Here is a 57415-nt window from a genome sequence, read left to right as displayed (position 1 = left end):
ATTTGTTTGGAGGTTTTTGATGAAGCCGCTTGAGACCATAGACACGAGCCGCCTTCCATGGGTATCCATAGCCAAGCAGCTTGTTCCCCCTATACTATGGGGATTATTATACAAATGGCTGATTGTCAGAAATATTCCACAATCTGAATTATACAAACCCCATTACTCGCCTTGGCTGAATCATGAATTTCAAGAATTGTACGCGCATGTTTCGAATCATACCTTGGTTTCCGTGCAGAGCTGCTGGACACTTCACCAACTTCTTGCTCAATCTCTGAACGTTCCAGGCGACGTCATAGAGGCAGGCGTTTTCAAGGGCGGCACTGCGCGCTTGCTGCAACTGGGTCTGCAGCCGGGGCGGAGATTATTTCTATTGGATTCATTCGAGGGCATGAAACACGTCTCGGACAATGATCGACATAAGGCCGGTGACTTTTCCGATACGTCGCTTGAATCGGTACGCTCCTTCCTTGGAAACGATCCGTCCATACGTTTCATTAAAGGCTGGATTCCTAAAACATTCGAGAAAGTAGACAGTAATAATTTTTGCTTTGCCCACATTGATCTAGATTTATACCAAATCACTTCGGATTTATTACATTTTATCTATCCGCGTCTAGTCTCGGGCGGCATAATAGTCTTGGATGATTATGGATACGCATCGTGTCCCGGCGCACGGGAGGCCGTTGACGAGTTTTTTTCTGATAAGCCTGAACGCATACTGACGATGACGACCGCTCAAGCAATTATTATTAAGGTCTGAGCCACACCACTGCGTACGGCGGTATTTCTGACATAAAAACTACCGCACTTTGGTTTTTTACGGTGTGGCAAGGGGCAACATTCCTGCAAGCCCCCGGCCGCGCCCAAAGACGAAATAACGCCAGTGCATGCGCAGCAATCCAGTTCCAACTTTGAGGAAATGCCGCGGACCGGCGAGCGATAGTAAAGTCAGCGCCTGTCGAATAGCCGACATGTTTGAGCCTTTTTGGGCTATGCACCCTCTCAAATATTCATTTACCCCTAGAGAGCGCGAGTGTTTTCGAGGACTCCACTATGGATACGATTCAAGATTTAGAGTCTACAGCCGAGAGCCTGCATGCCACCATTAACTGGCACGGCATAATATGATCTACGTCATCAGCCAGTTCTTCAAGCCTGAGAATCTCCAAGCCTGCCACTTCGAGCATCCTCATCAGCGATTTCCTGCCAAAGAAATTGATGTGCTCATGCCAGTGCCGCTTCCTCGTACAGAGATCGCCCTGCCCGCCGTGGAGCCTGACCAACTCCTCGTGCGGCACCTCGATGTAGAGGATTGTCGCGTCGCCCATGCAGGCGGTGATCTGGGCGAGAAGGTCCAGAGGCCAGGGAATGTGCTCCAGCACATTGCTGCAGACGATCAGGTCGTAGCCGATCAAGCGCGCGGTTTCCAGGTCCACGCTCGTCGCCCCCGCAACCACGGCCTTCGCGCTGATGTCATGGACGTGGAACAGCTCCGCCCTGTCCCTGAAGGGCGTGTTGATGCCGGTGTCGCCGCCCCAGTCCAGCACGCGAAGGCGATTGGCGAGAAATGGAGACAGGAACGCCTCGACATGGGGAATGTGGGCGTCACCCGCGTTGAGCGCGTCATTGCGCGCGCGGTAGCCAGGTTCGTAATGCTCGCGTAGCGCGGTGTACTCCTCCTGCCGGTAGCCGCGATAGAGCGCCTCCATCTCGGTGTCGGTGAAGCGGATGTCGAGGAACAGCATCCCGCACTCTTCACAGCAAAGCGAATTGCAGATCGAATATGCATGGCCGTTGGGGATCGTGCGCAGCCCCCAGCTGTCGTCGATCTCCACCGGCACCCAGCCGAAAACCCGGTGCGCGACAAACGGCATCAGGATGGCCGGCGACCTTTGAAGCCGGCTGGAGCCGCAACAGATGCAATTGCCTGCAATTCGCTCCCGCATGATATGCCTCTCGCTGCCCATTGCTGAATGCTGGCACCCGGCGCGTTTCCATGCCGATACACGAAATCCAGGCTCCCCGCCTACTGGCCGTGCATCCCGAATTGCCGTAGGTTTGCGACAGAGGCAAGGTTATTCCACTATCGACGGGCGGGCTGCCGTTTCATGGCTGAGGCACAATCTGGCACCATCAAGGCCGTGATCCTGGCCGGCGGGCGCGGCTCGCGGCTCAGCGAGGAGACCGACGCCAGGCCCAAGCCCATGATCGAGATCGGCGGCAGGCCGATCCTGTGGCACATCATGAAGATCTACGAACAGGCCGGTGTGCGCGATTTCATCATCTGCCTGGGCTACAAGGGCGCGCTGATCAAGGAATACTTCTTCAATTATGCGCTGCGCGAAAGCGATGTGACCATCGACCTGCGCTCGGGCCTGACCGTGCACCGGAACGAGGCCGAGGACTGGCGGATCACGCTGGTCGATACCGGCCTGGACACGCAGACCGGCGGCCGGTTGCGCCGTGTCCGGTCCTATCTGGGCGATGACGAACTGTTCTGCATGACCTATGGCGACGCGGTCGCCGATATCGACATCGCCCGCGAGATCGCCTTCCACCGCAATCACGGCAAGCAGGCGACCGTCGCGGCGGTGACGCCGATCGCCCGCTTCGGCGCGCTGAACATCAAGGGCGACCGGGTCGAGCGCTTCGAGGAAAAACCCAGCGGCGAAGGCGGCCTGATCAACGGCGGCTATTTCGTGCTGTCGCCCGGCGTGCTGGACCTGATCCCGGGCGACGGCACCTATTGGGAGCACGAGCCCATGGAGGCGCTGGCGCGCCAGGGCGACCTGATGGCCTGGCGGCACGCCGGCTTCTGGCAGCCCATGGACACGCTGCGCGACCTGCGCCACCTGGAGCAGCTGTGGGACAGCGGCGCGGCGCCGTGGCACACATGGCGCAAGACGCCGTGAGCGCGTTTCCGCAGCCGTCGTTCTGGCGCGGCAAGCGGGTGCTGGTCACCGGCCATACCGGCTTCAAGGGCGGATGGCTGAGCCTGTGGCTGGATCGGCTGGGCGCCGAGGTTGCCGGCTATGCATTGCCGCCCGACACCGACCCCAGCCTGTTCGCGCTGTGCCGGATCGGCGAGATCGCCGAACATCATGTGGGCGACGTGCGCGATCCGGACGCATTGCAGCGCGTCATGGCGGCGTTCCGCCCCGACATCGTGTTCCACCTGGCGGCGCAGCCGCTGGTGCGGGCGTCCTATGCCGATCCGGTCGGCACCTACGCCACCAATGTCATGGGCACGGTGAACCTGCTGGAGGCGGTGCGGCGCACCCCCAGCGTGACCGTCGCGGTCGTGGTGACCAGCGACAAATGCTATGCCGAGGACACGGGCCGGCTGCCCTATGGCGAGGGCGACCCCATGGGCGGGCGCGATCCCTACAGCAGCAGCAAGGGCGCCGCCGAACTGGTGACGGCCGCCTATGCCCACTCGTTCCTGGCCGCCCGTGGCTGCGCCGTTGCGACAGTCCGCGCGGGCAACGTGCTCGGCGGCGGCGACTGGGCGGTGGACCGGCTGGCCGCCGATATCATGCGCGGCCTGCTTGCCGGGCAGGAACCGGTGCTGCGCAACCCCGGCGCCGTCCGGCCATGGCAGCACGTGCTCGATCCGCTGCGCGGCTATCTGCTGGCCGCCGAGCACCTGGCGCGGACCCGTCCCACGGCACCGGCAACCTGGAACTTCGGCCCCGATGCGGCAAGCGAGGTCACGGTCCGGGAAGTGGCGGGCATGCTGTGCGACCTGTGGGGCGACGGCGCAAAGATCCAGGTCGCGCCGCAGCCGGATGCGCCGCACGAGGCGCACATGCTGCGCCTGTCCTCGGACAAGGCGCGGCGTGAACTGGGCTGGACGCCGGCCCTGCCGCTGGCGGATGCCCTGACGGAGACCGTCGCCTGGTTCCGGGCCTGCCAGCGGGGCGACGACATGCGCGCGGTCAGCCGCGGACAGATCGAGCGCCATGGCGGCCTGGCCATGAAGGCCGCCCAATGAGCGCCCGGCCCGAAGACAGGACCGAGGCCGAGGCGTTGCGGGACGAGATCCTGCGCCTGGTGGCCCGCTATGCCGAGGTGGCCCATGCCCCCGCCGGTTTCGACCCGGCGCGGTCGCCCGTGCCGGTGTCGGGCAAGGTCTATGGCGCGCCGGAGATGACCACGCTGGTCGACGCGGCGCTCGACTTCTGGCTGACCACGGGCCGGTTCAACGACGCCTTCGAGGCCGGCCTGTGCGCGGCGCTGGGCGCGCGCTATGCCCTGAGCTGCAATTCGGGATCGTCGGCCAATTTGCTGGCCGTGACCGCGCTGACCAGCAGCATGATCGGCAAGGACGCGCTGCGGCCGGGCGACGAGGTGATCACCTGCGCCACCGGTTTCCCCACCACGGTGAACCCGATCCTGCAGAACGGGCTGGTGCCGGTGTTCGTCGACGTGGACATCCCCACCTACAACATCCGGCCCGACAGGATCGAGGCGGCGATCACGCCGCGCACCCGCGCCATCGTGGCGGCGCACACGCTGGGCAATCCGTTCGACCTGGGCACGGTCATGGCGCTGGCCGCGAAATACGATCTCAAGGTGATCGAGGATTGCTGCGACGCGTTCGGCGCGACCTATGACGGCAAGCCGGTGGGCGGCTTCGGCGATGCGGGCACGCTGAGTTTCTACCCCGCCCATCACATCACCACCGGCGAAGGCGGCGCGGTGTTCACCAACAGCAGCCACATGAAGCGGGCGCTGGAATCGATCCGTGACTGGGGCCGCGACTGCTGGTGCGCGCCGGGCGCCGACAACACCTGCAAGCAGCGCTTCGGCTGGCAACTGGGCAGCCTGCCGGCAGGCTACGACCACAAATATATCTACAGCAATCTGGGCTACAATCTGAAGATGACCGATCTGCAGGCGGCGGTGGGCCTTGCCCAGCTGGACCGGCTGGACGGTTTCGTCGCCGACCGGCGCCGCAATTTCGCCCGGCTGCGGCAGGCGCTCGAGCCGCTGCAGGATGTGCTGATCCTGCCCGAGGCGACACCCCGTTCCGAGCCGTCCTGGTTCGGTTTTCCGATCACCGTGCGGGCCGGCAGGCGCGTCACCCGCGACGGGCTGGTGGCCCACCTCAATGCGGCGCGCATCGGCACCCGCAACCTGTTCGGCGGCAATTTGACCCGCCAGCCCTACATGGCCGGGCGCGACTTCCGCGTGGCCGGCGACCTGTCCGCCAGCGACCAGGTGATGAACGACACCTTCTGGGTCGGCGTCTATCCGGGCCTGGGCGAGGCACAGATCGAGTATATCGCCGCACAGATCGGCCTGTTCTGCAGGTCATGACCGGCATGCGCGGACATCCATGCCGATGACGGCGCCCGACTTCCCCGCCAACAGCCTTGTTGCCCGGTGCGGCCCGAGCCTGATCGGCTTGGCCGCTTTCGGCGTCATGGCGCTCATCGCGTGGCTCGGGGCGCCGTATCAGTCCATTCTCCAATGGTGGGGCATTCAGCCTGGCGACCGGCTGTTCATCGACAGCGAGGCGGTGCTGCTGGCAATGGATTGCTGGCGTCAGGGCGCCGACGTCTTTGTGCCGAACGCCTGCATGGGCGGCGGCTACTACAGTTACTCGCCCACTCTCCTGAAGGCCGCCCTTCTGCCGATAGGCCCGGAAGACACGGTGGTGGTTGGCATGGCCGTGATGGCGGCCTTCCTCGCATCACTCTGCCTCCTGCCTCCGGCGCAATTATGGGGCGAGCTTGGCCTGCGCTGCGCCGCCGTTCTTTCGACGGCCGCGGCCTTTGCCGTCGAACGCGCCAATGTGGACGTCATCGTGTTCGTGATCACGATCCTTGGACTGTGGCACCTGTCCGGGCGCGGCGCCGCCCGAGCGCTCGGCTATGGCGCCTTCCTGGTCGCGGCCGCGGTGAAGTTCTATCCCGTGACGCTGCTGGGCCTCGTGGTCCGCGAACGTTTCTGGATCGCGGTGGCCACCGCCGCCGCCGCACTCGCCGCGCTTGGCCTCGTGTTGCTTGGGTCCGGCGACAAAGTCCGGGAGGCCGTGCAACTGGCGCCCGCCTGGCCACCGCTCTACGACGTGTTCGGCGCCCGCAACCTGCCGCTGCTTGTGAGCCAGATGGTCGGACACACGGAGTCCGCCGCGCTCAGGGCGCCGCTGCCGGCGACGGGATGGTTGACCATGGCCGTGCTCGTCGCAGCCGCCGCGTGGATCGCCAGCCGTTCGGCCGCAGCCGACGCCCGGCGCTGGCCGCTCGTGCCGGCCCGCGAAGCAATTTTCATGATCGGCGGCATGGTTATCGTGCTCGGCTGCTTCATTGCCGCGCAGAATGCCAGCTACCGGGCGATCTTCCTGCTCGCGGCCCTGCCGGGATTGGTAACGCTTGTGCGGGGCGGGCAAAGCCGCGCCTTGTTGATTGGCGTCATGCTTCTCCTGTGGGGCGACCTGTTCCGCCACCTTGAAAGAATGATCGCTTTCCTCGCCATTGGCGGGAGCGCCGGCATCATCCTCGACATCGTGTTCTGGACACTCCGGGAACTTCTGTGGTGGGCGGTTATGGCCCGATTCGCAGCCTTGATCGCCGTGTTTGTGTGGTTTACGGACACCGGAACGAGGTTCAGGACGTGGGCCCGAGACCTGATGGTTGCCAGATAGTGTTTCGCAGGCCGTTGATTTACCGGATCGCCCCGCCGCTTGCGGCCATGGCGCTCTTTCTTGTCATGACCTGGCTCTACATGGCCGGGCACCAGACGCTATACGCGTCGATCCTGTCGAATTACGGCATTCTCCCGTTCAAGACACCGTTTCTCGATATCGCCCAGCCGCTTGCCGCCTGGGAATGCACGCGGCTTGGTCTCGATGTCATCGAGACCACCTATTGCGACCCTCTGCTCCGCCCCACCAACTATCCGCCCATCTGGATATCGCTGTCCTGGATACCGCTGGACGCGGCCGATACGGCCATCGTGGGCTGGTTCATGGGCCTGGCGTTCGTGCTCACACTTTTCGCCCTGCCCGCGGCGCGGTCGGCGAGCAATGCAGCGACGATGGCTTTGGCGTGCACCTCCACCATGGTGGTGTTCGGCGTCGAGCGGGCGAACATCGACATCTCGCTTTTCACGCTTTGTGCCGCAGCGGCCTGGCTGTTGCTCGGGCGGCCCATATGGCGGGGCGCGGGCTACGCGCTGTTCCTGGCCGGCGCCGCGCTGAAATATTATCCGATCGTCCTCGTGGTCATGGCGGCACGCGAGAGGTTGCGGGTCTTCGTGGCCATCGCGCTTGTATCGGCCATTCTCGTGCTGGCGTTCTTCCTGACGTATCACGACGAAATCTGGCGGGGCGCACGCTTCATTCCGGCCGGCCTGACGCCGGATATATTCGGCGCGAAAAACATTCTGCTGGCGGCCGACCTGGTCAGTGAGACGGTGTTCGCCGGCTCAGACAGCGCGATGCTGCTGCTGAGGATCGCGGCGGCCCTGATCTATGTGCTGCTGGCAATATCGCTGATCGCGACGGTCGCGCACACCATGCGCAATCCGGCCTTTGCCGACGGCATGAAAAGCCTAGCGCCCAGCGAGCATGTGTTCCTCGCAGTCGGCAGCATCCTCATGGTGGCGTGTTTCTTCGTGGTACAGAATGTGGGCTATCGCGGCATATTCCTCCTGTTCACGCTGCCTGGCCTGATGGCCATGGGGCGCGAAGCCGGCGATGACAAGCTGCGGCGCGTGTTCAACGCTGCCGTCTGGGCGATCCTGTTCCTCATGTGGAGCGACGGGCTGCGCACCCAACTGGTTCACTTGCTGGCCGCCCTTGATGTGTCCCTGCTGATCCGCATGGTGGCCATTGCCGGGTTCTGGCTGGTGCGCGAGTTGGTATGGTGGTGGGTTATCGCCCAGCTTTGCGCAGTCGCGGCAAGATTTCTGCTCGCCAGCCCGATCACGCCGAGCATCCGTGCCCTGGTGAAACCCAAACGGTGACCGGCCGGCACCCGGCTGCCGGTTCCGGCGGCGGGGACGCTGTCTAACCCGTGCGCGGCATGTGGCGGACAAACCGCCAGAACAGATAGCCGTACATCACCGCGACCGTCGTGGTGGTGACCAGATAGGTGACGGAGAACGCCAGGGCGCTATGACGGGCGGCGAACCAGATGATCACCATCGACGGCACCGTCAGCAGCAAATTGGGAATCACGCCGGGATCCGCGCGCTGCGACCTGATGGCAATGGCAAAGCAGTTGGTGACGTAGCTGATCGGCGTGATCGCCAGCACCAGCCAGATCACCGGAATCTGCGGCAAACGCGCGGCCATATACGGGCTGTATTCCCGGATGACGCTGCAGGCGATGCCGGCGCCGGCGAAGAACAGCACCGCCAGCGCGGTGCCGATGGTGAAGGTGCGCCGGAAAGCCTGTTTGAGTTCGCCGCTCCGGCCCTGATAGTAAAGGCTCGCATATAATGCGGTCTGGCTCAGCGGCAGCACCGAGGCTGTCGCCGCCATCAGATAGGTCAGCACGAGCACCAGGCCGATCTGGCCCGCAGCGGCCGCTCCTTGAACCGCCAGCAAAATCGGCGTCAGCAACCGCGTCGTCAACAGGACGGCCAGGCTGTTGAGCAGGCTTTTCCATTGCATCGGCCACAGTTCCTCGCGCCAAAGAGCGAACAGGGAACCTGGACCCGCAAGGGCGGGAAACTCGAAGCGAAAGAACAGGATCAGCGCCAACAGCACCGACCGGACCGACACGGCGGCGGCGATCGCCCACAACTCCTGCTGGAACGCGATCAACCCGACGAACACGGTGCTGGCGGCGATTTCGATCCAGAAATTGGCCCGCCACACGGCATGACGCCGCCCGGTGCCTTCCACATAGGCGAGCGCCAGCGTCAGCACGAGCTGGATGCCCGATATGGCACAGAACGCGATCCACGGCCAAAGCCAGCGCCCCGCATCGGCATTACCCTTGAGCAGCAGCGCCGCCCCGCCGAGGAACAGCACCGCGCTGGTAACCGGCACGGTGGGCAAGGCAGCGGCCAATGCCGCGCGGCCGACCGATCCCGCCTGTTCCGGCGGCCGGGACGAGGCCGCGAGGAGAAGCGAATAGGTAAGCCCCAGATCGCCCACGACCGCGAAAGCCGACAGGGCGGTCACGGACAGGAAGACACCGATGCGCGCCGGGTCGAACAAGGCAAGGGCCAGCGCGCCGCCGAGAAATATGGCGAGCGCGCCCACGAGCCGCGTCCCGAGCGCGTAAAGGCCCGTCGGTGACCGATCCGCGCCATCCTCCCAAAACAATTTGAGAATATTGGCAATCATCGCGACGAAGACGCCCGACAACGACCGGCGCGTCTGCGAAGCACGCAACAATTGCCGCAGCAGGATTGCTCGTTCATGGACTTCCGCAGGCCGGCGCACAAATGGGCGTCAACACGCCCGGCCACCTGGCAGCGGCTTCCTTCATCATGAGGTTCCGCCATGGGCTGGAACGTGACCCCGCGCCGATCCGCCCCGTCCCGCCAGTTCGAGCCATGCCCGCGCCATCGCCACGCCGAGCAGCGCAATCTGGGCAAGCGGCCCCATGGGGATACCGGTTTCGATCCCCACCACACGCGACAAGGCGGGCGTGATGAAGACGAGGGCGAGAATGGATTTTTCCCACGGCATGAACCCGCCGGCGGACCGGGCGGCGCGGACCAGCCAGAAGATGGCAAGGGTGCTGAGCACCATGTCGTACATCAGTGCGACCGGCACGGCGACCAGCGCCGCCGACGCCAGTACGGCGGCGCGCACCGGCAGGCTGAGGCGCTTCCACCAGACGAAGCCGACCGCGACCGCCGCGGCCACGGTCATCAAACCCTGCAAGGCATAGGCAAGTGGCACGGGAATGCCGACAAGCCGCGCCCCGCCAAATGGCGTGACGAACGCGGCGAGGTCGATGATGCCATCCTCGTAACTGCCATGCGCGCCGGTCGCCAGTGCGATGTAATCGTGCCAGGTCTGGTACCCGAATATCCCCAGGGACAGCGCGGCGACCGCCAGCAGCGAGAAAGTCGCGCCGGCAAAGGCGCGCCAGTTGCCGCCGGCTGCCAGCGCCACCGGGATCAGCAGGCCGAAATGGGGCTTGTAGCAGACCAGCCCGAACAACAGGCCCGCAAGGACAGGCCGCCGGTCGACCAGCAGCAGCGCCCCGCCGAAGAGCGCCGCTGTCAGGAACGAGTTCTGGCCCAGTCCAAACGCCCAGTATGCGGCCGGGCTCGCCAGCGCGAGCACCCAGCCGGCCCAGCCGGTTTCGCCCAGCGTCTTGCGCGCAACCAGCAGAAAGGGCGCGAGGGTGGCGAACTGGAAGACATAGAACGCCGGCAGGTAGGGCAGAAACCCCAGCACGACGCACACCAGCAGAAACACCGGCGGATAGTAGAAATACAGGTAATCCACGTCGGGGAAGGTGGCGCGCCGCTCGGCGGCCAGATGCGCTGCCTGGTCATAGGCGAGGTGCGGCGTCCCGTCGGCCGCAAGGCTTCCCGCGGCATAGAAGCTGGCAAAATCCGTGGTCGGCATCTTGTCGAGCGGCACGATCAGGCCGTGCGTGCCAATGGCGAAGAAACCCAGCACCAGGACATTGATGACGACCAGCAACACCGCGTAACCCAATACGCGCTCGCGGGTCATCCAGGCGCCCGTTTTCAGTTGGCGAAGCAGCGGAAGCGGCACCATGCCCTCGTGGTCGCGGGGCCCATGTCAGCCCGTTTTATCAGCCCGTTTTGTCAGCGACCGGATTATGCGGTGACTTGGAGTCAGCGGCCAAGCCGTTTCTTGGCGAGCCGCTCGTAAACGGGGCGGTAACGGGCGACACTGTTGGCCCAGGTCCGATCCTCGGTGACGTAGCGATAGGCCTCGTCGAGCAGGCGCGCCGACCGTGCCGGATCGGCGATCCAGCCGTTCACCGCCGCGGCGATGGCGTCCGGGCTTCCGGCCGGAAACAGCAGACCGGTGACGTTGTGGGCGATCAGTTCGCGGTGGCCGCCAATGTCCGAGGCCAGCACCGGCTTGCGCTGCGCCATGGCCTCCAGCGGCTTCAGCGGGGTCACCAGCTCGGTCAGCCGCATGGGATGGCGCGGATAGATGAAGCCGTCGACCAGCGCATAATACCGCTCCACCTCCTGATGCGGCACCCGGCCGGCGAAGATCACGGCATCGCCCAGCGACAGCCGTTCGGCCTGCGCCTTCAGCGCCACCTCTTCCGGTCCGCCGCCGACCAGCAGCAGCTTTACCCGCGGGGTGCGCGCCAGGATGAACGGCATGGCCTCGAGCAGCAGGTCGAGGCCTTCATAGCCGTAGAACGAGCCGATGAAGCCCAGCACCACCGCGTCATCCAGCCCGAGCCGGGATTTCAGCGCGGCATCTGCCGCTTCCGGGTGGGCGAATTCGTCCGGGTCGACGGCATTGGGGATGACAATGACGTTTTCCTCGGGCACGCCGCGCTCAAGGATGTCCTGGCGCAGGCCCTCGCAAATGGTGGCAACCGCGTCCGCCGCCAGCACCGCATCGGTTTCGAGATGCCGCGCGATGCGGTAACGGATGCCATTGGCCCGGAACGTGCCGTGGGCAGCAGCGGCATCTTCCCAGAATGCCCGGATCTCGTAGACCACGGGTATGCCGAGCTTTTTTCCCACCGATAGCGCCGCGCGGGCATTCAGCACCGGCGAATGGGCGTGGATGATTTCGGGGGTCACCTGCCGGGCCACGGCCTCGAGCCGCCGCGCCAGCACGCCCACGATGGCCTGGTCCTTGACCAGCGGCAGCGAGCGCGTGAAGGCGGGTGGCTGTCCGGACCGGTAAAATTCAAAGCCGTCGACAGTCTCCTGGAAATCCCGATCGGTGCCCTGTTTGGGACCAGTCACATGCGCCGTCTCCCAGCCCAGCGCCCGCTGCTGCCGCAGAATCGCCAGGCTGCGGAAGGTGTAACCGCTGTGCAGGGGAATGGAATGGTCGAAGACGTGCAGGATACGCATGCGGCTGCCCGGTCGGGAACGAGGTAAATCTTTATACAGACAAGGTGAGCCGCCCGAAACGGTCAGCGCCGGCAATGATCAGAGATCGCCGACGCGCTCCCACGGCACAGTAACCCGCTGGCCGTCATGGATGTGGTGGATCACCGCCACGCGGTAGGCGGCCCGGACGTTCTCGTCGACCAGCACCTCGGCAGGCGGCCCGTCGGCCAGCAACCGGCCTTCCCGCATCAGCAGCAGCCGGTGGCAGAACCGCTCGGCCAGGGTCAGGTCGTGCAGCACGGCGACGACCAGCGCGCCCGCCTCGGCATAGGCGCGCAACACCTCCATGATCTCGATCTGGTGATAGGGATCCAGCGCGGCGATGGGCTCGTCAACCAGCAGGACCGGCGCCTTCACCGCCAGCGCCCGCGCCAACAGCGCGCGGGCCCGTTCGCCGCCCGACAATGTATCGACCAGCCGCGACGCGAAGCCGGTCATCGCCGCCAGCGACAACGCCTTGTCGATGGCAGCCCGGTCGGCTTGTGAAAGGGCCTGGAACGCGGCGCGGTGCGGCAGACGTCCCAGCGCCACAAGATCGCGGACGCTGAACGGCCAGTGCACCGGCTGGCTTTGCGCCAGATAGGCGACGGTGCGGGCGAAGGCGCGGCGGCTGATGCGGCGGACCGGCGTGCCGTCCACCTCGACGGTGCCGCCGAACGGCACCAGATCGGCGAGTGCGCGGATCAGGCTGGTCTTGCCGGCGCCGTTGGGGCCGATCAGGCCGACGAGCGCACCCGGTCCGGCCTCGAAGGTGACTCCCGCGACGGCGGGCAGCGCGCCGAAGGAAACGGTCATGTCGATGGTGCGGATCGTCGTCATGGCCCGCGCCGCCGGGTCTTGAGGATCAGGTGCAGGAAGAACGGCGCGCCGATCAGCGCCGTTACGACACCCAGCTTCAGCTCGGGCCCGCGGACGGGCAGGCGTACGAGGATGTCGGCGGCCAGCAGCACCGCCGCGCCCGCCAGCGCGCTGGGCAGCAGCAGCCGGCTGGGATGATGGCCGATCACGGGCCGCAGCAGGTGCGGCACCACCAGGCCGACGAAGCCGATCATGCCGGTGACCGAGACCATGGCGCCGACCGCGAGGCCGGTACCCAGGATCACCTTCACGGTGGCGGCGCGCGGGCTGAATCCCAGGCTGCGGGCGGTGTCCTGACCCAGGCTGAGGGCGTCAAGCGCCCTGCCCGATGTCAGTACCAGCGCCATCCCGGCAACGGCGAAGGGTGCGGCGAAGACCACATGGCTCATGCTGCGGTCGGCCAGAGATCCCAGCATCCAGAACACGATCTCCAGCGCCGCCCACGGGCTGGGTGCAAGATTGAGAGCGAGCGAGGTCAGCGCGCCGGCGAACGCGTTCACCGCCACGCCGGCAAGGATCAGGGTCATCACGTCCACGCCGCGCCCGGCCAGCGCATAAAGCAGTGCCAGCGCCACCATGGCGCCGACGAAACCGCCCACGGGCACCGCCAGCGCACCGCCGAAGAGGCCGAAATAGAACACGACGACCGCGCCCAGCGCCGCGCCGCTGGAGGCGCCCACCAGACCGGGTTCAGCCAGCGGATTGCGCAGCAGGCCCTGGAGGGCGGCGCCGCAGAGACCGAGTACCGCACCCGTCAGCAGGCCCAGCAGCGCGCGCGGCAAGCGCACCTGATAGAGGATGATTTCGGTCACGCCCGGATCAAGATTGCGGGTCGCGGGCAGCCATTCGCCGCCGCGGCCGACGAAGATGGACAGCGCGAACAGCCCGGCCACCAGCACGGCAAGACCGGCGCAGACCGCCACAATTCGGGCATTTCCGGCCGGCTTCATCGGGACATCGCCAGCGGCCGAACCTGGTCGCGCAAGGTCTGCGCGGCCTGCGCCAGATAGGGCGTGCCGCAGTTCCACAAAGCCGTGGGGACACTGACCACCGGCCGGTCGCGCCGCAGCGTGTCGAGCGCCGGGTGCTCCAGCACCAGATTGGCCATGGACGGCGCGTCCATGCGGTACTCGCCCAGGATCAGCAATTGAGGTTCGGCGCGCAGCACCTCCTCGACACTCATGCTCACCCAGCCCGACTGGCCCGGCCGGGCAGCAATGTTGACCAGGCCGAGATGGGCGAGGACATCGTTGAACAGGCTGGGTATGCCGGCCGAGAAGCCGTTGGCGCCGTAGACCAGCGACCGGTAGCGCAGGTCGGCAAGCGATCCTCTTGTTTTCGCCAGCGCAGCATCGAAGGAGCCGATCAACGCCTCGCCCCGCGCCGGATCGTCCAGCGCGGTAGCGATCTCGCGGATGTTGGCGCGGACTCCGGCGAAGCTGTCGGCGACCGGGACGGTATACACGCTGATGCCCTGGCGTTGCAGCATGGTGACGGCAAGCGGCGAGTTGCTGCCGTCGGCGAATACCATGTCGGGCCGCAGCCGCAGCACTTCTTCCGCCAGGCCGTGATTGGGCGTATAGCGCGCCGCCTGCCGCCACATGGCGGAATCCTCCACATCCTGGGTAACCCAGTGAACCGACAGGATGGTGTTCGGATCGGCAAGCAACATGACGAGCTGGTCGGTGCACAGGCCCATGGACACGATACGCCGCGGCGCCGCGTCGGCGGACGCGGTGGAAAGGACGGCGAGCAGGCCGAACAGGATGCCGTACCAGCCCGCCGCCTTCATGACGTCAATCTCCCAGTTTCAGCCGCAGGCCGCCAAAGGCGCCGATGCCGGGCGACCGGTAGGAGAACACTTCCTCATAGTGCTGGTCGACCAGATTCTCGATCCGGCCGTAGATCTCGAGGCTGTCGGTAAGCTTGTAGCTGGCCGCCAGGGTGACCAGCACATAGTCGTTGAGGGTGACGATCGATTCCGGCGTCGAACTCGCGAACTCGTTGTCCAGCTGCCTGCCGTTGTACGACACGTCCAGGTTGACGTTGCCGCGCCCGGCCGCGAACCCGTAATTGGCGTTGAAATTGCCCATGTGCCGGGGCCGCCGCACCTCCGGCGCGCCGCCCGGCTGGCGTGAGTCGGTATAGGTATAGCTGCCACCGATGGACAGGTTGTCCGTAAGCTGCGCCGAGAGCATGACCTCGACGCCGTTGCGCCGGCTCTTTCCCACCAGGTTTTCCACGGTGGTCGAGAATCCGGCAAATACGGTGACGATCTCGTTTTCCAGGTTGGCATGGAAATAGGTGACATCCAGCGTCAGCCTGTCGCCAAGGAATTTCTGTTCGATGCCCACGTCGAAGCTGCGCGACTCCTCCGGCTTGAGGGCGGGATTGCCGATAAAGAAGTCCGGATAATAGCCGAACAGCTCGAAGAACCCCGGATTGGTGACCGCCGTGCCGTGGCTGGCATGGAGCCGCGTGCCGGTCTGCTTGTGCTGCCAGGCAGCCGCGAGCCGGTAGGTGGTGGCATTCCTGAACATGCGGTTGTCGTCGTGGCGAATGCCGGCCGACAGAAACAGCTGGTCCGCGAGCCCGACCCGGTACTCGGCGATATAGCTGTTCTGGGGTTCGGAACGCTTCTGGTTCTCGAGGGCGTCGGGCACCGCGCCATGATTCTCGAAATCCTGCTCCTCGCGCTCGAACGCCACCGTCACATGATGGTCGGCATCGAGAAACGACGGCGTCTGGAAGTTCACCGTGTTCTGGTATTCGAACTTCAGCCGCGAACCGTGGTTGCCGGTCAGGTCGTCGCTGGGATTGATATATTCGCGCCTGGTGTCGGAATATTGCACCGACGCCTGGTGCACCCAATGGTCCTCGAAAAGCGACAATTCGCCCTGGACGCGGCCATAGAACAGCTGGTTCTTCTGCTGGTCCAGCGTATCGATGACGAGGCCCTCGGTCGGCGTCGGCGGCCAGTTGAAATCCTGGGCGTCGGTGTCGTTCTTGCTGGTCACGTAGCGGCCAACGGCATCGATGCGGAAATTGTCGGTGACCTGGGCCATGCCCTTGCCGCTGAAGCTGAAGACCCGGGCGCCGTCCTTCTCGCTTCCATAGCGGGAAAGGTTGGTGCCGTCGGTACCGTAATAGCCAGCCGAGAAGGCCCCGTTCAACCGCTCAGAGCCACCGCGCAGCAGCATCGTCGCCTGCCGTTCGGCGAACGATCCGCCCTCGATCGCTGCCTCGGCGCTGAATCCGGGCATGCCGCCCTTGGTGATGATATTGATGACGCCGCCCAGTGCATCCGAGCCATAGAGCGCGCTCTGGGCACCGCGCAGCACCTCGATACGCTCGATGCCGACAGCCATGAGCGAGGCGAAATCGAACTCGCCGTTGAAGTTCAGCTCGTTGGCCTCGACGCCGTCGACCAGCACCAGCGTGTGGTTGCCTTCGGCCCCGCGCATGCGGACCTGGGTAAGCTGGCCGGGGCCGCCCGAGCGGCTGACGGCGATGCCGGGCACGCTGCGCAGCAGGTCGGAGATGACCGGGTTCTGACGCTGCTCGATATCCTCGGCCGTCAGCACCGAGATGGCGTTACCGATGGTGTAGGCCTCGGCCGGCGCGCGCGAGGCGGTCACGAAGATCGTGTCGCCGGGCAGCACGCCATCGGCCGCAAGAGCCGGTGCCGCGGCAAGGCCAGCCAGTGCGGTGGAGACAAGAAGAACAGACTTGGATCGGTTGGTCCGGTTGTGGGGCATTGGTTTCCTCGCAGCCACTTGGTTGGAGGCTGGACGCACGCAATGCCGCCGCGCGAGCGCGCTGCCGGTCATTTGTTGCGAGGGCATGTATCGTCCCATCCGCGGCGTCCAACCCATTCACAGGTGTCGCCACAGCGGAAATCCGCACCATCCACTACCCCGGTAGCTGGAAGGACGACGCGATGGCAGGTCTCCTGGCTCGCGGGTCGTCGCCCCGATACACCTTCCCAGGACGGATCCCAGTGGCTCTTCGTATCGGAACTCGCCGCTTACAGTTGCGGGGACAGCCACGGCCGGAGCGATACGTGCTCTTCCGTGTTCCCTTTGAAGCCCTTTCGGGCACCATCGGGCGGGAAACTACGCCCGCCGCCGGACAAAGGCAATTGTGCAGAATTCGGTGGCTGCCCTGCGGATTTCCTCAGGCAGATCGCGGGGCCGGACGGCGGTAGGCCGACGAGGACACCAGCGGCAGCACCAGCAATCCCAGCGCCATGAAGCCGGTCAGCAGGAGCCAGGCTTCATTGATGGCAAGAACCATGCCGGCTTTCTCGACCAGCGGCCGGGCGAACCCAATCACCGAGGCCTCCACGTTCTCGAGCGGCACGCCCTTGAAGAATTTCAGCGGCAGGCCGACGAACGCCGCCGCCTCGCGGCTGCCGGCCATCAGCTCTGCCGCCAAATGATGGCCATGCCCCTCGGCACGGCCATAGACAACGGTATCGATCAGCGCGATGCCGATGGCGCCGCCCAGATTGCGCATCAGGTTGAACAGGCCGCTGGCATCCGCCACCCTCTCGGGCGGGATATGGCCCAGCGCCAGCCGCGTGGGCGGCAGCAGGCAGAGCATGATCGCCGAGCCGCGCACGATCTGCGGCCACAGCATGTCGTCGAAGCCGGATCGCGGCGTCTGGAAATAGCTCATGGCGAGTCCGGCTCCGAACAGCGCGAAGCCGCAGGCCGTCAGCCAGCGCGCATCGTAGCGCCGCTCGAGCAGCACCACGATGGGCGCTGTCGCCAGCTGGGCGAGGCCGGTGACCAGCATGACCTGGCCGATTTCGAACGGACCGTAACCCCGGACGAACCCAAGGAAGACGGGCATCAGATAGACCGAGCCGAAAAGGCCCACGCCGAGCAGGAAGCTGAGGCAGCAACCGACGGCGAAGGCCCTGTCGGCGAAGGCCCGCAACTCGACGATGGGCCGCGAGCGCGCCAATGTCCGCCGCACGAAGCCGACGCCGCTTGCCAGGCTGAGCGCCAGCAACGCCAGCACGAGACCAGAGGTCCAGCCCCGGCCAGGTGCTTCCTTGAGCCCGATCTCGAGCGCCGCGAGCGCCAGGGCCATCAGGACGAGGGCGAGCATGTCGATGGTTCGCAAATGGCCGGGATCGGGCCGCTCGCGCGGCAGGAAGGCCATGACCGCCGCCCCGGCCACGAGTCCCGGCGCGATATTGATCAGGAATAGCCAGTGCCACGACCAGGTTTCGGTTACCCAGCCGCCGACCAGCGGTCCCACGGTAGGCGCCAGCACGGCGAGCACGCCGGCAATGGTGGTGGCGATCCCCTGCAGCCGGTACGGAAACAGCAGGAATACCGCCGCGAACACCAGCGGGATCAACACGCCGCCGGCGAATCCCTGCACCACCCGCCAGGCGATCAGGGTCGCGAAGCTCTCGCTGAGCGCACATCCGAGCGATGCGGCGCTGAACACCAAGATGGCGGCGAAAAACAGTCCCCGCATGGTCAGCACCCGGGTCAGCAGCCCGGTCAGCGGAATGGCGATGATCTCGGCGATGAGATAGGCGGTCTGGATCCAGCTCACGAGATCGGGCGGGATGGCGAGCGCGCTCTGGATGGCGGGCATCGACGTCACCACCACCTGCACGTCGAGGATCGCCATGAACATGCCCAGGCACATGGCCGCAAAGCCTGCCCACACCGTCAGCGGGACGGGTCGGCTATCGTCGGCGCGCGGTGGGGTCACCGGGCAAGCGCCCGGTTTTCGGCGCGGATGCGGATTGTCAGCACGGCGGCATTGAGCAAGGTGAAGACCACCCCATACCAGCCCAGCCCGAACACCAGCGGCAGCACCATGATCTCGCCAGCGACGACGCAATAATTGGGGTGGCTGAGGAAGCGGTACGGTCCCCGCCGTACGAGAGGCGCGCCGGGAAGCACGATGATCCGGGTGGTCCAGCGTGGACCGAGCGTGACGAGAACCCACACACGCAGCAGCTGGAGCGCGGCGAATACGGCAAGCCATGCCAGGTTCACCGGCGTGTCCGGCGCCAGCCACCACAGGCCGGCAAGCCAGGCGCCGTGCATCAGCACGATCAACGGATAGTGGCCCGGCGCGACTTCCACGGCGCCCTGCGCCAGCAGCCGCGCGGTGTTGCGGCGGGCCAGCACCAGCTCGCCCAGCCGCTGCAGCGTGACGAAGACGAGCACGCCGACCGCCAGACTCACGCCGCCCTCGCCAGCGACAGGCAGCCGCAGGTAAAGCCGGGGCCGAGCGCGGTCATTACCGTTCGTTCCGGCAGGCCTTCCCGGAGCACCCGGTCCAGCACGAACAGCACGGTGGGCGCCGACATGTTGCCGTGATCGGCCAGCACCGCCCGCTCGTGATCGAGAGCTCCCTGCTCCAGATGCAGGGTCTGCTCCAGCGCGGTCACCACCTTGGCGCCGCCCGGATGGCAGACGAAACGGCCGACGCTGTCCCGGCCGACACCGATGCGCGCCAGGATGCCGTCGATGGCCGGTCCTACGTTCTCGCGGGCGAAAGGCGGAATCTCACGGTCGAAGATGACACCCAGACCCACCTCGTCGACACTCCAGCCCATGATGCCGAGCGTGTCGGCCCACAAATGCTCGCCCGCGCCTTCGATCCGGGCGAATCCCGCGCCGCCCGTGCGCACCACGGCGGCGGCGGCGCCGTCGCCGAACAGCGCGGTGGCGACGATGTTGGCCTTGGTCAGCTTGTCGAGCCGGAAGGCGGCCGAGCAGATCTCCACCGCCACCACCAGCACCGTGGAACCCGGCCGGGCGCGGGCCAGCCGGCCGGCAATGGCGGTACCCTGGACGCCGCCCGCGCAGCCCAGCCCGAAAACCGGCACCCGCTCGATGTCAGGCCGGAAGCCCAGGCGGGAATGCACACGCGCGTCAAGGCTGGGCGTGGCGATGCCGGTGGAGGAAATGCTGATGATTGTATCCACCTCGGCGGCGGTGCAATTGGCGGTTGCCAGCGCCTTTTGCGCCGCGTCGACGAACAGGTCGCACGCGCCGTCGAGATAGGATTCGGTCCGCTCGTCCCAACCCCGCGGCTCGAGATACCACTCGACCGGGCGGATCAGATGCCTGGCGGCGATGCCGGCGGTGGCGAAAACCCTCTCGAGACGTCCGAAATCGGGATACCGCGCCGAGAATACGTCGCGGGCGACACGCGCCGCCTCGGCCTGGGTCAACAGATGCGGCGGGACCGCTGTTGCGATCGACAGCAGGCTTGCCTGCGGCCCATTCGATGTTTGGGTCGGAATATACATGGCGACGACCTCTGCCAGCCACCTTGACCCGCCGAAAATCGGCGTGGCGGCGCGGGCGACCCTTGTACAAGTATTGCTCAACCCGAGCCTGTCAACGCGCGTGGCTGCGCCAGGAGACAATCCCCGCCGATTTAGTCAGTAATCAAAACCGGTTGACGTTAGCTGACCGGGAGTCGACCAAACTCAGGCGCTGTGCCGCCGGTCATAACCAATACTGTCCTGCGTCACGTAGATCGGCTCACGCTCGGGCTCCAGCAGCGTGAGGCGGCCATGGCACAGATTGATCATCTCGCCAGTACGGCCATTCGGGCCTTCCTTGAGGATATCGGCGACCACCTGGGCGGAATCCTCGGGCCGCATCCATGTGGCGGCCAACTCGGGCGTGACCGCGTCGCCCAGGAAATTGCGCAGCATGGACGTGTCGGTGGCTCCCATGGCCATGCCGTTGACACGGATATTGTGTGGGCGCAGCGCCTTGGCCCAGGCATAGGTCAGCGCGTAAGTCGCGTATTTGCTGGAATCGTACACGTCGAAGACGACGCTGCCGCCGGTCGGCCGGGGCGAGTCCGCCCACGGGCAGGTATCGAGATGAGGGCACAATTCGCGCGGTGAGCCGCAGGTGACGCCGTGGTCGGTGCCGATATTGACGATATCGCCGCCACCGCGCGCGATCATGCCGGGTATCACGGCACGGCCCATCAGATACTCGCCCTTCAGATTGGTCCCCACCATGCCGTCATAGTCGGCCAAGGTCTTGTCCAGATCGTCATGGGACGAGCTGACCCAGCACTTGCCGGCATTGTTGATCAGGATGTCGACACCGCCGAAGCGGGCGTTGGTGTCATCGACGAACTGGCGCACCACCTTCGGATCGGAGACGTCGCCGACCACCGCAAAAGCCTTGGTGCCGCGGCGCTCCAACTCGTTCGGCAGCTCCAGGATCTCCGGCATGATATCGATGACGGCGACGTTGCAGCCTTCCCGCGCCAGGACCTTGGCATAGGCGCGGCCGATGCCGATGGCCGCGCCCGTGACGATGGCGGTCTTCCCGATAAGCGACGCTGGCATTGGCGTTCTCCCGTCAGCCTTGAAGGAGGTTCGCCGGCGGGACATCCCCTTCCCGCCGGCGAACCGGACTTGTCTCAGGCCACGCCGGAGATGCGCTTGTGCGCTTCCTTGCGCGGGCCGAGCTCGACCGGGTAACCGACCCAGGCGCCGATGTTCTCGCCGGTGCGGCCGTCGCTGAACAGGTCCATCATCAACTGGGCGATCTGCGCCGGCTGCATCACCACCTTGGCCATGTCCGCCGGCAATTGCTTGTCCGGGAACAGGCCGCGCAACATGGGCGTGTCGGTGGCGCCCATGCACAGGGCGTTGACACGGATGTTGAACTCGGCGAGCGCCTTGGACCAGGCATCGGTGAAGCCGTTCAGCGCCCACTTCGACGCGTTGTAGAGATCCGTATCCGGCGAGTTGGTGCCGTCGCTGCGGGCGGGCAGCACGTAATAGGTGCTGATGTTGACGATATCGCCCGAGCCGCGGGTCTTCATGTGCGGCACGCAGGCGCGGGTCAGCATCAGCACGCCCTTGAAGTTGGTGTCCATGATGAAGTCGAAGTCTTCGACGGCCTGATCCCAGGACGTATCGACCGGTGTCCTGCGCCAGGTGCCGGCATTGTTGACCAGAATATCGATGCCGCCCAGCTCGGCCGCGGCAGCGACCACCTTTTCGACATCAGCGCGCTTGGAGACGTCGGCCTGCAGGCCGACGACAGTGGCGCCGGTCTCATCGGCGATGCGTGTCGCCACGCTCTCGATCCTGTCCTGCACGTCGAAGGCGAGGACGGTGGCGCCTTCCTGCGCCAGCCTGCGGGCGAAGGCCTCGCCCAGACCCTGGGCCGCGCCGCTGACGATGGCGATCTTTCCCTTAAGCATCGACAGTCTCCCTCGTAGTGTAGCCGACGCTCTCGGGCGTCACGTAGATGGGCTTGCGTTCCGGCTCCAGAACGGTGGGCCGGCCGACGCACAGATTGATGGTCTCGCCGGTACGGCCGCCCGGGCCTTCCTTCAGGATGTCTACGACGACCTGCGCCGAATTCTCGGCGGTCATCCAGGTCGCGACTTCTTCTGGCGTGGCGCGGTCGCCATAAAAGTTGCGGATCATCCAGGAATCGGTCGCACCCATGCACATGCAGTTGACGCGGATGTTCTGCGGCTTCAGGGCCTTGGACCAGGCAAAGGTCAGCGCATAGGTGCCGTATTTGCTGGCGTCATAGATGTCCATGACCGTGCCGCCACCGGTCGGACGCGGCGAATCGCCCCACGGACAGGTCGACAGATGCGGGCAAATCTCGTTGGGCGAGCCGCAAGTGACACCGTGGTCGGTGCCGATATTGACGATCTCGCCGCCCCGGCCCTGTTTCAGCAACTGCGCAATGACGGCGCGGCCCATCAGATACTCGCCGCGCAGATTCGTGCCGACCATGCTCTCGTAATCGGCCAGCGACTTGTCGAGGTCGTCCTCGACCAGGCTGACCGAGCACTGGCCCGCATTGTTGATCAGAATGTCCACGCCGCCGAATTTGGCGATCACGTCGTCCACGAACTTGCGCACGGTCGCGGGTTGCGACACGTCGCCCTGCACGGCATATGCCTTGACGCCGTGCTTCTCCAGTTCGCCCGCCAGATCGGCGATCTCGGCCCGCAGGTCGATAACCGCGACATTGCAGCCTTCCCGGGCCATGGCCCGGGCATAGGCGTTACCGATGCCGACAGCGGCGCCGGTAACGATGGCAGTCCTGCCTTTCAGCGATACACTCATCAGCGTCCTCCCGCGACGTCCAGGAACTGGCCCGTCGTCCACTCGGCGGCAGGCGATGCGAAGAAGCAGGCCGCCGCGGCCACGTCTTCGGGATACCCGGTACGGCCCAGCGGCGTCGCCTCGGCGGCCATTTTCAGGGCCTGGTCGTTGGTGATGTTCAGGGTTTCCTTGAACATGTCGGTGACCACGATGCCCGGTGCGATGCAGTTCACGGTGATCTTCTTGGGAGCAAGTTCGACCGCCATGGTGCGGGTGAACGCGATCATGCCGTTGTTGGCCGACGAATAGGCGCCGAAACCGGGCGACGCATTATGCGCCGCGACCGAGATGATGTTGATGATGCGGCCGCCGTCCTGCATGCGTTTGGCGGCCTGCTGCGAGCCCCAGAACTTGGTCTTCATGTTGAGGGCGATCTGCTCGTCCCACTTTTCCATGGGGATTTCGGGCAGCGGATACATTTTGCGGTCCAGATTGCCGCCGGCGTTGTTGACCATGATGTCGAGGCCGCCCAGTTCGGCGACGACCCGGTCGAGCACCTTCGGGATGGCGTCCCAGTCCATGACGTCGGCCGAGATGGCCAGGCTCTTGCGGCCCAGCGCCTGAATTTCCTTTGCCACATCGTCCACGTCTGCCTGGCGGCGGGCGATGACGGCAACGTCCGCGCCGCATTCGGCGAACGCGATGGCGATCCCCTTGCCAATGCCCCTGCCGCCGCCGGTGACGACCGCGACCTTGCCGTCCAAGCGGAACCGCTCGTGCATTCCCATCAGTATCTCCCTGTTCTTATTGGGCTGCGATGTTTTGATCGACCCGCGTCAGATTGACCGGTATGGCGCTCATGCGCGGCATGCCGGTTCGCGAATCGTAGTCCTTCTCCACATTGGTCAGACGGCCCGTATTGGAGCCGATGAAGAACACCTGCTTGTCGAATTCCGGCGCATCGCCAAACGAATGCGCCATGGAGATCACGCCCGGCCGCACATCCGGCGCCTCCTCGATGATGCCGAGGATCGAGGCGTGGTCCGACGAAATCTTCACCACGTCGCCGGGATTGAGGCCCAGCGCCGCGATGTCGCCTGGATTCATGAAGGCCGGGTTGTAGCTGTGGTTGCGCACCAGCGCCGGAATGTCGCGGCCCGACGAATTGTAGACGTCGTTCATGCGGCGGCTGACCAGCCGATGGGAATAGCGCACGGCGGTATAGCCGGCGTGGCCGGTGACCGGCTCGGACGACACCTGGGCCAGTTCCTCCATCATGGCGACGTTGCCGATATCGAGCTTTTCCGCACAATCCTCGTCCTTCGGCAGCACCAGGATGTCGGGATCATCGAAAATGTGGCCATGCGGATACTTCTTTACCGCGGACAGCGGAATCCGCGATCCCTTGCACAGCATCTCGAAGACATCGTCGGTAGACGGCTTGTGGACCATGTCCAGCGTCTCGCCGTTGACGCGCAATTGCAGGCCCATCCGCTGGGCGAGGCCGTAGAAGAACTCCCATTCCTCGACCAGATCCGACCCGGCCGGCGGATCGACGATCTTCGGCTGGTACATGGCGTAAGGCTCGGGATAGCCGGTCGAGAAGCCGTAGAACCAGATGAACTCGTTGGGCTGGGATATCGCCGGCGCCTCGAGGCCCAGCCGCGGCGGAATCACGTAATCCGCCATCTTCGCGGTCGCCGACATCTTGATGTCGAGGGTCACGTTGAGGTCGAGCTTCTTCATCGCCTCATAGGTCTTGAGCTGGTCGGGCCAGGCGGCCATCGGATTGCCGCCGACGCTGATCAACGCCTTCACCTGGCCTTCGCCGTCGAGCAGGATCTCGTCGGCAAGCGCGGCGGCGGTCAGGCCGCTGACATTCTCGCCAAGACCGCGTACCCGCAGCTTCTCGCCATAACCCCAGGCCTGAGTCGGTCGGGGCTCAGCCTGCGCCTTGCCGCGGCGCTCCGGGATCAGCACGAACGGATTGGGCATCTTCTCGCCCTCGCGCAGCCACCGGCCGCACAAGGTGTTGATCACCAGCACCATATATTCCGTCAAGGTGCCGCGCGGCGCCATGTTCGGCCCGGTTCCGGCCGTGGTCATGCCACGTTTGCCCGATGCGTAGACCCTTGCCGCCTCAATCAGCAATTCCTCGGGAACATCTGCCCGCTCCGAAACGTATGTAGGCGTGAAGGGCGCGACGGCCTGTTTCAGTGCCTCGAACCCTTCGACTTCGTGTTCGAGGAAATCACGGTCGTAGAGGCCTTCCTCGATGATGACGTGGGCGATGCCAGCCAGGATCGTAGGATCCTCGCCCGGCTTGCACTGCAGGTGGATATGAGCCTTTTCGGCGCATTCGGTCTTACGGGGATCGATCACAATCAGCTTCATGCCGCGGCGCAGGGCGTCGTGCAGCCGTTTGGCGGGGTTGTACTGCGGAATGCCGCCCCACTTGGACACCACCGGATTCGCGCCCACCAGCATCCACGTATCCGAATCGGAGAACGGCTGCGGCCCCGCGCTCCAGCGACCATGCAAGGCGATGGCCATTGGCTTTCCCGGCTGGTCGATGCTGCCGGAGGAAAACTTCATCGGCGAACCGATCGCCTGCATGAAGGCGCCTGCGATCGCCGAGCCCGCCGGATAGGGAAACGAGTAGGTCGCCGTGTAGAGCGCGACCGAGCGCGGACCATGGGTGGCGATCAGATCGGTCAGGCGCGCGGCGATATCGTCCAGCGCGGCATCCGAAGTCACAGTTTCGTGAGTGCCCGAAATCTTGCGGAGCGGTCGAAGAACTCTTTCGGGATGGTAATGCTGCTGCGGCAACTGCCGGCCTTTGACGCAGGTATATCCGAAATACATCGGATTATCCTTGTCGCCGACGACCTTCACGGCCTTGCCATCGGTGACTGTTACCTTTATGCCACAGAAAGAGTGACAAAAACGGCAGATCGCCGTTTGCGTCTCAGCCATGACCGTCTCCCCGCTTCTGGCTGCACGATAACATGCATGCTTGAAGGTGGAGCCTACGATGCCATATCGGCCTTGACAAGGCCCGAAGGGAACCAAGACTCTACTCGCCACAAGCTGCGAATAAACTTTCAACTTTCGTCGCACATATGCGATATATATCAACGGAGCTGGGCTATGGGTGAAACGCAAGGAGGGTTGTGCGTATGAACCGAATTGGAAAATATGTCGTGCTTGGACTGGGCATTGTTACGCTCGGTGCCTGCGCCACGACGGACAACTTGGATACCTACAATAATGCCAAGGGCGCGTGCACGGCCGAATCGGCGTTCAACGCGGCCTTGTGCAATGGCTACAATCAGCTCGCGTCGGAAGAGCAAACTCCGTACGAGCCTTACATCATTGATCCGCGCGACCGGGACTACTACGCAACGAAGGCAATTGCTGCTGGCGCTGGCCAGACGCCGCTGCCGTCGAATGTTGCCGGTCCGCTGCCGCCGGAAGGCTGTGGCAACGATCAGGAAGCGGCGCCCTGCGCCGCTGTGCCGGACACTCGTCCGATTCCTGGTGAAGCAATCGCCGAGGTTACCGATGGCCGTGCCCGCCTGATGGCGGCGTTCGACGCCGGTGGCCGTGAAAAGGCACCCGATCCGGCTGCCCGTGCTCAGACCCAGTTCGATTGCTGGATCGAGCAGCTGGAAGAAAACTATCAGCCGCAGGATATCGCGCGCTGCCGCCAGGGCTTCCTGGATGCGTTGGCCGAGTTGGAGAAGGCTCTGATGCCGCCGCCAGTGGCCGAGCCGGAACCCGGTAAGCCGGAACCGTTCCTCGTGTTCTTCGACTTCGACATGTCGAACATCACGCCGGAATCGGCTCAGGTCATCACCGAGGCCGCTCGCAAGGCCAAGGAGACCGGCGCTGTCGCGATCCAGGTCATCGGTCACACTGACCGGTCTGGCCCGCCCGCCTACAATGACAAGCTCTCCATGCGCCGCGCCAATGCGGTCAAGGCCGAGCTTTCGAAGAACGGTATCGACGCGTCGACCATCACGGTCGAAGGTCGCGGCGAATCCGATCCTCTCGTCCCGACCGCCGACGGTGTGCGCGAGCCGCAGAACCGGCGTGCGGAAGGCATCTGGATCTATCGCTAGTATCCAGAGCTGACGCCAAGATCGAGGGCGCGTGCTACGGCACGCGCCCTTTTTCTTTGTCCGGAGGCTTAGGTCATGCAGCCGATCATCGAGACGCTTCGATTAGTGCTGTCTCCTGCCGTGCCGGGTGACGCCGGCCGCCTGGGCACCCTGCTCGCATGGCCCCAGGTTCGACGATTCCTCTGCGACGACAGAGTGCTGAGCCCGGACGAAGTCTCGGACCTGCTCGCCGAGGCGCTGGCGGCGGGTGCGGGCGGACTGGGGTTCTGGTTGCTCACGACGAAGCCCGGTTCGTTTGTCGGGCTCGCCAGCCTGATGCCCGTGTACGAAAGCGCGGCAGCCGCATTCCCCGACTTTGCCGGCGATGTCGAGCCCACCATCGCGCTCGAGCCGGCGGCGTGGAGCCATGGCTATGCCGGTGAAGCGCTCGCCGCGTTGATCGCGCATGCGGGCACTCTGGGCCACACCCGCCTCGCCGCGCTGGTCGACGCGCCCAACATGCGCTCGCACCGGATGGTGGAGCGGGCCGGATTCGCCAGGATCGGCACCGCGCGCGGCCCAAGGCACACGCTGGTCGCCTATGTAGCGGCAACCAGACGCGCGCGCTGAGCCGGCCTGCGGCTCGCCGATTGTCCTATTGGTTGAGGAAGTTGAGCGGCAGTCCCGCGCGCGGCCACTCGCAGCTTACCAGCTTGCCGGTAGTCGAGAGGGTAACGAACGCCGTCCTCAGGTCCTTGCCACCGAAACAGATGTTGGTGGTGAGGATATCCGGGAACGGGAAATGTTCGGTGCCGGATCCATCGGGGCTAAAGCTGGTGATGCCGCCATTGATCAGCGTCGCCACGCAGACATTCCCTTCCGCGTCGACCGCCATGGAATCGAGCAGCTGATGGCCCGGCAGGCCGGACACCAGCCGGTGCGGCTGGCCGTTCGGCTGCTTGCGCGCCTTGCCCGGCGCATCCAGATCGACGGCCCAAAGGCGGCCGGTGGTGGTTTCGGCGAAATACAGCACCGTCTCGTCCGGCGACAGGGCGCAGCCATTGGCGGTGATGACGCCATGAACGATGCGGGTGACGGCGCTGCCGTCCGCCTTGGCGTAATGCACCGAACTCAGGTCCATGTCCCACTGCCGGCGCTTGCCCAGATCGGTGAAATAGAATCCGCCTGACCTGTCGAACACCAGATCGTTTGGCCCCTTTAGCGGCTCACCGTCGCATTCGGTATAGAGAACCTTGATCTCGCCGGTATCCGGGTTGACCTTCTCGATCCTGCCGCCCTTGTAGTCGTCGGACTGGTTGCCCGGCATCAGGCCACCGTCCGGCAGATTGTGCCAGGCGAAGCCGCCATTGTTGCAGATGTAGATCCAGCCGTCGGGCCCCATGGCCGCGCCGTTGGGGCCGTCGCCGACCTTGGCGATCATTTCGATCTTGCCGTTGGGCATGACCCGGGACAAAGCGCCGCGCTCGATCTCCACCAGGATGACCGAGCCGTCCGGCATGGCGATCGGACCTTCCGGAAACCGGAGACCCGAGGTGACTTCCGTGATCTTCATGCGTTCCTCCCCAATTCAGCGTGCCGGACCATCCATGATGCAGGGCGGCTCAGCCGAACTTGACCTGTTCCTTGTACCAGCCCGAGCCGATGATCTTCATGGAGTTGTTGTTGGGCAGGCGCTTGTCCCAACCCTTCGGGTCGGCCTGATAATCGTCGAGAATCTTCTGGGCGGCGGTCGCGTCGTCGCCCTCGAATTCATAGATGGTGATATAGCCGCCGGGCATATCGCCCTTGAACGGCTGCTCGGCCTGGAAACAGCGAACGCTGGTGACGTTGGGGCAGTTGAAAGTGTCCTCGACGTGATTGCCCAGATACCAGTCGCGGAATGCCTGCACGTGGTCTTCGGTCTTGGCGTCCACCACGCCGATCAGGACAAGCTTACCCATCGTCATTCCCCATTCCATTCATGTGTGAAGGTTCGCGGGCGAGGTTAGGCGAGCCTCGCCGGTTTGACAAGCAAGCCTGCAGCTAGACCTCGCGCACGGGGTCCGATCCGTCCCAGTCCCGGGCGGCGTCGATCAGCATGGTCTGGAAATCGACCAGATCCTGCCGCCTTTCCACCAGTTCGACCATCACGCCCAGATCGGCGCGCGTATCCATGTAGGCAAAGCGGCCGCCGATGTCGGGCGCACCGCCCGTGGTTACCGCCGGATAGCCCAGCTTTTCATATTTCAGCTTCACCGCGTCGAAGTCATCGACCCAGACGCCGACATGATGAAAGCCGCCCTTGTCCGGGCTGAACACGTCGCGGTAGGCGCTGGGGCTGTCGTCATGTTGCTGAATCAGCTCGATCTCGATGTCGCCGGCCTGTGCCAGCGCGAACGATGCGTCCAGCCTGGCCGGCTTGCCGCGATAGGTGATCTCGCCCGCGTCGAGATGCCGGTAGATGTAGAACGGGCCGACGCCCAGTTTCCCGGTCCAGCGCTGCAGCGCCGCGTCGATATCCGGCACCACATAGGAATTCTGGAACACTTTCAGGCCAAGCGGCAGGTCTATCATCGGTCGTCTCCCCATTGCCCGCTCACTCTACGCCCAGCCGCTCGGCCGCGGCCAGTTCTTCGGGGGTATTGACGTTGAAAAACGGATCCACCGGCGACTCCTCGAACACCGCCGTGTGCGCGCCGGTGCGCGCCGCCCAGTCGCCCGCCCGGCGTCCGCCGCCGGCGAGGAAATCGGCGAGGCCATCGCGCAGGCGCCTGTGGAACAGGCCGGCAACCGGATGCAGCCTGCCGCCCGACGACGCCACCGCCGCCGGCGCATCGCCTGCCGCCTCGATCAGCCGCGCCACGAGATCCCGGGGCAGGAACGGCGAATCGCACGGCACGGTCAGTATCCAGCCGGCGGGCAAAGCCTGAGCCGCGGCCCAGTCCATACCGGCAAGCAGCCCGGCCAGTGGCCCGGGATAGCCTTCCACCGTATCGCCGATGACCGGTAGCGCGAACCGCTTCCACCGGTTCGGATCGCCGTTGGCGTTGAGCACGAGGCGGTCGACCTGGGGCATGACACGGTCGATCACATGGCACAGCACAGGCTTTCCGCCAAGCGGCAGCAGCCCCTTGTCGCCACCGCCCATGCGGCGCGACAGTCCACCCGCCAGGATGACGCCGAGCACACCGCTTGTGGCTGTATTTTCCATGAGCCGTCCCTAAGATAACGGTCAATCATAGGGGGGAGCGGCCCAAATGCACGTAATCGGCATCGTCGGCTGGAAGAACAGCGGCAAGACGACGCTTGTGGTCGAACTGGTCCGCCTGTTGACGGGCCGCGGCCTCAAGGTCGGCACCATCAAGCACGCGCATCACAGCTTCGACATCGACCAGCCGGGCAAGGACAGCTACCGCCACCGCGATGCCGGCGCTACCGACGTGATCGTCGCCTCGGGCACGCGCTGGGCGCAGGTGCACGAGTTGCGCGGCCAGGCCGAGCCGGAACTGGCCGACCTGCTGCCGCGCATTTCGCCGGATACGGACATCGTCCTGGTGGAAGGCTTCAAGCGGGACCCGCACGACAAGATCGAGGTGGTGCCGGCCGACTTCGACGGCAGGCTGCTGACGCTCGATGACCCTCATGTGATCGCCCTCGCCAGCGACGCGCCCGGCCTGCCGCAGGTGAAGGTGCCCGTGCTGCGGCGCTCGGACCCGGCGCAGGTGACCGCGTTCATCCTGCGGCATCTTGGCATCGGAACCGTTTGACGGCCCCAGCCGCGCGCCTATATCAACCGGCCATGCTCGATGCCCTCTACAACAAGGACGTGCTGCGCCGCGCCGCCACCATCGGGCGGACCGGACGGCTTGCGGCGCCCGACGCCAGCGTGACCCGCGTCTCGCCCGTATGCGGCAGCCGGATCACGGTGGACGTGACCGTGACGGACGGCGTGGTCAGCGACTATGCCCAGGATGTCCGCGCCTGCGCGCTGGGCCAGTCATCGGCGGCCGTGCTCGCCGAGAAAATCGTGGGGCGCGGCGTGGCCGAGCTACGCGATGTGGCCGGCAGGTTGCGCGCCATGCTGGTCGACGGCGCGCCACCGCCGGAAGGCGACTGGGCCGGTCTTGCCATCCTCGCACCGGTGCACGACCACAAATCCCGACACGGCGCCGTCATGCTGCCATTCGAGGCGGTGATCGACGCGATCGCCGAGGTGACGGGCGAGGACGGGGTTGCTGCAGAGATGCAGCTGACGAAGCGCTCGTAAGCATTAACAAACATCGTCATCCCCACGCACGCGGGGACCCAGTTCTTCATAGAGCAAGAACCCTTAATGCACAGCTCCAACGACAAAGGGCACCGCGATGGCGGTGCCCTTCGAAGAGCTGGGTTCCCGCGTGCGCGGGAATGACAACCAAGGTTTGAGCTAGCTCACCTGGCGTTCGCGGCCGGCCCAGAATGGCTCGCGCAGGACGTGCTTCATCAGCTTGCCGGTGCCGTTGCGCGGCAGTTCGGCAACGAAGTCGACCGACTTCGGCACCTTGTAGCCGGCAATATGGCCGCGGGCGAAGCTGATCAGCTCGTCGGCGCTCAGGGTCTTGCCGTCCTCAAGCGCGACGATCGCCTTCACCTCCTCGCCCCAGCGCTCGCTGGGAATGCCGATGACAGCGGCTTCCTTGACCGCCGGATGCTCGTAGAGCGCGGCCTCGACCTCGGCTGAATAGACGTTCTCGCCGCCGGTGACGATCATGTCCTTCAGGCGGTCCTGAATGTAGAGATAGCCTTCCTCGTCCACCATGCCGACGTCGCCGGAATAGTACCAGCCTTCGGCATCCAGCACCTTGGCCGTGTCCTCGGGACGCTTGTAATAGCCGACCATGGGCGCAGCGGTGCGGATGGCGATCTCGCCGGGCGTGCGCACGGGCAGAACCTCGCGGGTGACCGGATCGACGATCCGCAACTCGTGCAGTTCGCTGGGCTTGCCGCAGCTCTTCATCTTCTCGGTCGGCGTCAGCGTGTGATCGGTGGGCTCGAGGAACGTCGCCGTGCCGGCGATCTCGGTCATGCCGTACATCTGCACGAAGCCGCAGCCGATCACCTCGACCGCCTCGCGCATCAGCTCGGGCGGAATCGGCGAGGCGCCGTAGCTGATCAGCTTGATCGAGCTGAGGTCGGCGCCCTGACGGGCCTTGTCGAGCAGGATCTTCAGCACCGCCGGCACCATGAAAATCTTCGCGACCCTGTACTGCAGCACGGCGTCGACCATCTTCTGGGCATCGAAATCCGGATGGATGACCACGGTGGTGCCCATGCGCAGATTGCCCAGGATCGACCCGTTGCCCGACAGGTGGAAGTTCGGCGCGATGCACAGCGAGACCTCGTCCGGGTTATACGCCTTCCAGGTGCCTTCCAGCAGGGTCGGATCCGGTGGCTCGCCGGTCCAGCCCAGATAGGCCGCGTCGTTGGGAATCTGCACGCCCTTCGGGCGGCCGGTGGTGCCGCTGGTGTAAAGCTGCACATAGACGTCGCGCGGCGCCGAATGGATGCCGGTGTCGCTATCGTCCTGCGCGTCACGCCACCGGGCGAAATCGCCCCAATCCTTGTAGGAGCCTTCCAGCACATAGACGTGCTGCAGCAGCGGAAGCTTGTCCTTGAGCTGGGCGACGAGTGGCGCGAACTCGCTGCTGACGAACAGCACCTTCACGTCGGCATCGTCCATGACGAACTGCACTTCGGGCGGCGCCAGGCGCCAGTTGACAGGCACCAGCACGGCATTGGCCTTGCTCGTCCCGGAGATGATCTGCGGGTGGAAGTCCGTGTTCTTGCCGTAATAGCCAACCCGCTCCTGCGGCTTCACGCCGAGCTTGATCAGGCCGTTGGCCACCTGATTGCTGTAGCGGTCGAGCTGCGCGAACGTGGTGGTCCGATCCTCGTAGATCGTCGCAATCTTGTCGGGTGTGCGCTCAGCGTGATAGCGAACGCTGTCGCCGATATTGAATGCATCGTTCAATTTGTACTCAGGCATGACTGCCGGTGCTCCCGTTCAAATCCGTCTTCCCATGGGGCGGGATTTTAGCGAGAAGTCGCCAGCCCGCAACCAGCAACCTCGCATGTTCCCATTTGCCCTGTTATGTAGCGAGTCGAGGGAGAAATACCATGAAACTGCTCATCTATGCGCCAGCTTACGAACGCATTCGCGATCGGATGCCCCAGGGCGTCACACCGCTGCTGATCCATCCGGATGGCAGCCTGACCCAGAACGGCGATTCCATCGACGCCGAGGACGCCCGGTTCGACATCGCCTGGGCCTCGACGGATCTGTACGTCACCGGACCCAGCCGCGCCAATTTCGCCCTGCTGACCGCGGCCCGCGACCTGAAATGGTTCCAGTCCGGCGCGGCCGGCTTCGACCATCCCATCTTCGCCAAGGTCGCCGCCACCGGCACCATCATGACCCGGAGCGATGCCCAGGGCATCGCCATCGCCGAATTCGTGCTGGCACGGACCCTGGAGGCTTTCCAGGACGCCGCCGGCCGCGTCGCCAAGCAGAAGGCCCGTCAGTGGCGCCGCCATCCGTTCCGGGATATCTGGGGCACCACCTGGATGGTGGTCGGCTATGGCGCCATCGGCCGCGAGATCGGCATTCGCGCCCGCGCTTTCGGCGCGAGGGTGATCGGCGTCCGCCGGACGCCGTCGGCCTCCGATCCGGCCGACGAGATGATCACGCCGGACCAGGTGCTGGCCACCGTACCGCGCGCCGACGTGGTCGTACTGGCCGCACCCCATTCGGACAACACCGACAAGCTGGTGAATGCCGGCTTCATTACCGCGATGAAGGACCAGTCGGTATTGGTGAACATTGCCCGCGGCCGGCTGGTGGACGAGGGTGCGCTGCTGGCCGGACTCGACAGGGGCAAGCCGTCGATGGCCATCCTCGACGTGTTCGAGAAAGAGCCGTTGCCGGCCGAAAGCCCGTTCTGGGATCATCCGAAGGTCCTGCTGAGCGCCCACTGCGCCGCCGACAGCCCCATGAATATTGCCCGGGGCGACGAGGTTTTCCTCGGCAACCTCGAGCGCTATCTGAAAGGCGAGCCGTTACGGCTGGTGGTGGACGACATCAAGGGCTGAACTAACGCCGTGCCTGCCGGGAGCATCGCTTGACGGTGTTACCGGGCAGGACGACAATAGGACCAACTCAGAGATTCTGGAGACGAAAGACATGGCACAGCAGCAATCCGTGGCGATCAAGGTCGACCGCGCCGCCCTGCCGCCCTTCGACCGCAACGCGATCTCGGCCGCGGAGTGGCAGGCCCGGGTCGACCTGGCCGCCACTTACCGCCTGGTGGCGCTGCATGGCTGGGACGACATGGTGTTCACCCACATCTCGGCGCGCGTCCCCGGACCCGAGCACCACTTCCTGATCAACCCCTATGGCATGATGTTCGAGGAGATCACCGCGTCGAGCCTGGTGAAGATCGATCTGGAGGGCAAGCCGCAGCACGCGACGCCGCACTACGTCAACGCGGCGGGCTTTACCATCCACAGCGCCATGCACATCCACAGCGAAAACGCCAATTGCGTCATCCATACCCATTCGGACGACGGGGTCGCCGTGGCGGCGCAAAAGCACGGCCTTCTGCCGATCTCGCAGACGGCCATGGTGATGTGGGGCGACATCGCCTATCACGACTATGAGGGCGTCGCCCTCGACCTGGACGAGCGCGAGCGGCTGTTGCGCGACATGGGCGACAAGCACTGCATGGTGCTGCGCAATCATGGTCTGCTGACCGTGGGCAAGAACTGCGCCGACGCGTTCCTGCGGCTCTATTACATGGAACGTGCCTGCACCTATCAGGTGAAGGCGCTGTCAGCCGGCATGGAGAACATCAACATGCCCAACCAGGGCATGCCGGAGCATACCGCCGAACTGGTACAGTGGAGCTTTGACGGCGGCGCCGGCAAGCTGAGCTGGCCCGCGCTGCTGCGCAAGCTGGACCGCGAGAATCCCGGCTACGCCGACTAGACGCGCCCGGCGGCCGGACACAAAAAAGGGGAGCCGTGAGGCTCCCCTTCGTCGTTTGGCCGCGGCCTGTTACCTGGCGTCGACCGGCTTGTCCTGCGCCTTGTCGAGTTCGCGCTCGCCGGCCTTGCCGACGCTTTCAACGTCCTGGCCCGCGCCTTGCACCGTATTGCAGGCGCCCAGCGCCGCGACAACGGCCACGATCATCAGCTTCTTGACGGTATCCGACTTCATGATTTTCTCTCCTCGGGTGTAACGGTAATGTCGCCGCCACGTCCCGTCGGGGAGGCAGCATGAAGCCTTAACGCCGCGAGCTGTCGATTGGTTCGAGGGTCACGAAAATTAAGCGGTAGCCCTGCACCCGGCGAATGCCGCGCCCGGCCATCGGGCGAGCGCGGCAGGATCGCCGCCAGCAGGACCCGACTACATGCCTTCCTTGGCCTTGTCGAGCGTCCGCTCGCCCGCCTTGCCGACGCTCTCCACGTCCTTGCCTGCACCCTGTACCGTGTTGCAGGCGGCGACCAGGGTCACCAGCGCGACGACAGCAAGCTTCTTGATGGTCTGGGTCTTCATGGTTCTGCCCTCCAGGTTGTTACTTTTTGAAACGCGACCCCAAATTCTGGGCCACACACGAACGGCGATCAACGTCGGTGATGCGGCACCGGCTCACCTTCACGAAATCTTTAGGCTACAGTGACACCGCAAACGAGGAATTGGAGGGTGAATTGGACGTTTTTGAGGCGATGGAAACCTGCCGCGCCGTGCGGTTCTTCAAGAAGGACCCGGTGGCGGACGAACTGATCGATAAAATCCTGTATGCCGCAACCCGGGCGCCAAGCCCCGGCAACTCGCAGGGCTGGGACTTCATCGTGGTCACCGACCGGACGATCAAGGAAAAGCTGTCGGAGAAGGTCACCGAGGTGATCGACGCCACGGTGGAGAATATCCAGAAAAGCATGGGCGGCCTGGATGCGCTCGACGACGTCACCCGCCGCATGCTGCAGGGGACGCAGAACATGGCGCATACCCTGGCCGACATCCCGGTGATCATCCTGGTCTGCGGCAAGAAGGTCTATCCGCCGCAATCGCCCACCGAGCAGTTCGTCTGGTCGGCGCTCTATCCGGCGGCGCAGAATATCACCGTGGCCGCCCGCGCGCTGGGCCTTGGCACCTGCTTCACCACCTACCAGAACACCTGCGAGAAGGAGTTGCGCGAGCTGCTCGACATCCCGTCGGATGTCTACATCGCCGCGTTCATCCCGGTCGGCTGGCCGGCGATCAATTTCGGCCCGCTGGCGCGGCGGCCGGTGAGCGACTTTGTCCACCGGAACGGCTGGCAGGGGGATTTGCGGGGGTAGTCTCGTTTACCCCTAAACGTGTCATTCCGGCGAAGGCCGGGATCCAGTGATCACAGGGCTGTGACCCTTCCCCGTTCTGGGTTCCGGCCTTCGCCGGGATGACAACTATTTGTTTGCTAACCGAACTTCCGCTTCAGCCACGGGATCATCAGATCGCACAATTCGTCGGGCTTTTCGTGGCCGGTCCAGTGCCCGCAATCCTCGAGCACCGCGACCTCAAGGTCCTTCACATAGGGCTTCATCGGCTCGGAGCAGCCGGGCATGCCTGACGGATCATCGGTGGCCTCGACCATCAGGCAGGGCACGTTGATGTTCGGGTCGAGGTCCTTCACCGCCCGCCAGTTGGCCGAGATGTTCCTGTACCAGTTGAGGCCGGGCGTGATGCCGGTGCGGCGGAACGCGGCGAGGAAATAGTCCAGCTCGTCGTCGGTCAGCACGAACTCGCCGCGCGGCTTCTCGGCGAACACCAGGTTCTCCATGGTCAGGATGCGCTTTTCCTTCGGCAGCGCCTGGAAATCGCTCATCTTGAACAGCGCCTTGCGGTAGAGGCCGGTGAACAGCTTGTCGAGATGGGCGTTGAACTTGGCGTCGGACGAGTCCGGATTGTCCGGCCCCTTGTTGTGGAAGTTCACCACATATTGCTCGTCGCCCCACTCCTCGCGCAGCGCCACCAGCGGATCGCGCGGGATCAGCGGCGCCGGCCTGTAGGGCGTGTTGACGCCGACCACGCCGGCCACGTGCGGCCGCTGCAGCAGCGCGGATGACCAGACCACCGGCCCGCCCCAGTCGTGCCCCACATAGACCGCCTTGCTCAGCCCAAGCGCGTCGAGCAGCCCGGCCATGTCGGCGGCCAGCTCGGTGACGGCATAGTCCTCGGTGCGCGGCGGGCAGTCACTGCGGCCGTAGCCGCGCTGGTCGGCGGCGATGGCGCGGAACCCGGCCTCGGCAAGCCTTGGCATCACCCGGTGCCAGGAGAACGCCAGTTCGGGAAAGCCGTGGCACAGCAGCACCGGCACGCCCTCGCCCATTTCGTAATAGGCGATGCGGATGCCGTTGGTGTCGGCGAATTTCGGTTCCGGAAAATTGACGGCCATCGGACTCCCCTTCCGTTCAGGCGTGAGGCGAGAGGATGGCGGAGCCGGAACGGTTAAACAATTGCTTTGCGATTCAGCAATAGCAGCCGTTACGACATTGTCACGCCGCCAGCCCCGGGATCACCAGCTTCTGCAGGTGCGCCTTCCGCTCTTCGGGTAGCGGCACGACCTTGCGCGCTTCCAGGTCGAGCGTAATGCCGATGGCTTCGGAGGCCGAGACCAACTCGCCGGTCTCGCCGTTGAAGGTCCAGTGGACGATGTGGTTGGCCTTCTCGCCCACATGTTTGAGGCCGGAGCGGACGACGACGATGTTTCCCCGGTGCAGCGGCTTGTTGAAACGCAGCCGGTACTCGAGCACGGCGCCGCCATATTTGCTGGTCGAGCGTTCCTTGCCGGTGTCGACCGGGCGGTAGTGGCGCGCCAGGTGCACCACGCCGTCCGAGATGCGGCCGATATAGAACTCGGGCAGCATGATGCCGGCGTCGTCGCATTCTATGGGCTGGACGACGCCGCGGGTGATCTCGATCAGGCCCATGTTCTCGGTCTGGGCAAGACTCGGCGCACCGCGCGCGAAGATGCCCGGATCGTCGAGCGCGATGCTGCGCGGCGCGCCGTGGGGCGGCAGGTCCATCAGCAACGCCTCGGCGCGGGCGCGCACCGGCTCGGCCAGCGGCATGGGTTCGCCGGTCTTGCGGTCGCGGGAGACGATCAGCATGTTGAAGGTGGCCGAGACCGCGTCGGTGTGGCCGTTGACCAGCTCGACATAGACCCGCAGCCGGTCCTCGCCGACCTCCAGAATCCCGGCGCGGCCGACCAGACCCCAGCCCGGATGCATTTCACGCAGAAACCGCAGGTGCTGGTCGGCGACCGCCATCTCGAGGCCGGACACCCGGCGGGCGGTACGCGACATGCCCAGGTGATGCCAGAGCGTGGCCAGTCCTTCGCCGACCTTGGAGGCGTAGAAACGCACGTTGAGATGGCCGTTCTCGTCGCATTCCCAGGTGTTGGCCATGCCCTTGAAGATGTCGATCATCGCATTCCCCGCCGATTGGAGTGTGGCCAGAAGGGTTATCGCGCGGCACGGGCCATGTAAACCTGCGTGGAAAAGATCAGCGCCGCCGCTTGCGACGGGGACGGTGACCGCCTACCCTCGCAAACCGAATCGGCAGCAATGACTTTCCTTCGAAACGAGGTGGGGAATGACGAACTACGCGGAAGACTATGAAGACGTGACCCAGTATCCGCTGGATCCGGATCGCGAGGCGCAGCTGCGCAAGATGCAGCGGGAATGCACCTTCATCTGGACCAACAAGGCCGGTGAACCGGTGGGCGTGATCATGTCCTACCTGGACACCGACGACGGCCGCATCTGGCTGACCGGCGCCGAACAGCGCGCCCGGTTCCCGGCGGTCAAGCGCGACCCGCGCACCTGCGTGGTGATCACCAGCGCCGGCACCGAATGGGGCGCGGGCAAGACCGTGACCTACAAGGGCATCTCGGTCATCCACGACAAGGCGAACCGGGAAATCAAGGACTGGTTCTATCCCACCTTCGCCCGCAAGCTGTACGGCCATGTCAGCGAAGCCCGGGTGCAGCAGTTCGTCCAGTTCCTGGACTCGCCCGCCCGTGTGGTGATGGAATTCATCCCCACCAAGAAGATCGTCTATGACGGCGACAAGATGGCCGCGGCCACGCCGGCCGTCGATGGCGTCGCCAATCGTTAATCCACAGACAACGGGGAACCGAACAATGCCTACCGAACTCGAAGACCGCATGGAAATCCAGCATCTCGCCCAGGTCTACGCCGATGGCGTGATGCAGCGCGATGTCGAACTCTGGGGCAACACCTTCTCCAAGGATGGCGCCTGGGCCCTGCCCGGCATGGAAAAGCCCCTGCAGGGCCATGACGTGCTGAAGCCGACCTGGAGCCGGATCATGGAAGGGTATCCCCACGTGCTGCATTTCGTGCAGCCGGGCGTGATCACCATCAATGGCGACACGGCCAAGGCCCGCTTCTACGTGCAGGAAAACATCAAGGACGCCAAGGGCGAGATGAGCCGCACCGTGGGCGTCTACAATGACGACCTGGTGCGCGAGAACGGCAAGTGGAAGTTCAAGTTCCGCAAGTTCGACGTGCTGTATCGCGGCCCGTACGACCTGACCGGCAACTTCATGGATTACCCGAAGGGCTGATCCGGCGCGCATGATCGGGGCCGCGCGATCCGTCGCGCGGCCTTTTTCATGCCTTCAGCGCCACGGCGAAATCCAGCACCGCGCGCGCAAGCCCGGTGCGGTCGTCGATGGTCTTCATCACCGTGTTGGTGACATAGGTGGAGACGCCCAGCGTATCCGCCATATCCGCATCCTCGGTGTCGAGGACGAGCCCGTCGATCAGGTCGCGGTAGTGGTGGGCGATGGTGGCTTGCGTCACGTCGAGGCCCAACTCGGCCATCAGCTTGGCCGTCGGCCCCTTGATCGCCTTGCCGCCGACAATGGGCGATACGGCGATGACCGGCGCGGCATGGCCCGACAGCGCCTGGCGGATGCCGGGTATCGCCAGCAACGGATCGACGCTGAGATAGGGGTTGGACGGGCAGATCACGATGGCGTCGAGATCGTCCTGCAGCGCGGCGATCAATGCCGGGCTGGGCATGGCCGTACCGGCGCCCTCGAAACGGATGCCGCGCACTTCCGGCTGGCACCGGTCCCTGACGAAATAGTGCTGAAACGCCAGGTCGCCGTCGTCGGTCTCGATGATCGTGGCGACCGCGTCGTCGGTCATCGGCGCCAGCAGCGGGCCGATCCCGAAAGCCCGGGCGAAATCGGCTGTGACCTGGCTGAGGCTCTGGCCATCCATCAGCCGGCGGGTGCGCTCCACATGGGTCGCCATGTCCTTGTCGCCCAGATTGAACCACGCCGGACCGCCGAGGGTGCGCAGGTTCTCCATGAACTCCCAGGTCTCGCCTGCCCGTCCCCAGCCCAGCTCGGTATTGGACAGGCCGCCCAGCGTGTAGGTGACCGTGTCGATGTCCGGGCAGATACGCACGCCCAGATGGGTGAAATCGTCGCCGGTGTTGACGATGACGGTCAGATTGTCACCCGGCACGATCAGCGAGAGTCCAAGAGCCAGCTTGGCGCCGCCGACGCCGCCGCACAGTGCGAGGACTTTACCCGTCACCGGAACATGTCCTCGTTCTTTGCGCGCACCAGCACGCTGGCGGGCCGTTCCCGGCGCGGCGTGTCGAGACCGCGGACGATGGCGACCGGCGTGCGCTCGGACGCCTCGCCCATGGCCAGGTTGGCCGCGGACGCAATCTGGTCGGCCACCGCCACCTCGGTCACTTCCAGCACCTTGCCGAACATGTCCATATCGCCGCGCTGATCCCACAACGGCTCCAGCCCGGCGCAGCCGATGGCCATGCCGGTGGTGCCGTAGCGCCACGCCCGGCCGACGCTGTCGGCGATGACCACGGCCACATCCACGCCGGCACGAGCGGTGATCGTCTCCCGCAAGCCGCGGGCGCTGGCGTCTGGATCGAGCGGCAGGAGCAGCGCCATGTCCACGCTGCCGCCCTCGACGTTGGAGCGGTCGATGCCCGCATTGGCGATGACCAGGCCAAGCTTCTGCTCGACGATCATCACGTTGGTCTTGGCGCGCAGGACCTCGTTGGATTCGCGCAGCACCAGTTCGACGACGCGGGGATCCTTGCCGGTGATTCCGGCCAGTTCCAGGGCCTTGCCGGATGGCGTCACCGCCTCCAGCGACACCAGCCGGCCTTCCGCCTTGGAGACGATCTTCTGGGCGAGGACGACGATATCGCCGTCGGCCAGCGTCTCGCCCATTGCCGCCAGCCCGTCGAGAACAAAGGCCGCGATGTCGTCGCCCGGCTGAACCAGCGGGATGCCGGGCACCGCGAAGACGCTCAGCCGGGTGGACATGATTATTCCGCTTCGCCAGGTGTCCCGGTGATGCGGATGCCGGAGCCGATGATCTTGTAGCGACGGTTGATGGTGATCAGCACCGAGGTCAGCGCTTCGGCGGCGGCCGAGTTGGCCAGCGGGCCGGCGCTCCAGCCTTTCATGCCCGCATCCTCGACCAGGCTCACGACCACGTCGCGCGCCTCGATGTCGTCACCCGAAACCAGCACGTCGCATTCGATGTGATGGTCGCTGTTGAGGTGCTCGGCGCCGATATTCTGGAACGCCGCCACAACCTTCACGCCGTCGCCGACAAAGGCCTGGGCGCGCACGGCGGCGCTGTCTTCCTCGGGCAACTGCACGCGGCCAACCTTGGGCGGCATCAGCGGCACGGTGGCGTCGATCAGGATCTTGCCTTGGACGCCGGTCTTGATCACTTCGAGCATGGGACGCTGATTGGAGAACGGCACGGTCAGCGCGACGATCTCGGCCGCTGCAGCCGCGGCGCCGTTTTCCATGCCGGTGACATCGCCGCCCACGTCGGCCTTCAGCGCGTCGGCCGCTTCCTGTGCCTTGCCCGCCTCGCGCGAGCCGATGATCACCTTGTGGCCCGCTTTCGCCCAGCGCCGCGCCAGACCGCCACCCAGTGCGCCCGTACCGCCGATGACGGCGATCGTCCGTTTGGTATTTGCCACGTGATTACCCTTTCAGTGTCACCGGTTTTCCGGTTGTGTAGCACGCTTGCCGAGGCTGGCAGCATCAAAAAAGATGTGCCAAGGTACCGCCACGCTTCAAGCCGCCGGTGACCGTCCGGCCGCCAATCCGCACAGGGGAGACACGCATGAAAGTCGGATTCAACATGCCGCAGCTGACGCAGTTCGCCAGCCAGAAAGCGGTTCATGAGTTCGCCACCATCTCGGACAAGATGGGATACGACTCGCTGTGGGTTCAGGATCACTTCCTTTATCCCGATAATCCGGTGCAGAGCCATCCCGTGCACCAGCACACGCTGGGCAAGGACAAGATCGTCCAGTGGCCGGACGCCTATGCCAGCATGCTCGCGCCGCTGGAAGCACTGGCCTATGTGGCCGGCATCACCAAGAACATCCGCCTGGGCACCTCGATCCTGGTGTTCGGCTACCATCGCCCGGTGACGCTGGCCAAGCAGGTCGCCACCATCGACGTACTCTCGAACGGCCGCTTCGATCTGGGCCTTGGCCTGGGCTGGGCGACCGAGGAATTCGCCCACATGGATACGCCGTTCGCCAAGCGCGGCGACCGCTGCACGGATTTCATCCGCGCGTTGCGGGCCGCCTGGGCCGACAATCCCACCGAGTACAACGGGACCTACTACAACTTCCCCAAGGGCCAGACCACGCCCAAGCCGGTGCAGAAGGACTGGAACGGGAATCCTGGCGTGCCGATCCTGGGCGCGTTCCTCAACGACCAGGGCTTCGACCGGGTCGCCGAGCTTTGCGACAAGTGGCACCCGGCCGGCCACCCGCCCGAACTGGCGGCCATGCGGCTTGCGCAGATCAACAAGCTGGCCGAGGAAAAGTACCGCCGCGAGCCCATGAAATGCGTCATGCGCGTGTTCGCTGCACCCAAGCTGCCGGGTATCAAGGAAATCGGCCCGCAGCTCATGCAGCCCAACTGGACCGGCACGGTCGACGACATGATGCCTCACCTGAAGGCCGCCAAGGCAGCCGGCATGGACGAGATCGTCATCGACTGCAGCTTCTTCCACGAGATGAAGAGCGACGAGGACTGGATTTCCCAGCCCGAGTTCTTCCGCCCGCTGCTGGAAGAAGCCAAGAGCTGATTCAAACCCCGGGCACGGGAGCGGACGGGTCCGCTCCCGGACCTTCAGCGGAGGCAATGATCCGCGAAACGTCGGACATCTGGGCGTTGCTGCCGGTCAAGCGCCTGAGCGGCGCGAAGCAGCGGCTGTCGCCCGTGCTGAGCGAGAGCGAGCGCACCAACCTGGCGCGCGCGATGCTGCTCGACGTGCTGGTGGCGCTGCGCCATGCATGGGGCCTTGCCGGCGTCGCCGTGGTCACCGAGGACAACGAGGCCAAGGCGCTCGCCAGGGAGCACGGCGCGGTACTGATCCCCGAGGCCGAGGGCGGGCTGAACGCGGCGCTGCGCGCCGGGCTCTCTCGCCTGGCCGAACTGGGCGCCGGCGGTGCGCTGATCATTCACGGCGACCTGCCGCTGGTTGCCGCGGGTGAAGTCACGGCATTCATCGCCGCCCATCCAGGCGGGCGAGCGGCCACTTTCTGCCCGGCCCTCGACGGCGGCACCAATGCCATGCTGGTATCGCCGGTCGACGCCCTGCCGCTGTCCTACGGCGAGGGCAGCTTCGAGAAGCACCGGGCCGCCGCGCTCGAGCGGGACATGGCCGTGACCCTGCTCGGCTTGCCCGGCCTCGAATTGGACATAGATACGCCTGAGGACCTGCGGGTTCTATTGGCGCGGGGCGCCCAGGGGCATACCATGGATTATTTGCTGGCGGCCGATGTTGCCACCCGGTTACAACAGACCCAAGCCACCTCATTGGGAACCGAGCAGTGAACCGCGAAGTCGTGTCCTATCTGGAAAAGGTCGAGGCCGGTCACCGGCCGACGCGCGAGGAAGCCCTGCTTCTCGCCGATGAGATCGATATTCCCCGGCTGATGGCGACCGCCGCCTTCCTGCGAGATCAGGGCCACCGCAATATCATCACCTTCTCGAAGAAGGTGTTCATCCCGCTTACCCATCTGTGCCGCGACGTCTGCCACTATTGCACCTTCGCCCAGCCGCCGAAGAAGGGCGAGCAGGTGTTCATGACGCCCGAGCAGGTGCTGGATATCGCGCGGCAGGGTGCGGCCATGGGCTGCAAGGAGGCCCTGTTCACCCTCGGCGACAAGCCGGAGCTGCGCTACAAGGCCGCCCGCGAGGCGCTGGCCGCGCTGGGCCACGAAACCACGCTGTCCTACCTGGCCGCCATGGCCAAGCTCGTCCACGAGGAAACGGGCCTGTTCCCGCACCTCAATCCGGGCCTGATGAGCGACGAGGACCTGGCCATATTGCGGCCGTTGGCGCCGTCCATGGGCATCATGCTCGAGAGCACGGCGATCAGCCTGCTGGAAAAGGGCAAGGCCCATCACGGCAGCCCGGACAAGGATCCGGCGGTGCGCCTCGAGGGACTGCGCCGCGCCGGCCGGGCACAGGTGCCGTTCACCTCGGGCATCCTGATCGGCATCGGCGAGACCCGCGCCGAGCGGATCGAAAGCCTGCTGGCGCTGCGCGATATCCACGACGAGTTCGGCAATCTGCAGGAAGTGATCATCCAGAACTTCCGCGCCAAGCCCGGTACGCGCATGTCGGACGCGCCCGAGCCCGACCTTGACGAGTTGCTGTGGACGCTGGCCATCACCCGCATCGTCTTCGGCCCGGAAATGAATATCCAGGTGCCGCCCAATCTCAGCCCCGGCCAGCTTCAGCCGCTGGTCGCCGCCGGGATCAACGACTGGGGCGGCGTCTCGCCGCTGACGCCCGATTTCGTCAATCCCGAGGCGCCTTGGCCGCACCTCGACAAGCTGGCCACCGAGACGGCCGCCACCGGCAAGCTGCTCATCGAGCGCCTGACCATCTATCCGGAATATGCCCTGCAACCCGAGCGCTGGCTCGATCCGGCCATGCGCACGTCCGTCATCCAGGCCATCGACAGCGAAGGCTATCCGCGCACCGAGGAGTGGTCGCCGGGCGAGGACACACCGCCGCCCGAGGCCGACCTGAAACTGCTGGCCGCGCACATGCCGGCGCGCGTCGATCCCTGGCTCAAGTCTATTCTGGACCGGGCGGTGAAGGGCGAGCGACTGGACGAGACCGAGGTCTCGCGCCTGTTCCTGGCCCGCGGCGACGAGTTCACCGCCGTGTGCCGCACCGCCGACCAGCTGCGCCAGAAGATGAACGGCGACACGGTGACCTATGTGGTCAACCGCAACATCAACTACACCAATGTCTGCTACTTCAAGTGCCAGTTCTGCGCCTTCTCGAAGGGCAAGCTGACCGAGAATCTGCGCGGGAAGCCCTATGTGCTGGGCATGGACGAGATCCAGCGCCGCACCCAGGAAGCCTGGTCGCGCGGCGCCACGGAAGTCTGCATGCAGGGCGGCATCCATCCGTCCTATACCGGCCAGACCTATATCGACATCACCAGGGCGGTGAAGGAAGCCGTGCCGGGCATGCATGTGCACGCCTTCTCGCCGCTGGAAGTGTGGCAGGGCGCCGAGACGCTGGGCATCTCGCTGAAGGAGTTCCTGAGCCGCCTGAAGGACGCCGGCCTCGGCACCCTTCCCGGCACCGCGGGCGAAGTGCTGGACGACGAGGTCCGGCGCGTCCTGTGCCCCGACAAGATCAACACCGCCCAATGGTTCGAGGTGATGGAAACGGCCCATTCGCTGGGCATCCGCACCACGTCGACGATCATGTATGGCCATATCGACGGCCCGATCAACTGGGCGCGCCACCTGCTGGGCCTGCGCGACCTGCAGGCAAGGACCGGCGGCTTCACCGAGTTCGTACCGCTCCCCTTCGTGCACATGGAAGCGCCCATCTACCTGAAGGGCCGGGCGCGCAAGGGCCCCACATTCCGCGAGGCGGTGCTGATGCACGCCGTCGCCCGCCTGACCCTGCACCCGCACATCACCAACATCCAGACCAGCTGGGTGAAGATGGGGCCGGAAGGGGTGAAAGCCTGCCTGAATGCCGGTGTCAACGACATGGGCGGCACCTTGATGAACGAGACCATCACCCGCGCCGCCGGCGCCAGCCACGGCCAGGAGATGGAGCCCTACCGGATGGAGGACATCATCCGCGGCAACGCCCGGTTGCCCCGGCAGCGCTCGACGCCCTATGGCGACGTGCCGGACGAGAGGGTGCGCGTCTCGTTCCAGGCCGCGCCGCTGGAAGACCTGCGCTTCACGGCGGCCAAGGAATACGAGCGCAGCTAAGTCGCCGACGCTGCGCCGCGTGACATGAACGATCTAGCGAGCATCGCCTGGGCTGAAGTCGCGGACCTGCTGGACCTCCAGTTGTCGCCGCTGGGTCTGCGCGCAATCGAGGCGCTTTCCCCCAGGACAGGAGACTCCGTACTTGATGTGGGCTGCGGCGCCGGCCAAACGGTTCTGCAACTCGCCGACCGGGTAGGGCCCGGCGGACGAGTAACCGGCGTCGACCTTGCGCCCCGGCTCCTGGAAGTGGCGCGCCGCCGGACAGTGGGCCACAGCCAGACCGACTTCATCGAATGCGATGCGCTGACGCTGGCGCTGCCCGAGCACAGCATCGACTGCGTCTTCTCCCGCTTCGGTGTGATGGCATTCCGGGACAGCATCGCGGCTTTCTCGAACTTTCGCCGGATGTTGAAACCTACGGGCCGGCTGGCCTTCGTCTGCTGGCGATCCCTGGACGAAAACGAACTGGATTATCTGCCGCTGCGGGCCGCCGGACTCGAGGCCCGCGTCGATCTGACACCCTTCAGCTTCGCCGATTCCGGCGACATCAGGACAGTGCTCGAGGCCGCCGGATTCCGGGACGGCGTCGCCGAGGCGCATGACGAAATGGTCTCCAGTGGAGATATGGACGCAATGACCGCCGTGCTGCTGAAAGTCGGCGCACTCGGCAGGATCATTCGCGAAAATCCGGAGATGAGAGCGGCTGCCGAATCGCGCCTGCGTGCGGCGCTGGCCGAACGCAGAGATCCTGCCGCTGTGGCATTGAACGCGGCAACCTGGATTGTCACCGCCCGGCGGTAAAAGCCGGTTCCGCGGGATGGGGCGTCGCCTGGCGTTCGATCGTCGCGATCTCGTCGGCCAGCACGGCGCGCTGGCGTTCGGGCGGCCATTGCTGCGGATCGAAGACGGTTTCGGTGGCGAGGCCGGTGATCATGGTGAGCAGGCGCCGCGCCCGCAATTCCAGAATCTGCTCGGGCATGTCGAGCCCCGCATACTCCCGCAGGAGCACGCGCCTCATCAGGTCGAGCGCCTCGCGCGCGCGGCGCTGCTGCTCGGCCAACATGTCCGGATCGTTGGCGACATGGCCCCAGAAGGCGATCCATACCTGCCAGTCGCGGATGCGTTCGTCATCCAGCGGCAGCAGCCACTCGACACAGTCCTGCAGCGGCTTGCCGGCGGCCAGTTCCTCGTCGACCCGGGCCACGGTTCCCTGGGCGGCCGAGCGGAAGATGTAGGTCATCAACTCGCGCTTGTTGCGGAAATAGTGCGACACGATGGCCGTGCTGTAGCCGGCGGCCTTGGCGATGTCGCGGAACGTGACACCTTCCAGGCCCGACTTGGCGAGCAACGTCGCGGCGATGGCAGCGACCTGCTTGCGGCGGGCTTCGTGATCGACGGGTGGCGGCATGGGAAAGGTTGCCGGATGCGCTGTTGAGTGATGGATCGTGTCTATCAAACCGCTTCGGCCAAGTCACGGGCCATGGTCGCGGACCAGCTCAGGGCTCCGGCGCCTCGAACACCAGCAGCACATTCCCCGGCATGTGGCCGGCGAAATTGTAGCCCGAACTGACGAACAACAGGCCCCCGTCCGGGATCGCCGCCGCCGCGCCATCCATCGAGCCGCCATGGGCCATCACGCCCGAGACGGTCTTGACCGGCTGGGTCGTATCCAGCTTCCACAAGATCTTGCCGGTGGCGGCATCGTGCACCCTGAAATAGCCATCGAGCGCGCCGGCGAATACCAGTTCGGGCGTGGCGGTGATGGCTGCGGCGTTGCCCACGGCGCAGAACTCCCGGCCGTTGCATTCGTCCTTCAGCGGCATCTGCCAGACATTGGCGCCGGTCCTGAGGTCGAGCGCGAACAGACCGGGATTGGGCTCTTCGTCATAGGTGATCGTGTCGGGCGCATCCGAGATCGGCACGAACACCCGGCCACTGTCGGCGGCGATGCCGAAGTGGACGCCGCCGTGCAGCCCGCCGCGGCCGAGCTTGGTCTTCCAGATCAGCTTGCCGGTGTCCGGATCAACCGCATGGACGACGCCCGATTTCTGGGGGCCAAGCACCAGTTCATTGCCGTCGGCGTCGCGGGCAAGCACCATGGCGGCGCCGAAGTCGAAATCCGGACCGTTCTCTTCCGGGCAATTGTGCTTCGGTTCGGCGACGCAGGCCGAGTTCCACGCATCGCCCGACGTGGCCTGGTAGACCCACTTCTTCTTGCCGGTCTTCAGGTCCATGGCGATGATGGAATCGCTGGTGTCCGTCGCCGGCGATGAATAATTCTCGCCGGTGCCCACATAGAGCTGGCCACGCCGGACGTCGATGGCCGGGCTGTTCCAGATCGGTGCGCCCGATGGGCCGATGCGGTCGGTGCCGACGGCATTCTTGCCGCGCACCACGGGTGTCTCGTCGATTGAATGGGTCTGCCAGACCTGCTTGCCGGTCGCGGCATCGAGCGCCGTCACCGAGCCCCGGAACGTGCAGCAGGCATAGGCCGGGTCGGTCGCAGGCACCACTTCGAGCGACGATACCGGCACGTAGAGCCGGCCGCCGTGAAGCGTCGGCGTGCCGGTGATGGTTGCGCTGGGATGATCGTCCGGATGGGCGCGCCAGATCTGTTGGCCGGTCACGGCGCTGACCGCGTAGACGTTGCCGATCAGGTCGCCAAAATAGAGCCTGGGCTGGGCGGCGCTGTCGCCGGCCTTCCACTGGCTGACGACGATCCCGGTTCGCACTTCGGCAGAGGCGTGGAACATCCAGCGCACGCAGCCTGTCTCGCGGTCGAGGGCGAACACGGTACCGTTCTGGCTGCCGACGAATACAGCGCCGCCGGCCAGGCCGGGCTGGGAGCGGGCGCGCAGGGCGTCGGGGAAAGCGAAGGCCCATTTCAGTTTCAGCGACGCCACGTTGGCGCGGCCGATGCCGGCGCGCTCGCTGGGCACCAGCCGCTTGTTGCCGTAGCCCAGCCCCCAGTTGGGGACGGACGGCGGCCTGGCAAAGTCGAACCGTGCGGCATCGCCGGTGCAGGTGGGCGCCGACGATGCGGTGACCTTCGCGCCCAGCTTGCGGTTGGTGAGAAATTCGGCGACCTGGCGTTTTTCCATGTCCGACAGATGAGCCGCCTGCGGCTTCATGACACCCACGGTCAACGCCCGGTAGATGGATTCAGGCGCCATGAATTGCAACATCTTGGGATGCGGCGCCCGTGAAACGCCGGTTTCGTGGCAGCCGGCGCAGCCGGCGGCATAGACCTTGCCGCCCGGCGACTCCTTTTTCTGCTCGGTAAGGCCGAGCGACCCGTGACCGGACGTGCCGGCAGCCATCGGGGCCGAGGACAGGTACGCAGCGGCCAGCACGGCCGCCGCCAATCCGATTATGGTGCGCATCAACCTTCCTCCCCCGAAAAGGTCGTCGCCCGACCTGTTTTCTGCCGGCGGCATACTACCGGTCCGTTTGGTCGCGAGCACCGACCGGCCCCAGCGCAACCCGGCCACCCCCGTGAGTCCGCCGTTTCCAGTCAGCGCGGTTCATGGAGCAGGATAGTGCCCGATCCGCGCCCATGAGACTAATGCTGACCAAGATGTTTGTTGAAAGTCACGGCCCCCAGAATGCATAGATCGGATCGTCGGGATATTTGCCGCCCCGCGTTGTCAGCGTCTCGTACATGCCCTGCCCGGTCTGGTCGGTGGATGGATGGCTGGTCATCCAGTCCATCACGAAGACGCGGCGGGTGAATTTCCACACGCCGCCGATCCGTTCGAACCGGTCGACGTAGCGGCCGCCGGTGAGATCGTCGGTGAAGCCGTCCTTCCCGGGCACGCGGGTGAAGGCGATGACGTAGCTTTCCGCCACGGCGATGTCGCCTTCGACGTCGATCCATTCGTTCGCCACCGAGTGGGACATGCCCTGCAGGTCAGCGGTGGCGCCGATGATCATGCCGCAGAATTCGTCGGCCGGGCCGGCAAAGACGCCCGCGTCGATGGTCGCCCCGGGATGCCACACCGAGCGCAGCAGCGCCTCGTCACCCCGGTCGGTGGCGCGGGCCTGGGCCATGATCAACTCATGGATGTCCTGCTTGGCCAGTACCACGGCGGCCTTTTCGGCCAGGTCGTCGGAAACCTGCACGGTGGAATCTCCCTTGTTCATGTCCTGCTTCCACGCGGTGAGCAGCCGAATGCCCGGATCGTCACTGCCCCGGGTGCCGCGAATGAAGGGCGGACCGTCATAGGACGGCGACGCCGTGCCGGTGGGCGCACGGTTGGTGTTCCAGTCGAGCACGTAGAGCCGATGGGTCAGCTTCCAGACGCCGCCGCGCTTTTCGTGCCGGTCGAGATAGCGGCCGCCGACCATGGTCTGTAACGGCGGATTCTCGTTGGTCCGTTCCAGATAGGCGATGACGTAGCTCTCGGACAGGGCCCGGTCGCCATCCAGCCTGATGGAACGGTTGCAGTGGCGGTGCAGGGTAATCGGCCGGGCCGCGATCAATCCGGCGATGACATCGGCGAATTCCTCGGCCGGCCCGTTGAACATGCCGTAGGAGACGGTCGCGCCGGGATGGTAGACGGACTTGATGAGGTTCGCGTCGCAGCGGTCGATGCCGCGGCTGTGGTTCGCCAGATTGGCGGCGATGGCTTGCCTGTCGGCAATGTCGGCGATGGCGGATGCGAGGTCGATGGCCATGCCGCTGGATTCCCCGGAGAAAGAAGCGTGCCCGGCCACGTCGCCGGGCACGCCCCTTTGTACTAGATTTTCAGCTTCACCGTCACGCCATAGGTGCGGGGATCGGCATAGTTCACCAGCCCGAGCGTGCCCGGCGCATCGAACACGCTGGAGATGTAGCGGTTGTCGAACAGGTTGCGGGCATAGAGGCCAACGCTCCATGTGCCTTCAGGCGGCCCGAAATCCAGATTCATGTCGACGGTGTGCGTCGGTTGAATCTCGGCCCGGGCCGTGTTCTGCAGGTTCACGTTGTACTTCTTCGCGACGTACTTGTACTGGACGTTGGTCCTGATCTCGAAATTGTCGCTGATCAGGAACGCATATTCGGCGCCCACATTGATCGTCCATTTCGGCGAGTTCTGCAGCGCCGCGCCCGACAGGTCGACCAACTCGCCCGTCGCGCCATCGAAGAAGAGGAACTCGCTGTAGGTCGCCTTGAGCCAGCCCAGGGACCCATTGAGCGTCAGACCGTTCACCGGCACCGCGATGATTTCCGCTTCGATGCCCTTGGTATGAGCCGACGCTGCGTTCTGGATTGAGTTGCCGTTGATCGTGTTGCCGAAATCGTCCTCGAAAAAGTAGATCGAGGCGAGCTGGATGTCCGAGTACCAGTTGTAGAAACCGGTAACGTTCACGCGCAGGCGATTGTCGAACCAGTCGCTCTTCAGGCCAAGTTCAAGGGTATCGACATATTCGGGGTTATAGGGGCCGATATCCTGCGGAATACCGATGCGGCCAACGAAACCGCCCGACTTGAAACCGTGGGCATAGTATCCGTAGATCATTGCGTCATCGCTGGCGTCGAACTCGAAGCCCACCTTGCCGCCGATGTTGTCCCATGAGTCCTTGCCATCAACCTCCACGATGCCAAGGGTGAGCTCGGTCGGGCTGGGCATGCGATTGAACGGCCGGCCCAGCAACTGGGCCTTGCCCGTCGTATCAATGAACGTCGGCTGGTAAATGGACATGTCCGTGGTCTCGTGCGTGAAGCGCACGCCGCCATTCAGCCGGAACCGGTCGGTGACATCCACATATGTCTGCAGGAACGCGGACATGGTGGTGGTCTCGGAGTTGAACTCGGTGAGCTGACGCAAACCCGGCGCCGCAAACTGGATCCGGAAGTCCTGGTAGTGGTCATAGGCGTAGTTGGCGAAGAACGCCCCGATCAACACTTCAACGCCATCCCAGGGCTGGAATGTGTCGCGAAGTTCCTGGCTGAACTGATAGCCCGCCGTACGGCGATCGGTGTCGTCCTGGAACTTGGGCGTCCAGTCCTGATCGGTGAACTCGCGCAGGCGGAAGTGCTTGTAGGCGGTGACGGAAACGAGATCGCCGATGGGGCTGTCCCACGCCATTTTGTAGGTAAAGGAGTAGGTGTCCATGTTGGACATATCGGGAATATTCGTGTCGCGCGCCGAGTAGTACTTCTTCGGCGCCTTGCAGCGCTGCCCGGCGATCAGGCAGGGCGATTCGTACATCGGCAGCAATGAGACCGCATCGGGCGACTCCGGGTTGGGATAGACCGTCCCGGCTGGCTGGTACTGCACGTCGCCGGGAATACCCAGTAGCGGATCGCCAGGTGTATCGCCGGCGATGGATGCGCCCGAGCCGTCCCGGTGCATGTGGTATTCGCTGATCAGGCTGGCCCGGAAATTCTCGCCCTTGTCCCACGTCAGGTTGAGGCGGAACGCGGTACGATCGCGATCATTCTGCGGCTTGCCGTCGACGATGTTGGTGACGTAACCGTCCCGTTGATGGTGCGAGAGGGTCACACGGCCTGAAAGCACATCCTCGATGATGGGGAAGTCCAGACCGGCCTTGAATTCGATCGTGTCGTAATTGCCGTAAGTGGCTTGGGCATTCACGCCGAAATCGCCGGACGGCCCGCGGGTCACCACCTGCACCACGCCGCCGGTGCTGTTCGCGCCGAACAGCGTGCCCTGGGGACCGCGCAGAATTTCGACGCGCTCGAGATCGTAGGTGTCGAGCAGCGCGGTCATGTTGAAGAACTGCGGCACTTCGTCCTGTACGACGACCACGGTCGTGCCCGCATACGGATCGGGCTCGATCACGCCCATACCGCGGATGTTGAACACCGCGCCGTGGGTGACGTTGGCGAACTGGCCGATCTGCACGTTGGGGATGTAACCCTGCAGGGCCTCAAGCGTCGTCGCGTGCAGGTTTTCCATCTTGGCGCCGGTCACAGCGGTCACCGAGATCGGGACGTCCTGGATACTTTCTTCCTTCTTTTGCGACGTCACCGTGACGGTCTCGACGCCCGTAACGATGCCTGGCCTGGAGGCCCCTGCCGCCGCCGCATCCTGCGCGTATGCCGCGCCGGCGCCCAGTCCCAGCAGGCTCATACACAGAGCCGTACTCAACCCCAGTTTCCCGGTTGTCATCATAAACTCCCCGCTGTGTGGGCCGCTTTCGGGCCCGATTTTCACTCAGTTCCAAACTTATGAAGGCACTCAACAAGTGTGTAAATATTTTCCTGACCATATGATCAAAAACATACTGAAGTGTCGCTATAATGTCACATTTGCCCAGAAACTCATCAAATTCGGGCTAAACCGGGCGAAAATCCTCGATCCTCCTCAAGAATTCGCCCAGAGGATGATATTGCCGTTCAACAAGCGTTGATGACTTTGAGGATACGGAATTCTATGGTGGTGCGCCCCCGATGACGCTGGACCCGCTGGTGAACGGACCCGATATCACGCCGACCACGCGCGATCGCATTCTCAACGCGGCGGAGCGGTTGTTCGCCCGGCGCGGCTTCGACGGCGTGACCATCCGCCAGATCACCCGCGAGGCCGGCGTCGACGTGGCACTGGCAAGCTATTATTTCGGCCCCAAGACCGACCTGTTCCGCGCGGTGCTGCAGCGGCGGGCCGACGAACTGCACGGCGCCATTCTCGCCTCGATCGAGAGCGCGGTGGCGCAGTCCGGCGACCGACCACCCGGCGTGGAGACCCTGATCCGCGCCTTCACGCAGCCATCCATCGACCGGCTGGTGCGCGGCGGCCAGGGATGGCGCGACTACATCCACATGATGGCCGGGCTCTACAGTTCGCAGCAAAGCGAGTTCCTGGTCGAAATGAACGACATGTACGCGCCGGCCTTGCGCCGCGTCATGGACCTGATCCGGCTGTCGATCCCCACGGCCAGCGAGCGCAGCATTATCCTGTCGTTCTACATGCTGCTGACGGCGGTGATCAGCATCTACTCGGAAACGGCGGGACTGGAGCGACTGTCCAACGGCACCATCCATCCGACCGACTTCGACGCCATACTGGACCACCTCGCGCCGTTCTTCGCCGCTGGTTTCCATCGCATGGCATCCGTCTGAAGGTCCTCCCCAGGACCGTACCGTCGCGGGTATTTTTCCCCACCTCGTCGGAATGGTACGTGACATCCGTCATGCACCTTGTATCATCGGTTGATGACATCTGTCATGCACAATCATGAAACCATGAGGCATGACGTGAAACGGGGAGAGGGAACCATGACGGATAAACGAGCTGCGACTATCAACAGACGGCAAGTGCTGGCAGGCGCGGGCGTTGCCGTGGGCGCGGCGGCAACGCTGGCGGCGGCGGGCGCTTCAGCCTCGACTCCGCAGACAAAATGGGACCACGAAGCCGATATCGTGGTTGTGGGCGGCGGTGCGGCCGCCTGCTCGGCCGCGACAACGTCGGCGAGCCTTGGCGACAAGGTCATCCTGCTGGAGAAGGAAGCGATTCTGGGCGGCACCACCAGCAAGTCGGGCGGCGTTGCCTGGGTGCCGAATAATCCGCAGATGCGCAAGGCCGGCATCGCCGACACGCGTGCCGACTGCCTGAAATACATGGCCCGATTCTCGTTCCCTCAGGTCTATGACCCTGCCAGTCCGACCCTTGGCCTCGATCCGCTGACCTATCGACGGCTTGAGGCGTTCTATGACAATGGTTCGGCAACCATCGAGTTGATGGACAGACTGGGTGCCGCGAAATACGCCACCTTCACGGTGGGCGGCAGCCCCTCGCCCGACTATGCCGACCATCTGCCCGAGAACAAGGCGTCCAAGGGCCGCTCGCTGACGCCGGTCAACGACAAGGGCGAGGCGGTCAGCGGCAACATTGGCGACGGCGTGGTGCTGATCGGCGCCATGGAAGCGTGGCTGAACAGAAACAAGGTGCCGCTGCTGACCGAACACCGGGTGACTGCTGTGGTGAAGGAAGGCGGCCGCGTGGTCGGCGTCGAGGCCGAAAGCGGCGGCAAGACCATCAGGATCAAGGCACGCAAGGGCGTGATCTTCGGCACCGGCGGCTATGCCCACAATGCCGACCTGGTCCAGCTTCACCAGAAAGCGCTCTACGGGGCATGCGCGGTTCCCGGCTCGACCGGCGACTTCATCGCCATCGGTGGCGCGGCTGGCGCGAGCATGGGCACGCTGGGCACGGCATGGCGGACCCAGATCGTGTTCGAGGAAGCGCTCCACAATCGGGTGCTGCCGCAAGGCGTGTTCTTCATTCCGGCCGACGCCATGTTTGTGGTCAACAAATATGGCCGACGGGTCGTCAACGAGAAGCGCAACTACAACGATCGCACCGAAATCCATTTCGTCTACGACCCGGTCGCCGAAGATTACCCGAACCAGCTGCTGTTCATGGTATTCGACGGCAGAGTCGTCGACGCGTTCGGCGGCGCCTATCCGATTCCTGCACCCGGCAATGTCGGTCCTCACGTCATCGAAGCCACCGACCTGCCGTCGCTGGCCGACGCCATCGGCAAGCGACTCGATGGACTGCAGGGCATGACCGGCGGCGCCAGCCTGGCAGCCGATTTCCCGGCGACCCTGAAGGCCACCTTCGATTCATTCAACGGCTATGCCCGAAGCGGCAAGGATCCGGATTTCAAGCGCGGCGACCAAACCTATGACCGTGAGTGGCAGGCGTTCTTCTCGCAAATGCGCGAGGGCAGCACCGAAAAGCCCAACGCCATGCCCAACTCGACCATGCACCCGCTACGCGAGACCGGACCATATTATTGCATCATCCTGGCCGCGGGCGCCCTCGACACCAGTGGCGGACCGCAGATCAACGAGCAGGCGCAGGTTCTAGGCGCCGATGGCACGCCGATCCCGGGCCTGTACGGTGCCGGAAACTGCATCGCCAGCCCATCGCGCGAGGCCTATTACGGCGCGGGCGGCACCATCGGACTGTGCCTGACCTTTGGCTATATCGCCGCCCAGACCGCGCACAAGGAAACGCCAATAGCCTGAGGAATCCTGGCGTGGACCGGTCTCGTGCCGGTCCCCGACGCCTTCTTCATAACTGTATGACCCTACATGATCGCGGGGAGGCGACGATGAACCAACAATCCAGGCCCGGCTCCTACGCCGAGCGCTTCATAAGCGACGTGTTTCCGTCCTGCTACAAGCGTGGCGCCCTGCCGGGCGAGCGCTACACGTCGGCGGCATTCTTCGACCAGGAGTGGGAGAACGTCTGGACAAAGGTCTGGCTGGTGATTGCGCGGACCACGGAAATCCTCGAAGCCGGCGATTTTGTCGTCGAGGAAATCGGACCGGAATCCATCCTGGTGGTGCGCCAGGAGGATGGCGGCATCCGCGCCTTCTACAATGTCTGCCAACACCGCGGGAACCGCCTTGTGCAGCCGGCGGAAGGCTCCATGCCATCCTTTACCTGCGACTATCACAGCTGGACCTGGGGCATCGACGGCAGCCTGGTGTCGGTGCAGGACGAGGGCGATTTCTCGGAAGGCAGTCCGTGCGGCACGGTGCGGCTCGAGGAGATGAAGTGCGAGACCTTCGCCGGCTTCATCTTCATCAACATGGATCCCGAAAGCGTGAGCCTGAAGGACTATCTCGGCCCGATCTGGGACCGGTGGCAGGTCTATCCGGTCGAGAAGATGACACGGGTCCAGGCACTGACCGTCAGCCTGCCCAGCAACTGGAAGGCGCTGCATGACAATTTCAGCGAGGTCTATCACTTCGCCACAGTCCACGCGCCCTATCTGGACTACCTGGAAGACGACTTTCGGGACATCGCCTGCGATATCTTCGACCAGGGCCACACGGTCATGCACATGAAGGGCGCCCTGCCCTCGGCCCGCTATCTGGACAGCGACCTGCCACCGATCAGCGAGCAGCTCGGCGCCGAGCTGAAGCGCTGGGATCTGGACCCTGCCGATTTCGTGGACAGGCCCACC

54 protein-coding genes and 1 riboswitch (1 of these 55 cut by a window edge) are annotated in these 57415 nt (G+C 64.8%); of the genes, 22 read left to right on the top strand and 32 right to left on the bottom strand.

Annotated elements, in window-relative coordinates; all coding sequences use genetic code 11:
• The first annotated feature begins 19 nt into the window (after positions 1–19).
• Positions 20–763, top strand: coding sequence for a TylF/MycF/NovP-related O-methyltransferase (locus WJU21_RS13105; RefSeq protein ID WP_346323889.1), 744 nt, complete (start codon positions 20–22; stop codon positions 761–763).
• 304 nt (positions 764–1067) lie between these two features.
• On the opposite strand, the gene WJU21_RS13100 is transcribed toward WJU21_RS13105, so the two are convergent.
• Positions 1068–1877: a class I SAM-dependent methyltransferase gene (locus WJU21_RS13100; RefSeq protein WP_346323888.1), complete on the bottom strand. Its 810-nt coding sequence runs from the start codon at positions 1875–1877 to the stop codon at positions 1068–1070.
• Positions 1878–2135: 258 nt separating this feature from the next.
• On the opposite strand from WJU21_RS13100, the gene rfbF reads away from it, so the two are divergent.
• Genes rfbF through WJU21_RS13075 form a run of 5 tightly spaced genes read left to right on the top strand, consistent with a single transcriptional unit; the run spans position 2136 to position 7977 of the window.
• The gene (gene rfbF, locus WJU21_RS13095) at positions 2136–2915 is read left to right on the top strand and encodes a glucose-1-phosphate cytidylyltransferase (protein WP_346324065.1); all 780 of its coding nucleotides are present in this window, start codon (positions 2136–2138) and stop codon (positions 2913–2915) included.
• Positions 2912–3997, top strand: a complete 1086-nt coding sequence (gene rfbG, locus WJU21_RS13090) for a CDP-glucose 4,6-dehydratase (protein ID WP_346323887.1) — start codon at positions 2912–2914, stop codon at positions 3995–3997. Before rfbF ends, rfbG begins: the two co-directional genes overlap by 4 nt.
• The gene (rfbH, locus tag WJU21_RS13085; protein WP_346323886.1) at positions 3994–5325 is read left to right on the top strand and encodes a lipopolysaccharide biosynthesis protein RfbH; all 1332 of its coding nucleotides are present in this window, start codon (positions 3994–3996) and stop codon (positions 5323–5325) included. The genes rfbG and rfbH overlap by 4 nt, the downstream gene beginning before the upstream one ends.
• A gap of 25 nt (positions 5326–5350) precedes the next feature.
• Complete coding sequence (locus tag WJU21_RS13080) at positions 5351–6655, top strand: hypothetical protein (RefSeq protein WP_346323885.1); 1305 nt, start codon at positions 5351–5353, stop codon at positions 6653–6655.
• A 47-nt stretch (positions 6656–6702) separates the two neighbouring features.
• Positions 6703–7977, top strand: coding sequence for a hypothetical protein (locus WJU21_RS13075; RefSeq protein ID WP_346323884.1), 1275 nt, complete (start codon positions 6703–6705; stop codon positions 7975–7977).
• A 43-nt stretch (positions 7978–8020) separates the two neighbouring features.
• Here the strand turns inward: WJU21_RS13075 and WJU21_RS13070 are convergent, their stop codons facing one another.
• The 15 genes from WJU21_RS13070 to WJU21_RS13000 all read right to left on the bottom strand — a co-directional run bounded on the left by WJU21_RS13070 (position 8021) and on the right by WJU21_RS13000 (position 25972).
• Positions 8021–9226, bottom strand: coding sequence for a hypothetical protein (locus WJU21_RS13070; protein WP_346323883.1), 1206 nt, complete (start codon positions 9224–9226; stop codon positions 8021–8023).
• Between the two features lie 228 nt (positions 9227–9454).
• Positions 9455–10663, bottom strand: coding sequence for a glycosyltransferase family 87 protein (locus WJU21_RS13065; RefSeq protein ID WP_346323882.1), 1209 nt, complete (start codon positions 10661–10663; stop codon positions 9455–9457).
• Positions 10664–10788: 125 nt separating this feature from the next.
• Positions 10789–12006, bottom strand: a complete 1218-nt coding sequence (locus tag WJU21_RS13060; RefSeq protein WP_346323881.1) for a TIGR04063 family PEP-CTERM/XrtA system glycosyltransferase — start codon at positions 12004–12006, stop codon at positions 10789–10791.
• Between the two features lie 78 nt (positions 12007–12084).
• Entirely contained in the window at positions 12085–12864 is a 780-nt protein-coding gene (locus WJU21_RS13055) for an ABC transporter ATP-binding protein (protein ID WP_346323880.1), read from the bottom strand.
• Positions 12861–13853, bottom strand: coding sequence for an iron ABC transporter permease (locus tag WJU21_RS13050; protein WP_346323879.1), 993 nt, complete (start codon positions 13851–13853; stop codon positions 12861–12863). Before WJU21_RS13050 ends, WJU21_RS13055 begins: the two co-directional genes overlap by 4 nt.
• Complete coding sequence (locus WJU21_RS13045) at positions 13850–14695, bottom strand: ABC transporter substrate-binding protein (RefSeq protein WP_346323878.1); 846 nt, start codon at positions 14693–14695, stop codon at positions 13850–13852. Before WJU21_RS13045 ends, WJU21_RS13050 begins: the two co-directional genes overlap by 4 nt.
• Before the next feature lie 4 nt (positions 14696–14699).
• Positions 14700–16661: a TonB-dependent receptor gene (locus WJU21_RS13040; RefSeq protein ID WP_346323877.1), complete on the bottom strand. Its 1962-nt coding sequence runs from the start codon at positions 16659–16661 to the stop codon at positions 14700–14702.
• Positions 16662–16827: 166 nt separating this feature from the next.
• A riboswitch (cobalamin riboswitch) is annotated at positions 16828–17023 on the bottom strand.
• A gap of 56 nt (positions 17024–17079) precedes the next feature.
• A complete protein-coding gene (locus WJU21_RS13035; RefSeq protein ID WP_346324064.1) occupies positions 17080–18576 on the bottom strand; it encodes an MDR family MFS transporter in 1497 nt (498 codons plus the stop codon).
• A gap of 62 nt (positions 18577–18638) precedes the next feature.
• Complete coding sequence (locus tag WJU21_RS13030) at positions 18639–19124, bottom strand: isoprenylcysteine carboxylmethyltransferase family protein (RefSeq protein ID WP_346323876.1); 486 nt, start codon at positions 19122–19124, stop codon at positions 18639–18641.
• The gene (locus tag WJU21_RS13025) at positions 19121–20197 is read right to left on the bottom strand and encodes a type III polyketide synthase (protein ID WP_346323875.1); all 1077 of its coding nucleotides are present in this window, start codon (positions 20195–20197) and stop codon (positions 19121–19123) included. The genes WJU21_RS13030 and WJU21_RS13025 overlap by 4 nt, the downstream gene beginning before the upstream one ends.
• A 183-nt stretch (positions 20198–20380) precedes the next feature.
• Positions 20381–21265 carry an SDR family oxidoreductase gene (locus WJU21_RS13020; RefSeq protein ID WP_346323874.1) on the bottom strand — a complete coding sequence of 295 codons (885 nt, stop codon included), beginning with the start codon at positions 21263–21265 and terminating at the stop codon, positions 20381–20383.
• A gap of 74 nt (positions 21266–21339) precedes the next feature.
• Positions 21340–22131 carry an SDR family oxidoreductase gene (locus WJU21_RS13015; RefSeq protein WP_346323873.1) on the bottom strand — a complete coding sequence of 264 codons (792 nt, stop codon included), beginning with the start codon at positions 22129–22131 and terminating at the stop codon, positions 21340–21342.
• Positions 22124–23017, bottom strand: a complete 894-nt coding sequence (locus WJU21_RS13010; RefSeq protein ID WP_346323872.1) for an SDR family oxidoreductase — start codon at positions 23015–23017, stop codon at positions 22124–22126. The genes WJU21_RS13015 and WJU21_RS13010 overlap by 8 nt, the downstream gene beginning before the upstream one ends.
• Positions 23017–23784 (bottom strand): glucose 1-dehydrogenase, encoded by a 768-nt coding sequence (locus tag WJU21_RS13005; protein WP_346323871.1) that lies wholly within the window; start codon positions 23782–23784, stop codon positions 23017–23019. The genes WJU21_RS13010 and WJU21_RS13005 overlap by 1 nt, the downstream gene beginning before the upstream one ends.
• Before the next feature lie 16 nt (positions 23785–23800).
• On the bottom strand, positions 23801–25972 hold the full coding sequence (locus WJU21_RS13000; RefSeq protein WP_346323870.1) for a molybdopterin-dependent oxidoreductase: 2172 nt from the start codon (positions 25970–25972) through the stop codon (positions 23801–23803).
• Between the two features lie 203 nt (positions 25973–26175).
• On the opposite strand from WJU21_RS13000, the gene WJU21_RS12995 reads away from it, so the two are divergent.
• Together WJU21_RS12995 and WJU21_RS12990 are read left to right on the top strand one after the other, a co-directional pair.
• Positions 26176–27120, top strand: a complete 945-nt coding sequence (locus WJU21_RS12995) for an OmpA family protein (protein ID WP_346323869.1) — start codon at positions 26176–26178, stop codon at positions 27118–27120.
• 75 nt (positions 27121–27195) lie between these two features.
• Positions 27196–27729, top strand: a complete 534-nt coding sequence (locus WJU21_RS12990; protein WP_346323868.1) for a GNAT family N-acetyltransferase — start codon at positions 27196–27198, stop codon at positions 27727–27729.
• Between the two features lie 25 nt (positions 27730–27754).
• Here the strand turns inward: WJU21_RS12990 and WJU21_RS12985 are convergent, their stop codons facing one another.
• The 4 genes from WJU21_RS12985 to mobA all read right to left on the bottom strand — a co-directional run bounded on the left by WJU21_RS12985 (position 27755) and on the right by mobA (position 30310).
• The gene (locus WJU21_RS12985) at positions 27755–28672 is read right to left on the bottom strand and encodes an SMP-30/gluconolactonase/LRE family protein (protein ID WP_346323867.1); all 918 of its coding nucleotides are present in this window, start codon (positions 28670–28672) and stop codon (positions 27755–27757) included.
• 49 nt (positions 28673–28721) lie between these two features.
• Positions 28722–29060: a hypothetical protein gene (locus WJU21_RS12980; protein WP_346323866.1), complete on the bottom strand. Its 339-nt coding sequence runs from the start codon at positions 29058–29060 to the stop codon at positions 28722–28724.
• 82 nt (positions 29061–29142) lie between these two features.
• Positions 29143–29673: a VOC family protein gene (locus tag WJU21_RS12975; protein WP_346323865.1), complete on the bottom strand. Its 531-nt coding sequence runs from the start codon at positions 29671–29673 to the stop codon at positions 29143–29145.
• A gap of 22 nt (positions 29674–29695) precedes the next feature.
• On the bottom strand, positions 29696–30310 hold the full coding sequence (gene mobA, locus WJU21_RS12970; RefSeq protein WP_346323864.1) for a molybdenum cofactor guanylyltransferase MobA: 615 nt from the start codon (positions 30308–30310) through the stop codon (positions 29696–29698).
• Between the two features lie 46 nt (positions 30311–30356).
• Between mobA and mobB the strand changes: the two genes are divergently transcribed.
• Positions 30357–30866 carry a molybdopterin-guanine dinucleotide biosynthesis protein B gene (mobB, locus tag WJU21_RS12965; protein ID WP_346323863.1) on the top strand — a complete coding sequence of 170 codons (510 nt, stop codon included), beginning with the start codon at positions 30357–30359 and terminating at the stop codon, positions 30864–30866.
• A 32-nt stretch (positions 30867–30898) separates the two neighbouring features.
• A complete protein-coding gene (locus tag WJU21_RS12960; RefSeq protein ID WP_346323862.1) occupies positions 30899–31366 on the top strand; it encodes an iron-sulfur cluster assembly scaffold protein in 468 nt (155 codons plus the stop codon).
• Between the two features lie 159 nt (positions 31367–31525).
• Here the strand turns inward: WJU21_RS12960 and WJU21_RS12955 are convergent, their stop codons facing one another.
• Positions 31526–33124 carry a long-chain-fatty-acid--CoA ligase gene (locus WJU21_RS12955; protein ID WP_346323861.1) on the bottom strand — a complete coding sequence of 533 codons (1599 nt, stop codon included), beginning with the start codon at positions 33122–33124 and terminating at the stop codon, positions 31526–31528.
• A gap of 131 nt (positions 33125–33255) precedes the next feature.
• Between WJU21_RS12955 and WJU21_RS12950 the strand changes: the two genes are divergently transcribed.
• The gene (locus WJU21_RS12950; protein ID WP_346323860.1) at positions 33256–34227 is read left to right on the top strand and encodes a D-2-hydroxyacid dehydrogenase; all 972 of its coding nucleotides are present in this window, start codon (positions 33256–33258) and stop codon (positions 34225–34227) included.
• A 91-nt stretch (positions 34228–34318) separates the two neighbouring features.
• Entirely contained in the window at positions 34319–35122 is an 804-nt protein-coding gene (locus WJU21_RS12945) for a class II aldolase/adducin family protein (protein WP_346323859.1), read from the top strand.
• A 69-nt stretch (positions 35123–35191) separates the two neighbouring features.
• On the opposite strand, the gene WJU21_RS12940 is transcribed toward WJU21_RS12945, so the two are convergent.
• Positions 35192–35353, bottom strand: coding sequence for an entericidin A/B family lipoprotein (locus tag WJU21_RS12940; protein WP_346323858.1), 162 nt, complete (start codon positions 35351–35353; stop codon positions 35192–35194).
• 189 nt (positions 35354–35542) lie between these two features.
• The gene (locus tag WJU21_RS12935; RefSeq protein ID WP_346323857.1) at positions 35543–35692 is read right to left on the bottom strand and encodes an entericidin A/B family lipoprotein; all 150 of its coding nucleotides are present in this window, start codon (positions 35690–35692) and stop codon (positions 35543–35545) included.
• A gap of 152 nt (positions 35693–35844) precedes the next feature.
• Between WJU21_RS12935 and WJU21_RS12930 the strand changes: the two genes are divergently transcribed.
• Complete coding sequence (locus WJU21_RS12930; RefSeq protein ID WP_346323856.1) at positions 35845–36477, top strand: nitroreductase family protein; 633 nt, start codon at positions 35845–35847, stop codon at positions 36475–36477.
• 116 nt (positions 36478–36593) lie between these two features.
• Here the strand turns inward: WJU21_RS12930 and WJU21_RS12925 are convergent, their stop codons facing one another.
• Both WJU21_RS12925 and WJU21_RS12920 read right to left on the bottom strand, forming a co-directional pair.
• Positions 36594–37571, bottom strand: coding sequence for an alpha/beta hydrolase (locus WJU21_RS12925; protein ID WP_346323855.1), 978 nt, complete (start codon positions 37569–37571; stop codon positions 36594–36596).
• Between the two features lie 100 nt (positions 37572–37671).
• A complete protein-coding gene (locus WJU21_RS12920) occupies positions 37672–38604 on the bottom strand; it encodes a thioesterase family protein (protein ID WP_346323854.1) in 933 nt (310 codons plus the stop codon).
• Positions 38605–38770: 166 nt separating this feature from the next.
• Between WJU21_RS12920 and WJU21_RS12915 the strand changes: the two genes are divergently transcribed.
• Positions 38771–39295, top strand: coding sequence for a hypothetical protein (locus tag WJU21_RS12915; RefSeq protein WP_346323853.1), 525 nt, complete (start codon positions 38771–38773; stop codon positions 39293–39295).
• Positions 39296–39320: 25 nt separating this feature from the next.
• Positions 39321–39764, top strand: a complete 444-nt coding sequence (locus WJU21_RS12910) for a nuclear transport factor 2 family protein (protein WP_346323852.1) — start codon at positions 39321–39323, stop codon at positions 39762–39764.
• A gap of 46 nt (positions 39765–39810) precedes the next feature.
• Here WJU21_RS12910 and cofD read toward each other — a convergent pair whose 3' ends face one another.
• Genes cofD through npdG form a run of 3 tightly spaced genes read right to left on the bottom strand, consistent with a single transcriptional unit; the run spans position 39811 to position 42184 of the window.
• Positions 39811–40749 (bottom strand): 2-phospho-L-lactate transferase, encoded by a 939-nt coding sequence (gene cofD, locus WJU21_RS12905; RefSeq protein ID WP_346323851.1) that lies wholly within the window; start codon positions 40747–40749, stop codon positions 39811–39813.
• A complete protein-coding gene (gene cofE / locus WJU21_RS12900) occupies positions 40746–41510 on the bottom strand; it encodes a coenzyme F420-0:L-glutamate ligase (protein WP_346323850.1) in 765 nt (254 codons plus the stop codon). The genes cofD and cofE overlap by 4 nt, the downstream gene beginning before the upstream one ends.
• A gap of 2 nt (positions 41511–41512) precedes the next feature.
• Positions 41513–42184, bottom strand: a complete 672-nt coding sequence (gene npdG, locus WJU21_RS12895; RefSeq protein WP_346323849.1) for an NADPH-dependent F420 reductase — start codon at positions 42182–42184, stop codon at positions 41513–41515.
• Between the two features lie 146 nt (positions 42185–42330).
• Between npdG and WJU21_RS12890 the strand changes: the two genes are divergently transcribed.
• From WJU21_RS12890 to WJU21_RS12875, 4 genes are read left to right on the top strand one after another with little or no spacing between them, the layout of a single operon-like run.
• On the top strand, positions 42331–43311 hold the full coding sequence (locus WJU21_RS12890; protein ID WP_346323848.1) for a TIGR03619 family F420-dependent LLM class oxidoreductase: 981 nt from the start codon (positions 42331–42333) through the stop codon (positions 43309–43311).
• Between the two features lie 56 nt (positions 43312–43367).
• Positions 43368–44063, top strand: coding sequence for a 2-phospho-L-lactate guanylyltransferase (gene cofC, locus WJU21_RS12885; protein ID WP_346323847.1), 696 nt, complete (start codon positions 43368–43370; stop codon positions 44061–44063).
• Positions 44060–46486 carry a 5-amino-6-(D-ribitylamino)uracil--L-tyrosine 4-hydroxyphenyl transferase CofH gene (gene cofH, locus WJU21_RS12880; RefSeq protein WP_346323846.1) on the top strand — a complete coding sequence of 809 codons (2427 nt, stop codon included), beginning with the start codon at positions 44060–44062 and terminating at the stop codon, positions 46484–46486. Before cofC ends, cofH begins: the two co-directional genes overlap by 4 nt.
• Positions 46487–46510: 24 nt before the next feature.
• The gene (locus WJU21_RS12875) at positions 46511–47287 is read left to right on the top strand and encodes a methyltransferase domain-containing protein (RefSeq protein ID WP_346323845.1); all 777 of its coding nucleotides are present in this window, start codon (positions 46511–46513) and stop codon (positions 47285–47287) included.
• Here the strand turns inward: WJU21_RS12875 and WJU21_RS12870 are convergent.
• The 4 genes from WJU21_RS12870 to WJU21_RS12855 all read right to left on the bottom strand — a co-directional run bounded on the left by WJU21_RS12870 (position 47271) and on the right by WJU21_RS12855 (position 53604).
• Positions 47271–47894 carry a TetR/AcrR family transcriptional regulator gene (locus WJU21_RS12870; RefSeq protein ID WP_346323844.1) on the bottom strand — a complete coding sequence of 208 codons (624 nt, stop codon included), beginning with the start codon at positions 47892–47894 and terminating at the stop codon, positions 47271–47273. The two genes, WJU21_RS12875 and WJU21_RS12870, sit on opposite strands and share 17 nt — an antisense overlap.
• A gap of 88 nt (positions 47895–47982) precedes the next feature.
• Positions 47983–49869, bottom strand: coding sequence for a PQQ-binding-like beta-propeller repeat protein (locus tag WJU21_RS12865; protein ID WP_346323843.1), 1887 nt, complete (start codon positions 49867–49869; stop codon positions 47983–47985).
• Positions 49870–50077: 208 nt separating this feature from the next.
• The gene (locus WJU21_RS12860) at positions 50078–51163 is read right to left on the bottom strand and encodes a nuclear transport factor 2 family protein (RefSeq protein WP_346323842.1); all 1086 of its coding nucleotides are present in this window, start codon (positions 51161–51163) and stop codon (positions 50078–50080) included.
• Between the two features lie 62 nt (positions 51164–51225).
• Entirely contained in the window at positions 51226–53604 is a 2379-nt protein-coding gene (locus WJU21_RS12855; RefSeq protein WP_346323841.1) for a TonB-dependent receptor, read from the bottom strand.
• A gap of 281 nt (positions 53605–53885) precedes the next feature.
• Between WJU21_RS12855 and WJU21_RS12850 the strand changes: the two genes are divergently transcribed.
• The 3 genes from WJU21_RS12850 to WJU21_RS12840 all read left to right on the top strand — a co-directional run.
• Complete coding sequence (locus WJU21_RS12850; RefSeq protein ID WP_346323840.1) at positions 53886–54554, top strand: TetR/AcrR family transcriptional regulator; 669 nt, start codon at positions 53886–53888, stop codon at positions 54552–54554.
• A 156-nt stretch (positions 54555–54710) separates the two neighbouring features.
• Positions 54711–56468, top strand: a complete 1758-nt coding sequence (locus tag WJU21_RS12845; RefSeq protein ID WP_346323839.1) for an FAD-dependent oxidoreductase — start codon at positions 54711–54713, stop codon at positions 56466–56468.
• Between the two features lie 86 nt (positions 56469–56554).
• A protein-coding gene (locus tag WJU21_RS12840; RefSeq protein WP_346323838.1) for an aromatic ring-hydroxylating dioxygenase subunit alpha crosses the window boundary here: on the top strand, positions 56555–57415 show its 5' portion. 483 nt of this gene lie beyond the right edge of the window; the window shows 861 of its 1344 coding nt (coding positions 1–861); its start codon is at positions 56555–56557; the stop codon falls past the right edge of the window.

Origin of the sequence: Emcibacter sp. SYSU 3D8, from assembly GCF_039655875.1 — a bacterium.
Classification (GTDB): Bacteria; Pseudomonadota; Alphaproteobacteria; order SMXS01; family SMXS01; genus RI-34.
The sequence above is the reverse complement of the archived record's forward strand: the minus strand, read 5'-3'. Positions and strand labels throughout refer to the sequence as shown.

Coding starts and splice junctions, on each gene's coding strand:
- rfbH (WP_346323886.1), top strand. CDS start 3,994: ATGAGCGCCCGGCCCGAAGACAGGACCGAGGCCGAGGCGTTGCGGGAC.
- WJU21_RS13000 (WP_346323870.1), bottom strand. CDS start 25,972: ATGGCTGAGACGCAAACGGCGATCTGCCGTTTTTGTCACTCTTTCTGT.
- WJU21_RS13045 (WP_346323878.1), bottom strand. CDS start 14,695: ATGAAGGCGGCGGGCTGGTACGGCATCCTGTTCGGCCTGCTCGCCGTC.
- WJU21_RS12860 (WP_346323842.1), bottom strand. CDS start 51,163: ATGGCCATCGACCTCGCATCCGCCATCGCCGACATTGCCGACAGGCAA.
- WJU21_RS13010 (WP_346323872.1), bottom strand. CDS start 23,017: ATGAGTGTATCGCTGAAAGGCAGGACTGCCATCGTTACCGGCGCCGCT.
- WJU21_RS12925 (WP_346323855.1), bottom strand. CDS start 37,571: ATGGCCGTCAATTTTCCGGAACCGAAATTCGCCGACACCAACGGCATC.
- WJU21_RS12855 (WP_346323841.1), bottom strand. CDS start 53,604: ATGACAACCGGGAAACTGGGGTTGAGTACGGCTCTGTGTATGAGCCTG.
- WJU21_RS13100 (WP_346323888.1), bottom strand. CDS start 1,877: ATGCCGTTTGTCGCGCACCGGGTTTTCGGCTGGGTGCCGGTGGAGATC.
- mobB (WP_346323863.1), top strand. CDS start 30,357: ATGCACGTAATCGGCATCGTCGGCTGGAAGAACAGCGGCAAGACGACG.
- cofE (WP_346323850.1), bottom strand. CDS start 41,510: ATGTCCACCCGGCTGAGCGTCTTCGCGGTGCCCGGCATCCCGCTGGTT.
- WJU21_RS13065 (WP_346323882.1), bottom strand. CDS start 10,663: ATGACCCGCGAGCGCGTATTGGGTTACGCGGTGTTGCTGGTCGTCATC.
- WJU21_RS12920 (WP_346323854.1), bottom strand. CDS start 38,604: ATGATCGACATCTTCAAGGGCATGGCCAACACCTGGGAATGCGACGAG.
- WJU21_RS12875 (WP_346323845.1), top strand. CDS start 46,511: ATGAACGATCTAGCGAGCATCGCCTGGGCTGAAGTCGCGGACCTGCTG.
- mobA (WP_346323864.1), bottom strand. CDS start 30,310: ATGGAAAATACAGCCACAAGCGGTGTGCTCGGCGTCATCCTGGCGGGT.
- WJU21_RS12980 (WP_346323866.1), bottom strand. CDS start 29,060: ATGGGTAAGCTTGTCCTGATCGGCGTGGTGGACGCCAAGACCGAAGAC.
- WJU21_RS12985 (WP_346323867.1), bottom strand. CDS start 28,672: ATGAAGATCACGGAAGTCACCTCGGGTCTCCGGTTTCCGGAAGGTCCG.
- WJU21_RS13015 (WP_346323873.1), bottom strand. CDS start 22,131: ATGCTTAAGGGAAAGATCGCCATCGTCAGCGGCGCGGCCCAGGGTCTG.
- WJU21_RS13080 (WP_346323885.1), top strand. CDS start 5,351: ATGACGGCGCCCGACTTCCCCGCCAACAGCCTTGTTGCCCGGTGCGGC.
- WJU21_RS12845 (WP_346323839.1), top strand. CDS start 54,711: ATGACGGATAAACGAGCTGCGACTATCAACAGACGGCAAGTGCTGGCA.
- WJU21_RS13005 (WP_346323871.1), bottom strand. CDS start 23,784: ATGGGAATGCACGAGCGGTTCCGCTTGGACGGCAAGGTCGCGGTCGTC.
- WJU21_RS13105 (WP_346323889.1), top strand. CDS start 20: ATGAAGCCGCTTGAGACCATAGACACGAGCCGCCTTCCATGGGTATCC.
- WJU21_RS12940 (WP_346323858.1), bottom strand. CDS start 35,353: ATGAAGTCGGATACCGTCAAGAAGCTGATGATCGTGGCCGTTGTCGCG.
- WJU21_RS13040 (WP_346323877.1), bottom strand. CDS start 16,661: ATGCCCCACAACCGGACCAACCGATCCAAGTCTGTTCTTCTTGTCTCC.
- WJU21_RS12865 (WP_346323843.1), bottom strand. CDS start 49,869: ATGCGCACCATAATCGGATTGGCGGCGGCCGTGCTGGCCGCTGCGTAC.
- WJU21_RS13035 (WP_346324064.1), bottom strand. CDS start 18,576: ATGTGCCTGGGCATGTTCATGGCGATCCTCGACGTGCAGGTGGTGGTG.
- WJU21_RS12935 (WP_346323857.1), bottom strand. CDS start 35,692: ATGAAGACCCAGACCATCAAGAAGCTTGCTGTCGTCGCGCTGGTGACC.
- WJU21_RS12995 (WP_346323869.1), top strand. CDS start 26,176: ATGAACCGAATTGGAAAATATGTCGTGCTTGGACTGGGCATTGTTACG.
- WJU21_RS12955 (WP_346323861.1), bottom strand. CDS start 33,124: ATGCCTGAGTACAAATTGAACGATGCATTCAATATCGGCGACAGCGTT.
- WJU21_RS12945 (WP_346323859.1), top strand. CDS start 34,319: ATGGCACAGCAGCAATCCGTGGCGATCAAGGTCGACCGCGCCGCCCTG.
- WJU21_RS13075 (WP_346323884.1), top strand. CDS start 6,703: ATGGCGCTCTTTCTTGTCATGACCTGGCTCTACATGGCCGGGCACCAG.
- WJU21_RS12910 (WP_346323852.1), top strand. CDS start 39,321: ATGCCTACCGAACTCGAAGACCGCATGGAAATCCAGCATCTCGCCCAG.
- WJU21_RS12915 (WP_346323853.1), top strand. CDS start 38,771: ATGACGAACTACGCGGAAGACTATGAAGACGTGACCCAGTATCCGCTG.
- WJU21_RS12950 (WP_346323860.1), top strand. CDS start 33,256: ATGAAACTGCTCATCTATGCGCCAGCTTACGAACGCATTCGCGATCGG.
- WJU21_RS12870 (WP_346323844.1), bottom strand. CDS start 47,894: ATGCCGCCACCCGTCGATCACGAAGCCCGCCGCAAGCAGGTCGCTGCC.
- WJU21_RS12850 (WP_346323840.1), top strand. CDS start 53,886: ATGACGCTGGACCCGCTGGTGAACGGACCCGATATCACGCCGACCACG.
- cofC (WP_346323847.1), top strand. CDS start 43,368: ATGATCCGCGAAACGTCGGACATCTGGGCGTTGCTGCCGGTCAAGCGC.
- WJU21_RS13055 (WP_346323880.1), bottom strand. CDS start 12,864: ATGACGACGATCCGCACCATCGACATGACCGTTTCCTTCGGCGCGCTG.
- WJU21_RS13020 (WP_346323874.1), bottom strand. CDS start 21,265: ATGCCAGCGTCGCTTATCGGGAAGACCGCCATCGTCACGGGCGCGGCC.
- WJU21_RS13050 (WP_346323879.1), bottom strand. CDS start 13,853: ATGAAGCCGGCCGGAAATGCCCGAATTGTGGCGGTCTGCGCCGGTCTT.
- WJU21_RS12975 (WP_346323865.1), bottom strand. CDS start 29,673: ATGATAGACCTGCCGCTTGGCCTGAAAGTGTTCCAGAATTCCTATGTG.
- WJU21_RS13060 (WP_346323881.1), bottom strand. CDS start 12,006: ATGCGTATCCTGCACGTCTTCGACCATTCCATTCCCCTGCACAGCGGT.
- WJU21_RS12890 (WP_346323848.1), top strand. CDS start 42,331: ATGAAAGTCGGATTCAACATGCCGCAGCTGACGCAGTTCGCCAGCCAG.
- WJU21_RS13025 (WP_346323875.1), bottom strand. CDS start 20,197: ATGTATATTCCGACCCAAACATCGAATGGGCCGCAGGCAAGCCTGCTG.
- WJU21_RS12990 (WP_346323868.1), top strand. CDS start 27,196: ATGCAGCCGATCATCGAGACGCTTCGATTAGTGCTGTCTCCTGCCGTG.
- WJU21_RS12960 (WP_346323862.1), top strand. CDS start 30,899: ATGCTCGATGCCCTCTACAACAAGGACGTGCTGCGCCGCGCCGCCACC.